Origin of the sequence: Acinetobacter terrae, from assembly GCF_013004375.1 — a bacterium.
Taxonomy (GTDB): domain Bacteria; phylum Pseudomonadota; class Gammaproteobacteria; order Pseudomonadales; family Moraxellaceae; genus Acinetobacter; species Acinetobacter terrae.
The window spans coordinates 1-57,671 of record NZ_JABERI010000004.1 but is presented as its reverse complement, the minus strand read 5'-3'; the positions used below and the strand labels follow the sequence as shown (position 1 = coordinate 57,671).

The following is a 57,671-nucleotide window of genomic DNA, read 5'->3' as shown; positions in this document are numbered from 1 at the left end:
ACTCATTTGAATGCTTAAGCGGGATCTATGACTTTTCAAAGAGAGATAAATCGCGTCATTTCAATCGGCTTCGGATGGGTTTCTGGATAGGTTACTCGTCATTGATTTTGTATACAGATAAATGAGCAAAATGAGCAGCTCAATGCAGCAAGATTTTGAGGTATTTGGTTGGGTAAATTTGAATTAAAGCCAGTGAAAAAATGAACTAATTCACATAAAATGCCGACAATTAAAACAGATTAAAAAATAAACGATAAATTGTAGAAAATTAACAAGATTAAGATGGCTTATAAGAGACAAAAACAACAGAATTTATGCTATAATTTACGGCTGTATTTAGACTTTAACTCAGCCTATTTTGGGTTAATTTTTTGCTAGATTGATTATATAAAACGAGCAGTTCCAAATACTGTTAGTAATAAGGAGTATGCATGAGCCTATCGGAAATCCGACCGATTGCCATTGAGGATGAACTCAAAAGCTCATATCTCGACTATGCCATGAGTGTTATTGTTTCTCGTGCATTACCAGACGTGAGAGATGGCTTGAAACCCGTTCATCGTCGTGTGCTTTTCGCTATGCACGAGTTAGGCAATGACTACAACAAAGCGTATAAAAAGTCTGCCCGTGTGGTGGGTGACGTAATCGGTAAATATCACCCGCATGGTGACTCAGCTGTTTACGAAACCATTGTACGTATGGCACAAGAATTCAGCTTGCGTTATCAATTGGTCGATGGTCAGGGTAACTTTGGTTCTGTAGATGGCGATAGTGCTGCGGCAATGCGTTATACCGAAGTTCGTATGCGTAAGCTCACGCATGAACTTTTGGCTGACTTGGAAAAAGATACAGTCGAATGGGAAGACAATTACGATGGCTCTGAGCGTATTCCTCAGGTCATGCCAACCCGTGTACCAAACTTACTGATTAACGGTGTAACCGGTATTGCAGTGGGTATGGCGACCAATATGGCGCCGCACAACATGACTGAAGTTGTGAATGCCTGCCTTGCCTATGCCAATGATCCAAATATCAGCATCGAAGGTTTGATGCAGCATATTTCTGGTCCAGATTTCCCTACAGGCGGTATTATTTATGGCAAATCGGGGATTGTGGATGCGTATCGTACCGGTAAAGGCCGTTTGCATATTCGTGGTAAATATCACTTCGAAGAAGATCCGAAAAACGGTCGTATCACCATTGTATTTACTGAAATTCCATATCAAGTCAATAAAGCAAAAACGATTGAACGTATTGCTGAACTCGTAAAAGAGAAAAAACTTGAAGGGATCTCAGAACTTCGTGACGAGTCTGATAAAGACGGGATGCGTATTGCAATTGACTTGAAGCGTGGCGAAAACGCTGAAGTGATTGTGAATAACCTGTTCCAGAATACCCAGCTTGAAAACTCTTTCAGCATCAACATGGTCTGTCTGGACAACGGTCAGCCGAAGTTGATGAACCTGAAAGACATCATTGCGGCGTTTATCCGTCACCGTCAAGAAGTGGTTACACGTCGTACCATGTACGAGTTACGCAAAGCGCGTGAACGTGGTCATATCTTGGAAGGTTTGACGGTTGCTCTGGCAAATATTGATCGCATCATTGAAACCATTAAGACTTCTGCAAATCCTGCTGAAGCGCGTGAGCGTTTACAAGTGGGTGAGTGGTCTGCAGGTGGTGTGGTTGCATTGCTTGAAAAAGCAGGTTCAGTTTCTGTACGTCCTGAAATTATTGAAGGCGAAGATCTGTCTAAACCGTATGGTTTTGATGGTGGCATTTACCGCCTTTCACCTACGCAAGTCGGTGCAATTCTAGAATTACGTTTACACCGCTTAACCGGTCTTGAACAAGACAAGTTACATGCTGAATATTCTGACATTTTAGCTCAAATTGCAGAATATACTGCAATTTTGAATGACTTTAACTTGTTGATGAATGTGATTCGTGAAGAATTAGCGCTTATTATTCAACAATATGGTGATGCGCGTAAAACTGCCATTATTGAATCACGTATCGATTTCTCTCGTGAAGATTTAATTCCTGAAGAGCAAATGGTACTGACTGTTTCTAAAACAGGTTATGCGAAAACTCAACCATTGTCTGACTATGCCGCTCAGCGTCGTGGCGGTCGTGGTAAGTCTGCAACATCAATGAAAACTGATGATTACATTCAGCATCTGATTGTGACATCGAACCATGCGACAGTTCTATGCTTTACCAATGTCGGTAAAGTCTATCGCCTGAAAGTATACGAAGTGCCACAAGCATCTCGTGGTGCAAAAGGTCGCCCAATGGTGAACTTGTTACCGCTTGATGCCAATGAAACGATTACAGCGATTCTTCCTGTGATTGATGCACCGAAGAAATTTAAAGATCGTCTGGCCGATTTCCAGGCATTTGTGAAAGCCAATGCTGCGAAACTGCAAGAAAATGAAATCATTAATTCGCATTTTGCTGAACTTGAAGCGGCTTTAGCCGAGCTTGAAGATGGTGCAGATGACTTGTCTGATGCATTGCGTACTCAATTAAAACAATTGGGTCTTGAGCTTTCTACGACAGATTTGGACGATGAAATCATTGCTGACTTTGCGCAGCAAGCTGAAGCAGTTCGTAAAAACTTCTATGTGTTTATGGCGACCGAGTACGGTACGATTAAACGTGTAGAACTTGAACAGTTCAGTAATGTTCGTTCAAATGGTTTACGTGCAATTGAGCTGAATGGCGATGACACCTTGATTGGTGTTGCGATTACCGATGGCGAACAGCAAATCATGTTGTTCTCGAATGAAGGTAAGGCAATTCGCTTCGCGGAAACTGATGTTCGTTCAATGGGTCGTTCTGCCAAAGGTGTTCGCGGTATGCGCGTGACCATCGGTGCAGCAGCGCAGCTTGAAGATGCGGAAACTGATGTAGATTCAGATGATGAAGATACTTCAGATTCGGCATTAATCAGCCGTATCGTTTCGTTGGTGGTTGTACCAGAAACTGGCGAAGTGCTTTGTGCATGTGCCAACGGTTATGGTAAACGTACTCCAGTGGGGGACTTCCCAACCAAAAAACGTGGCGGTAAAGGTGTGATTGCAATTAAAACATCTGAACGTAACGGTGAATTGGTCGGTGCGGTATCTATTGATGAAAGCAAAGAACTGATGTTGATTTCTGATGGCGGTACGCTGGTTCGTACACGTGCTTCAGAAGTTGCAACGACAGGTCGTAATGCGCAAGGTGTTCGTCTAATCCGTTTGGGTAATGAAGAAATTTTGGTTGGTGTTGTTTCTGTAGAAGCCGTTGAAGAAGAAGAGTTTATTGAAGCAGTCGAAGGCGAAGAAGTCATTGCCTCTGAAGCTTTGATTGATTCTGAAATTTTGGTTGATGATGAAACGATTGCTGATGAAGCTGAAAGTGAATCGGATTTAAGAGATTCTGAAGATTAAGTTTTGTAGTAATAAAAAAGGACGCGTAAGCGTCCTTTTTTATGCTTATTGTTCAATCCTAAAAAAGATGAGTTATAGATACGAATTTAAAAATATAGTGAATTTAATTTCTATTATAGGCAAAGATTAATTATGGAAAATAATAAATTATCATCAAAATTTCAAACTTTAACTGTTGTTTCAGGAACTTATTTAGTTTTCATAATTATACTTTTTATTGGTGATGTAGCGGAAATTAAAGAAATGAAACCTAATGAGTGGGGGGATTTTTTGGCTGGTACATTTGCACCGTTGGCATTCTTATGGCTAGTTTTTGGTTATCGCCAACAAGGTGAAGAGTTAAAGCAAAATACTAAGGCCATTAAATTACAAGCAGATGAATTAAAAAATAGTGTAGAACAACAAAAAGCACTAGTTGACGCTACAAAAGTAGAGTTAGATCTTATTCAATTAAGGGATAAACGTATTGAAGAGTTGGAAAAAATAAGAGCTCAACCATTTTTTCACTTTTTTAACGTAAGTATGTCACCTTTAAATAATTTAGATAATAAAGCAATGAGTCTTCTAAAATGTGAAATAAAAAATAGTCGTTCAACATGCAGGGAAATAAATATTAGTGTAAAAAGTAGATATAGTTCCTTGATTTCAATTCATAGTATGGACCTGTTAGAACAAGCTAGTCACAATAATCAAGATATTGAATTTATAGTTATTAATGGATTCGAATTTGAAGATGAAGATAAATTTGATCTAGATTTTGAAATAAAATATTGTGATGAAAATGATAAGTATCAATTTCAAAATATTCAACTTATTGTATCTAAGAAGTATAGTGAAACTGGAGAGGAAATTCATTTTGAATTCTTTAGAAAAGAGAGTTCATTTATTTCCAAGCTAAAAAACGATTAGGATATTATATTTATTTATAAAGAAGGAAGCCGAAGCTTCCTTTTTCAATCTTATGAATTATGCAGCTTCTTTCATTTCAACTTGATAATCTTTTTGCTTTTCAGTATCGAATTGACCTTCCCATTTACTGATCACAAGAACAGCCAACGAGTTACCAATTACATTTAATACTGTACGCGCCATATCTAGAATACGGTCAATCCCGGCAATAAATGCCAAACCTTCAAGTGGAATGCCCACACTGCCCAATGTCGCCAACAGCACCACGAAAGACACGCCTGGAACACCAGCAATCCCTTTAGAGGTAATCATTAAGGTAAGAACCAAAATCACTTGCTGTGTCACACTTAAATCAATACCGTAAAGTTGCGCAATAAAGATAGCCGCAATACTTTGATATAAGGTCGAACCATCCAGGTTAAACGAATAACCGATTGGAATGACGAAACTGGTAATCGACTTAGGTGCACCATACGCTTCCATTTTTTCCATGATACGCGGTAAGACGGTTTCAGAACTTGCAGTTGAATAGGAAAGAATCAGTTCATCTTTTAGAATTTTAATAATTTCCCAAATGCTGAAACCACAGAATTTAGCAACTAAACCTAAAATGACAAAGATGAAGAAGAAAATAGCGCCATACACCAGAAGAGCCAACTTCAATAATGGAAGCAGAGAACTAAATCCAAAGTTCGCAACGGTTGCCGCAATCAGGCCAAATACACCGAAAGGTGCGAATAGCATGATCATGTGCGTCACTTTGAACATGGTTTCAGAAATTGCATGCAACACATCAATTAATGGTTTCTTGGTTTCTTTCGCTAAAGATCCTAAACCAATACCGAAAATCACTGAGAAGAAGATAATTGGCAACATATGCCCATCAGTCAGTGAACCGAAAATATTGGAAGGAATTAAAGATAGAACAGTATTCACCAGACCATGTGACTGGTTACTCACTTCATTTGTGGTTTGCTGATATTGAGAGATATCGGTTTGCGTTAAACTCGACATATCAATACCGGCACCCGGCTGAAATACATTTGCCGCAACTAAACCAATAATAATGGCAACTGTGGTAATAATTTCAAAATAGACAATGGTTTTAAAACCGAGCTTACCTACATTTTGACCATGACTTGCATTTGCAATACCTAAAATCAGCATTGAAACCACAAGTGGAATGACGATCATCTTAATTAAATTAATAAAGATTGAACCCAAAGGGCTAAGTAAATTATTAATCAGAGTTTCACGATATTCGGGAGAATAATGTAGAAAAGAGCCTACAAGCACACCTAAAATGAGCGCAATTACGATTTGCCACGCAAGGCTAATCTTAATCTTCTTCATGCTAAGCCCTTAAAATCAGATATTTAGTGAAAAAAATGCTGTAATAACGCTGTCGACATCATAAAGACATGTTAATGGGAGCATGGGAATGAATAATATAAAAAATATTCATGAAATATGAACAAAGGGCTATTTTGCATCGATTAGTATATTCAATCTAACTTTTTTCTTCACAATTGATGCGATGGGTTAAAAAAAATTCAGTTTTAGTTGTAAATTTAATCAAATTGTAAAGTTTTATTTAATAATCTTATAAGAAAGACGATCAAACTCTTATTTTTGATCCGGTTGGCTTAGTCGGAAATATCCCCAAACCAATAACACCGCTCCCAGAGTTGCCAAATAAATCATTTTCGGAATCACGATATTTAAAGGCACACCCATTTGATTCAGCTGAATAAACATTTGAATGCCTTGAGTCGAAGGCAGGATATTTCCCAGCCATTGCATCCACTCAGGCATTGCAGCATGTGGCCATGCTGTCCCTGACAGTAAAAATAGTGGAATGGAAGTAAAGACAATCACATGGCCTGCACGTTCAGGCATATCTAAAAATGAGGCAATCACCATGGTTAGACCAATCACGCAACTGATAAAAATCGGTACGCCAATCAGCATGCCGAAGAAATTTCCACCATGCGGATAATCATAGAACCAGAAAGTAAAGCCAAATAAATAGAAACAGCCCAAACAGCCAATGGTTAAAATGGCACTAAAGATGGCAAAAAATTCAGTTTTGCTGGGTCGCCAGTTTTGCAATCGATAACCTGCAATCAGCATACTTAAACCCAAAAAAATCGTCTGATAAATAATTAAAGGGGCAATGGCTGGAAAAATATAACTGCCATAACCAGACATGGTATTGAATAATGGAACTTGATGAATGGAAAGTGCAGGGGAGAAATGCGAAATATTACCAAATTTCTGCGCCCGTTCAGCAATGGCATATTCAATTGAAGTCGCCAAACCCAAACCAATCTGTTTGGTCCTTAAAAAATAGGCCGCACTTAAATATAAGCCAACGCCACCGACTTCGCCACGATGAATGCTGTTGGATAAATTTTCAGGCAATAGCAAAATACCATCCGCTTGCTGGGTTTTGACCATCATTTCCGCCTCAGCAAAATTGCCTGTGACTGCCTTTATTTTCACGTTTGGGCTTTTCGAAACTTCATCAATAATAGTGGAGGTGATCATGCTTTGTTCTTCATCCACAATCACAATCGGTAAAGACTCGGCATGTTCGGCTTTATAGGCGGTGGGGTAAAAGAAGCTATAAAAAAATACCGAAAGTACCAAAGTGGTAAAGATTGAAGCATTACGTGCAATATCTTTAAAGCTTTTGAAATAAAAGTGTAGAAAGTCTTTGATGCTATTTTTCATGACTTAACTTCCTTTAAATATTTACTCAGGAAGAAATACGCAGTAGCAAAATAGAGCAGACAATAAATAGCCAACACCGCAAGTGGTAATAGGGAAATAGATACAGGACTGCCAATTACCCATTGTTCAGTTTGCAATTTTGCATAGGGCGTATAAGGAATAATATTGGCCCAAAATTGGGTAAATAGTGGAGCATTATTAAGCGGTAAAGTTACCCCCGCAAAACTTAAAGACGACCCCCCATACACCGCAATAAGACCGAAAGACTTGGCTAAGTCACGGGTGGCTAAAACCACAGTACTACTCATAAAAGCATAAGCGCTATAAAAGAAAAACTGACCAAGTAGAATGATCCATAAATGACCTGCGACGAACCAGCCACGAATTTCAATCAGCCAGAACATCCACACCCACGTCCATGCAGTAAAAATTAGTACATAGGTTAAGTTCTTGGCAAATAAGGCACTGAAAATAGTACGTTGATTGAGCCATTTTCCTGTGCTGTTAAATTTAAGCTCTTGCCCAACCGCAAAAGCCACACAACAACACAGCAGTAAATGCAAGATTGCAGGAACCACAAACGGTTCCAGGTAGAACTCGTAATTTAAACCAGGATTATATAAAGGCGATATTTTGACATTTGGCGTAGGAATATCTACATAAGGAATTATATTTTCCAGATAATTGTGTCCTGTAAAATCCGCGATTGCCTCGACAGTACTGACCAGCATTGCAGAGGAAATGCTATTTCCGACACTAAAATAGCTTTGATTGAATACAATACTGATTTCAGCATCTTCGGCTTGAACCAGTCGTTGTTCCGCACCTGCTGGAATAGAAATATAACCCCAGATTTTAGTTTGATTGAGCAGACGTTCAACTTCATCCGGGCTCTGTGAAACAACTACGATGTCTAGAGTGGAATTATGGCTGACATATTTTTCAATATTTCGGCTCAGTTCACTTTGGTCTTGGTCAATGATTGCAATGGGTAAATGCTCAGGCTTGCCCTGATAAAACATGCTGCTAAATAATACAATAATAAATAAAGGCGCAAGTGTGACTAAACACAAGTCCCATTTATGTGTCAATAAATAGCGTAATTCACGCAGTATGCCAGACCACATTATTTAGGCTCTGCAATTTTAAATAGCACGCTCATGCCCACTTTTAAATCTGCAATCGGTTGTACAGGCGCTAAATGAACTTTAAAACTACGAATGTCATAACCACCGGTTTGGCGTGTGGTTTTAATGGTGGCAAATTCACCTTCAGCATCTATATTTTTAATTTTAAAAGTCGCAGTTTGATTTAAGGCTGGAATGAAACCTTCAATGGTTTTGCTTTTATAAACTTGCGCATAGATGTCTTCACGGACATCCACACTCACCCATAAATCATCATCCTCAATAAGGCTGACTATAGGTACAGCGATTGCCACCAGTTCAGAGGCTTTACCATAGGTTTTAGACACGGTGCCATTAATCGGGGACAGCAATTTGGTTTCTGCTTCTAATGCATTGGCTTCCGCAACCGCCGCTTTGGTAATTTCCACCTGTGCATTGGCTAAAGATTTTTGTTCTGGTGTGCTGCCACGCTTGGCACGTTTATATTGTTGATAAGCCGCTTCGGTAATTTGAGTGGCTGACGCTGCTGCAGCTTGCATTTCATCCCGACGTTGGCGAGAAATAACCCCTTCTTTAAACAGGTTGGCACCACGTTGATAAGTGGTTTGCGCTAAAGTCTGCTGCGCTTTTAGGCTTTGCCAGTTGGCATACAGAGTTTCGATATTTTCTTGCTGCGAACCACGATCGGCAGTGGATTGCAGTGCTAAAGCAGATTGCAGGGAAGCTAGAGCCTGCTGTTTTTTTGCATCGACTTCAGGGCTGAATAATCGTACTAACTCCTGACCTTTTTTAACTTTATCCCCCTCATGCACATAGACTTCTTCAATGCGACTCGGCACTTTGGTACTGACATGAATGGTTTCCGCTTCAACCCGACCTTGCAGTTCAACTTGTTTGGGTTGATAGCTTTTCCATAAGCCGAAAGCAATTAAGCCTAACAATAGAATCAGCACGATGATACCGACAACTTTAATGACAGCTGACTTTTTGGGATTTGGCTCGGTATTTTCAGTGGTTTGAGCTTGTTCTGAATAACTGAAAAATGCGTCATCTGCATGGGTCTGCTGTTCAGATGTCGCTTGAGTATCCACGTTACTGCTTTGAGCTGATGTATCTGTAGAGCTTCCTTCTGATGAGGCGTTTTCTACATCTTGATCAGGCTTGTTTTGATCTTGATTCATGTTTTTCCCCATCAAAAATTAACGGATATAGTTGGTTTGAGCTTGATTAACATAGCTTTGAAATTGATTGATCGAGCCGTGGCTTTGCAATAAAGCCGCCAGAGACATCACATATTTATAAGCATTCAGCGCCATTTCACTTTTTAAACCGGTTAGGGCATTTTGCGCATCAACGACTTGGGTAGCGGTACCCATATCTTCTTTAAAGGACAGAGTTTGAATACGCAAGTTTTCCTGAGCAGCTTTCATATTTTGCTGTAGTAACTGGTGACTTTGCTGGGCTGTGGTCACTTCGCTATACGATTTATAAATAATATTTTCAATTTCCTGCTTGCTGCGTTCAGTCATCAGTTCCGAAGCATAGCGTTGTAATTCTGCCGCTTGAATATTTTTGTTTTTGTCGACCCCTGAAAACAGGTTATAGCGTGCCACTACACCGACAATCCAGTTTTGCTTTTCATCCAGACTGTATTCCCCAAAGGCAAAAAGATTGGGCTTTTTCGCTGCACTTTGCGCTTTGACATTGGCATTGGCCAGTTGAGTATCCATTTTCATTTTACGAATCAGAGAAGATTGATCCTGATAGGTTTTTAGCAAGCTATTTAAAGATTGGCTTTGCGTAGAATTCACAAAAAGCGGGGTGCTAAGCTCCGTAATCTGGCTGCTTTGCAAAAGATTATTCAGTTGAAAAAGACTCGATCTGAGATTGGCTTCAGCATTTTGATAAATCCGCTGCGCATTGTTTTTTGCCACTTCAAACTGCATGCGCTGACCTTTGCTAATAAAACCCTGCTTTTCCAGTTTGAGTGCGTTGTTATAGTGGGTTTGCATAGCATTAAAATTGGAACGGCTTGAATCGAGTAATTGTTTTTGTAGTTGTGCATTAAAATAAGCCTGAATCAGTTCAAAACGTTGTAGATCTTGCTGTTGCTGGGTATTGAGCTGACTACGCTGCGCTTTAATACTGGCGACTTCTTTGGCACTGGAAGTCAGCCCACCGGTATAAAGCGGCATCAATACTGAAACTGTGGGACGAATCACCTGATCTTCCAAAATCACATTCGCAGAATCAGGAAATAAGCCTATACCGCTGTGAATGGTTTGATTGAGACCTTCTTTTAAAGGATCAGCTATTATTGAAGGCAAGTTTTGCTGATTCACACGATCGTTGATGCCTTGAGAAAGCGTTTGTTCCAAATTGTTTTTAAAAGAATCGAGCGGAATATCCACTTCATTATGAAAAGCATAAGCCCGTACATTTAAGTCCACACGGGGCAGACCTAAACCTTTTACTGCTTCAGCTTCAAGTTGGGAAGCCTGCTGCAAGGCCTGATTGGCTTGGGTGCTATATGAATCCTTTAAAATTGATTGTTCAGCTTGTGCATAACTGATGCTTTGAGCCAATGTTGTCGTTGCATAAATAGTGGCGCTAGACAATAGAGCAATCTTGATTATCGTTCTGATGGTCTGGTCTATATTTTCTTGTGCCCATGTCAAATTCAGTAACATAAATTCGGCTCTCAACATCATTGTTATAAATTATACATCGCTTGAAAATAAGATGTCTTTATTGTTGTTCGCATTCGTGTTTAATATGCAATTGTATATTAAGAACTATTTAAGATTAAAGCTACAACGTCCTTACTCGATAATGTGACAAAAATACTGTGAGTGAATACGAATAAAGTCTGGCATAGCAACCTGGGTAAGCCATTTTAATTTATAGGAAGTAACCACACGAAACTGACGTGATGGGCAGGTGATGTTCCAATAACCGATTTAAAACAACAAAAAAACTGGATATAAATCCTCAATTAATCTGTCTTGGTTTACGCTGGGTCGAGTTTGCTATTCAGGTTTTTTTGGCGGTTCTTATTTATGCTGTTATTGTGATTTTTAGTTTAATTGTTCGTACAGTCAGTTATTTAATCACGGATGGAACCGTTTAATGAAATTATTAAACCGAAAACAACAATAGTCCTTTATTGAACTTTTGACTTTAAATGTCCGACAGCATTGAAATATTTTCAGGATAATTTACTGCAAGCACAAGCTATCTGTGGTTAAATGCCGTTATTTTATTGTGTTTCACTTTGAAAGGAAAAATCATGCGCGCGTACAATTTCTGTGCTGGCCCTGCTGCATTACCGACTGCCGTTTTAGAAAAAGCCCAAGCTGAAATGCTCGATTGGCATGGCAAAGGTCTTTCGATCATGGAAATGAGTCACCGTAGTAGTGACTATGTTGCTGTGGCAGAAAAAGCAGAAGCAGATTTACGCAAATTGATGAACATCCCAGAGAACTATAAAGTATTGTTCTTGCAGGGTGGTGCTTCACTTCAATTCTCTGCAATTCCTTTAAACCTTTTAGGCAAAAATAATAAAGCTGACTATATCCATACCGGAATCTGGTCTGAAAAAGCGCTAAAAGAAGCACAACGCTATGGCGATATCAATGTCGTGGAAGCAGGCACAAGCATTAACGGTAAGTTAGCGATTACGGATCAAAGCCAGTGGAACTTATCTGACGATGCGGCTTATGTGCATTATGCAGATAACGAAACCATTGGTGGTCTTCAATTTGCGGGCATTCCTGAAGTGAATGCACCATTGGTATCGGATTTATCTTCAAGCATTCTTTCCGCACCGATTGATGTGTCCAAATTTGGTTTAATCTATGCAGGCGCGCAAAAGAATATTGGTCCTGCTGGCTTAACTTTAGTGATTATTCGTGATGATTTGCTTGATCAAGCGAAACCTGAAATTCCAAGCATTTTAAAATATTCTGCACAAGCGAAAAATGATTCAATGGTGAATACGCCATCAACTTATGCATGGTATTTGTCTGGCTTGGTATTTGAATGGTTACTTGAAAATGGCGGTGTTGAAGCCATTCATAAAGTAAACCTTGAAAAAGCCAAATTGCTTTATGGCTATATCGACGCGAGTGATTTCTACGCGAATCCGATTGCAGAACAAAACCGTTCAATCATGAATGTTCCATTTACTTTGGCAAATGCGGATCTAGATAAATTGTTCTTGAAAGAAGCTGAACAAAATCATCTTCTTAATTTGGCAGGGCACCGTTCAGTTGGTGGTATGCGTGCAAGTATTTATAACGCTGTACCATTAGAAGGTGTACAGGCTCTTGTTAACTTTATGGATGACTTTGCGAAACGCAATGCTTAAGCCTTAAAGTGAAAAAGCCCATCACATGATGGGCTTTTTATTATGTGTTGAAACAAGTCTGTTGAAAATCACGCGTTAAAATAAGCTTAAAGAATAAAGAGATGTAAAAGATAGGCAGACATAAACATGCCTAATACAAAAAATAAGCATGAGATGGTGTCTAACTGGAAGCGTTTTCCAAGTTGATGTTCAACTTGCTGTATATTTTCTTCTTGCACGATTTTCATGGAAAGCTCTATTCCGATTTATTTATCGTTAATTCCTATTTCTAATTTGCATTTTTATCATAAAAAATTGATTAAATAAAGTACTAAATAAAAATATGTAATTAAAATATTTATTTTATCGAAATAAATATCGCACTTATTCTCAGCTTCTTATCAATCAAGGGTTGGACTGTATAAAAAGCTTAAAAATTAACCATAAAATATAATCAGCAGCGTATTTTAAAAGATAAAATTTTGAATTTAAAATTGGGGATAAGTGTATTTTATTTTGAATTTAAAAACGTTCAATATAATGTTTAGCTGTGGATAAATATGCAGCATCATTCGAAACGAGATAATAAAAAACGGGCATAAAAAAGCAGCTAAATTGTGATATTAAGCATCACAATATTCAGCTGCTGTTTGTAGCTTACTGTTTTTTAGAATGAATATTGACTTGAATCCACAGGTTGCCTCGAATAAATTGACCAATCTGAAAGTCTTTATAGTCTGCATTTTGGGTCGCAATACGGATCAGGGTTGCTTCCTGATTTTCATCATGAATTAAGGCTACATCATAAAGCGTGTAGTCTTGCTCCATAAAAGACATTGAAGTTTTACCGACAATATTACCCTGAAACCAGGCTTCATCTTCTTGACCCATATTTTCGCCATAAAGATAGGCCACCATTTTTGAGAAATCGACGGTGACGGGCTCTTTATCATCTTCCGATTTAGGCTCCCAGGCATCAATTTGTTCTTGCAAATTGGCGGGGGCAACGCCTTCATTGGCAGCCAGAATATCATTTAAAGCACGGTGATGTTTAATGGATGCAGGATCATCGACCACCAAGTGTTCATGGTCTGAAACAGCTTCAAGTTCATAAGCCCAAGCATTCAATTGAGCCAGATAGGTTTGACCTTTTTCATAGTGCTCATGATTAACGCTATAGAGGGTATCAAAGGCATAAACAATGGTATTTGCACCTAAGTTTAAGCGTAAAACAGCCTGCGTATTTGATTTACAACTAATAATTCGTTCAATTTTAGCATCGACTTTATAGGGGCCTTCGAAACTTGGAAATGCAGTTTTCACAGCTTGAGGCTTGTTATTTTCAACCGCAATCACTTGATTTATTTGCACCGCTGCTTTCATGGGTCCTTGAATCAGCCATGTGGTTTCATCCATGTCACATTCTTGAGGACACAAACCCATGGGCATAACCGGTGCATTCAGCGCTAAACCAAGCCACTTTGGCACATCTGTCGTTGGGTTGTCTGTGAGTAAATTCCAGTGTTCAACATGGCTGCCAAAGTTTTGATCTTCAATGGTGATAATTTCTGGTCTATTTTGGTTTTTCATATTCACAATTGATGTTCGGTTGTATTTATCTATTAAATCGAGGGTTATTTTAAAATTTCAAGTCATCCGACTAAATTTAACCATCAAAGTATGAGAAATGGGCTAAATAACCTATGCAAAGAAACGGGTAATAGAGATTATGCTTAAAAATTTGCGTATAAAAAATCAAGGTCATCTCATTCAAATTTAAAGGAGGGAATTGACTCAATGGATTTATCCATCCTCTTGTCATACGAATTTGTTAAACTAGTATTTAATATTTTCTTGCTATGGATGCTTTGTGCTGCCATTTAAACTTTGGGTCGATGCCGATGCATTACCTAAAATTCTACGTGAAGTCATTATTCGCGCTTCAGATCGTTATCAATTAGAAGTCACCTTTGTCGCCAATCAAAATGTAGGCATTACCCCTTCAATTCGAATCAATTCCATTCAGGTGATGAGTGGGGCAGATGCGGCCGATAAAGAAATCATAGATCGCATGAAAGAGCATGATATCGTGATGACACAAGATATTCCGCTTGCGGCTCTGGTGATTGAAAAGGGTGGAATTGCGATTCATCCGCGCGGTGAGGTTTATACCACGGCGAATGTAAAAGCCCGTCTGCATTTACGTGATTTTATGGATTCATTACGCGGCGCAGGTGTCAACACTGGTGGGCCACCGCCGATTTCTGAACGTGATAAACGTGAATTTTCCAGTTCACTCGATCAAACCATCCAGAAACAGAAACGTAAAACTGCACTCTAAGCCGAGCTCCATATGCCTTCCAAAGCCAATATTGTTTCAACCTATGCCTTATTGGTGTTTATTTGGGCCACGACGCCACTGGCAATTGTTTGGAGTGTCTCTGACCTGCATTTAATGTGGGCATTGGTGCTGCGGTTTTTTATTGCCTTACCCCTCGCAGTCGTGTTATTGGTGATTTTAAAGGTTAAATTTCCCATCGACCAAACCTCTTGGCATAGCTATTTGGCTGGGTCATTTAGTTTAATGGGATCGCAGTTTTTCACTTATATTGCAACCAGCTATCTAAGCTCAGGCATTATTGCCCTGATGTTTGGGTTGGCGCCCATTATGGCAGGTCTGATTGGACGCTTTGGCTTTAAACAGCGTTTAAGTCGCTTGCAGTGGCTGGGCATGTTGATTGCAGTTGCAGGCTTAGCCATTATTTGTTTTGGCGGTGAAAATCAGCATGTCAACCCAATCGGTATTGGCCTCATGTTGCTGAGCGTATTTACCTATGCCTTATCAATTTTTTGGGTTAAGAAAGTCAATGCGAATATTGATCCTGTGGCGCAGGCAACCGGTTCTATTCTGGTTTCAACGGTAGCTGCAATCTGTATTGTGCCTTTTATCTGGCAATATGCACCAACGCATATTCCAAATGCCAAGTCGTTATTGGCACTGCTTTATGCTGTGGTAATGGCATCATTGATTGCAATGTTCTGCTATTTCAAGTTGGTGCAAAATATTCAAGCCACAACATTATCATTAACCACGGTGATGACCCCAATGATTGCTTTATTTATTGGTGCAGTACTGAATAACGAGTCATTGTCGGCAATGGTTTTTGTCGGTGCATTTATTTTGTTGTTTGGTTTATTTGTCTATTTTTATCGTGACCTTAAGGCGAGTCGTAAGCTCGCCCACAAGATTAAATCGGGCAGTTAAATTTTTAATCTTTAGTCTTGCTCACCGTAATACATTCACTCAGTTTCACCCGATCTTGTGGATGTAAGGTAATGAAATAGGCACCAGTACGGAATTTACCATTGTCTTCTGCTCGGCTATAAACCACTTGTGCAGTTGCTGCAATATGAAAGAAATTTTCAGGGTGGCTTAAGGTCACGTGAATATAGGTTCCTTCCTGAATTGGATGCTCATTAAAGAAACTAAACCCGGTTTCTGAAAAATTGACATTTTCCGGGATAGGTAACATGGATTGTACAATTGCATCATACAAAGAACCGGTAATAAGGTTTAATTTTTGATTGAATAAGGATAAGATTCGAGCAATTTGTTGATCTCTTTCAGATAATTGTTCTAATTCGTAGTTTATTGCATGATCAAATTGATCTAATTCTGCGAGTAGTAGAAAATAGCGTGGCAGTACAAAGTTAGGATCGTAAGGGTCATTAAATGCGACATCATCAGAAATAATCTGATAATTAACTCGCAAGGCAGCATCTATACGCGACATAACGCGACGTTCCATGTTGCCGCTTTGATGCTGTAAATTTTCCATAATTATTCCTCGGACTAAATGGTATGTTTAAACCAATCTCGCTGTATATAGGGTTGAGATATACTCGCGCACGGCGTAGTAACCACTTTATTTCTTTTATTGCTCTGGTTTCTATGATCGGCCTCACATTAGGTGTAGCCGTCCTCATTACAGTCTTATCTGTGATGAATGGCTTTGACCGAGAACTGAAAAACCGCGTCTTAGGAATGATACCTCAAGCTACTGTTTCTTCAACACAAATTTTAACAAATTGGCCTGAACTTGCAAAAAAAGTTGAACAACATGAGCATGTCAAAGGCGTAGCACCATTTACCCAGTTACAAGGGATGCTGACAGCACAAGGACAAGTGGCCGGAATCATGGTTACGGGAATCGAACCTTCATATGAAAAGAAAGTTTCGATCATCCAGGATCACATGATTGAAGGCAGTATTGATAGCCTGAAAAAAGGTGAATTTGGCATTGTTTTAGGTAAACAAATGACTGATTCACTGGGTCTCGGCTTAAATGACAATATTACTTTAGTACTTCCTGAAGCAACACCATCACCGGCCGGTGTGGTACCACGTTTCAAGCGTTTTAAAATTGTCGGGATTTTCAGTATTGGTGCAGAAGTGGATTCAATGATGGGTTATATCGCCTTGAATGATGCTTCGACCTTATTACGCTTGCCCGATGGTGCTCAAGGTGTCCGTTTAAAACTGGATGATATTTTCCTTGCGCCTGAAGTCGCGGATGATATTGTCAAAGACTTGCCAAGCAATTTCTATGCATCGAACTGGACCTTTACCCATGGTAATTTGTTCAGTGCGATTCAGATGGAAAAAGCCATGGTCAGCTTGCTGCTGTTCCTGATTGTTTTGGTGGCCGCATTTAATATTGTGTCATCGCTGGTGATGGTGGTAACGGATAAAAAATCCGATATTGCGATCCTACGTACTCTGGGTGCATCACCTGCGACCATCACTCGAATTTTTATGGTGCAGGGAACCATTATTGGGGTGATTGGTACAGTGTCTGGTGCCATTCTGGGGATTATTTTCGCGTCAAGCATTAGTAGTGTGATTGGCTGGCTCAATACCACATTTGGTTTGAACCTGTTTGATGCTTATTTCATTAATTATTTGCCGTCTTATTTGCGCTGGCAAGATGTAGTCGTCATTGTGTGCTTATCATTACTTTTAAGCTTCCTTGCGACGATTTATCCAGCTTTGCGTGCTGCGAAAACTCAACCTGCAGAGGCCTTACGTTATGAGTAATATTGTCCTCGAAGCGAAGAATATTTCGAAAAGTTTTACTGATGGAAAAACCACAGTAGAAGTGATTAAGGACTTGTCTTTACAAGTCAAAGCAGGTGAGTTTGTTTCGATTGTGGGTTCAAGTGGTTCGGGTAAAAGTACTTTGTTGCATGTGTTGGGCGGTCTGGATTGCCCTACAGCAGGACAAGTCTTTTTAAACGGCAAGCGCTTTGATAATTTGGGTGAAGCTGAACGTGGTTATTTACGTAATCAGCATTTGGGTTTTGTGTATCAATTCCATCATTTATTGCCTGAATTTACCGCCTTGGAAAATGTTGCAATGCCGCTAATGCTGCGCGCAGGTACCAATTATAAGCAGTCGAAAGAGCAAGCAGAATACTTGCTGAATCGTGTCGGATTGTCGCACCGTATGACTCATAAACCGGGCGAGTTGTCGGGTGGTGAACGTCAGCGTGTGGCTTTGGCACGTGCTTTGGTGGCGAAGCCTGAACTAATGCTGGCCGATGAACCGACGGGGAACCTGGATCGTAAAAATGCAGTGAAAATTTTTGAACTGCTCAGTGAATTACGCAGCGAATTCAATATGGCGATGCTGATCGTGACCCATGATGAACAATTGGCCCAAGCAGGAGATTCGATTTTGCATATGCAAGATGGTGTCTGGATTGATGCTTAGACGCTGATCGATAAGTTTAAAAATTGATTGAAGCTCACTCCGGTGGGCTTTAATATTGCGCAAAATAAAAAATATTATAAAAATAATGACTCAATTAATTTGCGTAGGATGGGTAATCGGTATTGCGAGCATGGGAAAGGTTTTCCCGTTCTTGCAGTCCTTGCTGATCCCTTGTATTGCTCTTTTCATTCTCTCCTTGCTTTTAAAGCTCACTGTTTTAAAACAGGCTCACTCTTTGTGGTTCACATTTTTACAGCTCTGTATTGGCTTTAGTCTGGGCATTACGCTTGGCTATAACTATGCCGATCATCAACTGAATGACCGTTTACAGTTTCGAGAAAAGCAGGCTGAACAAGTTGAAGTGGTTGTTCATGTTAAAAACCTCAATGAATTGGGTGATCAAACAATCCAACAAAAAATACAGGTGCTGAATCGGCATGCCGAAGTTGTGCAATGGCAGGCATTTTTAAAAAATGAAATAGATGCTCATTATCAGCCTGTATTTGAACTGGGTCAATATTATCGCTTGCAGGGGAAACTTCTGCCGGCTCATAGCTATGCAACTCAAGGTGTTTTTGATCAAGAGCAATGGTATCTCCAGCAAAATATCATGTCGGGATTTAAAGTGACCTCAGTACAAAAGCTGTCTCAGCAAGACATTTCTGCTTTGGGTTATGGTCGATATGTCAGGCAACAACATTCTTTTTCGAATCAAATCCAACTCTGGATGGAACAGCAACGCTTGGCGTTACGAAATTTTATTGATCAGCAGCCTGTAAAGCATAAAGGGCTACTTTTGGCTTTATTGACGGGGGATAAAAGTTTACTCAAACCCGAAACTGAACAGTTATTTCAGCGCTTTGGCATGAGCCATTTGTTGGCAATTTCTGGACCGCATGTGCTGATTTTTGCATTATTGCTATGTTGGAGCTTGCATCAACTGATTTGCCGCTATTGTCCGCAAGCGTATTTAACTTGGCCAAAACAATATTTGCTGATTCTGCCTTTTTGTATTTGCGTACTGTTGTATTGTGCTTTTGTGGGGTTTGAAATTCCAGCCCTCAGAACTTTGCTCACGTGCTTGTTGATCAGTGGATTTGTACTGTTAAAACAAAAAATTCAACCCTTAAGTGTTTTGCTGTTTAGTGCTTCAATTTTATTAATATTTGACCCGTTTAGTATTTTATCGGCTGCATTCTGGCTGTCCTATGGCGCATGCTTTGTGCTGTTACGTATTTATCAAACTGTGCAACAGCAAAGTCATGCTGAAGAAATTAAGACCAAGACTCAAGCAATCAAAATCCAAGTTAAAATTTTAATCGAATCGCAATGGAAAATCTTTCTAGCTTTATTTCCATTGATGCTGGTTTTCTTTAAACAGGTGGCCTGGATTACGCCATTGAGCAATTTATTTGCCATTCCATGGATTGGTATCGTGATTGTTCCCTTAGATGTGATCGCGGCGTTGTGCTATTTCATATTTGAGCCTTTGGGAAGTCTGATTTTCCAAATCAATGATTTGTGTCTTTCAGCTTTGCTCATCTTCATGCAGGGTTTAGATCATCTTTTTTTACCTGCACTCCAACCGATGGCGATGAACATTTGGGTGCTGCTGAGTTTGTGTTTAGGGCTGATGATTCTATTTTTACCGCGTGGTGTGGTACCGAAAACTTGGTCGGTATTATGCTTTGTGCCTTTAATAACGCTAGATTCAAGTCAAAATAATTTTGAACTCACGGTGTTAGATGTCGGGCAGGGACAAGCGATTTTTATCCGTGATCAAGAACAAACATTGATGATTGATACGGGTGGAAATTATGATGAAAGTAAATTTAGCGTAGGCAAGCAAATCATTTTGCCATTTTTATCTGTGAATGGTGTGGGCGAGTTGAATCAACTGATTTTGACCCATTTGGATCAGGATCATAAAGGAGGTTATGAATCGATCAAAGATGATTTACCCATTAAAAATATATATTCAAATGAACAGGTTGAGGTCGCTGATTCCAGCCAGTTTGATTATTGTCGTCAAGGTCAAAAGTGGCACTGGAGTGATCAAGTTGCTCTTACCGTTTTGTCACCCAAAGCAGAGCAGTTGGGAAATGCTAAAGATGAAAAAAATGAAATGTCCTGTGTGGTTTATTTACAGGTGAAAAATGCTCAACCTTATCAAAATTTCTTGCTGATGGGAGATGCCGGTTGGCCAACTGAATATCAGATTCTACAGGATTATCCAGACTTGAAAGTCGATGTTTTGGTTTTGGGACATCATGGCAGTCGACATAGTTCTGCTTATCACTTTTTAAAGCAATTGAATCCAAAATTGGCAGTGGCGTCAGCAGGTTTTAATAACCGCTATCGACACCCAAGTGTAGTAGTTGAATCCCGCTTGAAAGAATTAAAAATCCCGCTACTTACGACAATTGAACAGGGCAGTATTCGTTTTTCCAAACACAAAAGTATCATGGCTATTGAGTTTGAACGTGATTCACAGCAATGGTTAAAGCCCTAAGCTATTTCAGCCTGATTGGCTTTCGCTCGAACTTCTGCAATCAATTTGAGTGCTTCATCTGTATTTAAATGATAAATATTTTCTAGCTCTGGATTAGCTTTAAAGCGCTTATAACTCCAGTGATAATGTTCTGGATAACGACGAATTAAATTTTCGATGGCTTCTAAAATGACACCGGTACCCTGATTGGCATTGCCTTGGTAAATATGCTCATCAATAGGCTCAATGTGCATATCAAAACCATGATTATCATTACGCAGCGCATATAAAAATAAAGTTTTGGCTTTGGTTTTTTGAATCAGTTTGGCACTTAAATTACTGGTCGCCAGAGGAACCCCAAAATAAGGAATCATTTCTCCACCCACATTCGGGGTATGGTCTGGCAGAATCACCGTAGTACCGCCTTGTTTTAGCGCTTTAAAAATTTGTCTTACCCCGGATTCATCGGTAGGAACCAAGTTGGCTTGTTCACGGCTACGCGCTGCACGTACAAATTGATTGGCTGCTTCATTTTTGACAGGTTTATACAGAATGGTCATTTGGGTGAATTGAGCCAGGTAGGCATTCATGATTTCCCATGTGCCAAAATGCGGGACAATCAGTACCAAGCCTTCAGGTGCTTTGAGCGCATCTTGAAGCAGTTTTTCACCGGTAATGGAATCAATACGTGAAATATTTTTCTTGTTACTTGCACCCCAGATGCTGAAAAATTCAAAATATGAGGTCAATTCATTACGAATGGCGTGTTGAATAATCTGCTCATGTTGTTCGGAAGTTAATTCTGGCAGTGCAATTTGAAGATTAAGGCGGATTGTGTCTGACGTTTTTGATAGTTGGAGTAAATTCACTAGACCTGCCAAAGCTCGGGCAATAAATCTCGAAATTTGAATAGGTTGTCGACTTACAAATTTGAGTAAGCGATACGTCGCATTAGGTGGGGTAGTGTCAGTCATTGCCTATCGTCAATGTATGTAAAGAGTCAAAAAGTGCAAATATTATAGGCGAAAATAGATTGTTTAGGCAGATTTCTATAATTCAGTGTATATAATGAGTTCAATTTAACTCATCCTTGGATTATTTTGTATGTCCGATTGGCCACCAAAACCAGAAAATGAAGTTCAGAATACACAACATAACTCGCAAAACATCACTGGCAAAGAATGGCATATTTTAGAAAAAGCCGTTTTAGCTTCGGTAGAAGAGCAGCGCCGTGCACGTCGTTGGAGCATCTTTTTTAAATTTCTAACTTTTGCTTATATCCTGTTTATTTTAGTGCTATTGGGGAAAAGTTGCAGTACCTCATCTACAGATCCAACGGCAACGACCAGTTCGCATATTGCTGTAGTTGATATTATTGGCACCATTGCCGCAGATAAGCAAAGTGTCAATAGTGCGGATACAGTCAAAGCATTAAAGAAAGCCTTTGAAAGCAAACAAAGTAAAGCTGTGGTTTTAAATATTAACTCACCAGGTGGTTCACCGGTTCAGTCGGATGAAATCTGGCAAGAAATTCAGTATTTGAAAAAAGCACATGCGGATAAAAAACTGTATGCAGTGATTGGTGATACGGGTGCTTCAGGTGCGTATTACATCGCTTCTGCTGCGGATGAGATCATTGTTAATCCATCTAGCCTTGTTGGTTCGATTGGAGTGATTATGCCGAACTACGGTGTGAATGGTTTGATGAAAAAGTTGGGTGTAGAAGACCGCACCATGACTTCAGGCGAAAACAAAGCATTGCTTTCCATGACTCAACCGGTTGATGCCGCACAAAAAGCACATGTGCAAGGTGTACTTGATAATGTGCATGACCATTTTATCAATGCAGTAAAACAAGGTCGTGGTAAAAAGCTGAAATCTCAAGATCCAGCAATATTCTCTGGTTTATTCTGGACGGGCGATCAGGCAGTGAAATTGGGTATTGCAGATCGTACAGGTAGCTTAAATACGCTGAAGCGCGAATTAAAAGTTGAAAAAGCAGTGAATTACACCATTGAATATAATCCTTTCGATTCTGTACTTGGACGTATCGGAAGTTCGATTGGTCAAGGTTTCGCGACTTCACTTTCACAACAAGTGCAATCTGAACAAACGACCAAATTACAATGAAGCCACTGATCCATTTTGCGCACGCCAATGGCGTGCCATCAAAAGTTTATCAAAAGCTGTTTGATTTACTGAAAGATGAATACGATATTATTTATGTACCATTGTTGGGGCCAGATAAACGCTACCCCATTGATAATCATTGGGAGAGTCTGACCAATCAAGTCATTGACAGTATTGTACGTCAAGCCAAAGGTCGTCCAGTGATTGGACTCGGGCATTCATTGGGTTCTGTACTGACCTTTCAGGCGGCATTAAAGCGGCCTGAGCTGTTTAGTCAGGTGATTATGCTTGATCCGCCACTGATCATGGGTAAAGAATCTTTTGCCTTACATGTGGCGAAGCTGCTTAAGCTCAAAGCATTGGATAAAATGTCTCCGGCAGGTTTATCCAAGCGTCGTCGTGATCATTGGGAATCTAGGGAACAGGCCGCAGAATTATTAAGACCAAAAAGTTTTTATCAGCATTTCGAAGCAGACTGTTTTCAGGCATATATTGATCATGCCTTGATGGATGATCCATTGCGTGGTGGGGTAGAACTGACCATTCCGAAAATGGATGAGGTGGAAATTTTTAGAACCAATCCATCTCGTTGGTGGTTGCCACAAACCAAACCTAAAATGCCAATACATTTAGTGGTTGCTGAGCAGAGTCCATTTTTGCCGCGCAAATTTCCACAGCAGGTAAAGAAGAAGTTTGGTATTCCTTTTACTGTGACACCCGGTGGTCATATGTTCCCATTGGAGCATCCAGTTGAAGTGGTTAAATTAGTGAAAGAGCTGATTCAATCTCAAGCTTAATCACAATATTTTTCACAAATAAAAAACGCATCCCAGGATGCGTTTTTTATTGCAAAAAAATTGGTTTAAAGCTTACAAAATTGAACCGGTTTCTGCATCGCTTGACCACGGTACAATACACCTTGTTTAGTATATTGAACTGTTCCTGTACAAATCCATTCCACCACTTGCGGGTAAATGACATGTTCAAGTACATGGACGCGACTCGCTAAAGAATTTACATCATCATGCAAATTTACTTTTAGTACACCTTGAGCTAAAGCCTGACCGGCATCCAGCTCAGCAGTCACATAGTGAACTGTACAACCATGCAAAACATCACCTGTGTTAAGTACACGTTGATGAGTATGCATGCCTTTGTAGTTTGGCAAAAGAGAAGGGTGTATGTTGAGCATTTTCCCTTCCCATGCTTTGACAAACTTGGCACTTAAGATGCGCATAAAGCCTGCAAGAACCACCAAATCAACATCCCAATCCAGTAGTTGCTGATGCATGACATCATCAAAGGCTTCACGATTCGGATATTGTTTATGTTCAATAACGGCAGTTTGAATACCTGCTTTTTTAGCACGTTCTAAAGCATAAGCTTCAGGCTTATTGGAAATCACCCCAACAATTTGACCTGACAGATTGGCATCGATCAGGGCTTGCAAGTTACTTCCACTGCCTGAAACGAGGACAGCAATTTTGATCATGTGCGTTTCTTTATGCAAAAATTACGCGAATCTTTTCATCAGCACCGGCAACAGATTCAGCATTGTCTTGGATATGACCCATTGTCCATGCTTTTTCGCCAAGGCTTGTTAATAATTCAACAGTTTTGTCAGCTTCAGTCGCATCAACAACAATCACCATGCCTACGCCACAGTTAAATGTACGGTACATTTCATGTTGTTCAACACCGCCTTCACGTTGAAGAAGTTTGAACAATTCTGGCCATTCCCAAGACGCTTCATTCACGACAGCTTGAGCACCGTTTGGAAGTACGCGAGGTAAGTTGCCCGGTAAACCACCACCTGTGATGTGCGCCATAGCGTGAACATCAACTTGTTTGCAAAGTTCAAGCAATGGTTTTACGTAAATGCGTGTAGGTTCCATTGCCACATCGGCAAGTGGGCGACCATCCACGATTTGTGTTAAATCAACGTTTTTCACGTCTAAAATTTTACGGAGTAAAGAGTAACCGTTTGAATGTGCACCTGAAGATGCAACACCAATTAATACGTCACCAGCTTTAACTTTGGTACCATCAATAATTTTGCTTTGCTCAACTACACCCACGCAGAAACCTGCAAGGTCGTAATCTTCACCTTCATACATGCCCGGCATTTCGGCAGTTTCACCGCCAACCAATGCACAGCCTGCAAGCTCACAACCTGCACCAATACCTGTCACGACATTTGCAGCGACATCCACATTTAAGTGACCAGTTGCATAGTAGTCGAGAAAGAATAATGGTTCAGCACCACATACAAGAAGATCGTTTACACACATTGCAACCAAGTCTTGACCAATTGTGTCATGACGGTTCAAATTGAGTGCTAAACGTAATTTTGTACCAACACCATCTGTGCCAGATACGAGAACAGGTTCTTCATAACCTTTAGGGATTTTACAAAGAGCGCCGAAGCCGCCTAATCCGCCCATAACTTCAGGACGTGAGGTACGCTTAGCGACAGATTTGATTCGATCGACAAGTGCGTCGCCCGCTTCAATGTCGACACCCGCATCTTTATAGCTTAAACCAGTGTTTGGGGAAGTTGAGTTGCTCATAATGAAGTCTCCGCATTCGCGCGGCGATTATACCCGAATATACGAAACTCTTATGTTATTTATGCGCTAAAATGCTATCTTTATTCAAATATTTTACTTTCTATAACGAATAAACCGAAAAAAGGCGAATTTGCATGGTGGATCGTACCTTACGTCGCATTTTTATACTCTCAGGAATTGCATTAATCCTTTGGGTCTTGTATCTGCTTAAACCAGTAGTATTACCTTTTATAGCTGCATTTTTGGTAGCTTATTTATTTAGCCCGTTGGTGGATAAACTGCATAAGATCGGTTTGCCACGTTGGTTGTCCATTAGTATTGTCTTTGTTGGCATTGGCGTGGTTCTTACCTTGGCAATGTGGTATCTGGTACCACTCGTTTGGCAACAGCTGATGTATGCGCGTGACAGTATTCCAGCAGGAATCCATTGGTTAAATTACACTTTTTTACCTTGGGTTTCGCAAACTTTTAGTGTCGATCCGATGGAAATCGATACGCAGCAAATGTCGACTGTGGTCATGGAATATATTCAGACCAATTATAGTGCTGACAGTATTCAGGCAATGTTGTTAAAAGTCGCTCAATCAGGTCTGAATTTCATCCAGATTGGCGGGACGGTTGTTCTGATCCCCATTATTGCATTCTATTTCCTGTTAGATTGGGATCGTATGCTCGACAGTTTCCGTCGTTTAATCCCTCGTCCTTATGAGAAAAGTACTTTACATATTGTAAATGAATGTCACAGCGTATTAGGTGCCTTTGTTAAAGGTCAGTTTTTGGTGATGTTTCTACTTGGTACGGTGTACGCAGTCGGCTTACAAGTGATTGGTCTTGAAGTAGGACTGATTATTGGAATGGTTGCGGGACTGGCCAGTATTATTCCTTATTTAGGATTTGCTGTTGGGATTATAGCTGCTGTAATTGCAACACTATTCCAGTTTGGTATTGATTGGATGCAACTGGTCTTGGTGGGTGTTGTCTTCATGATTGGCCAGGCAATTGAAGGTTATGTTCTGCAACCTTTCTTACTCGGTGATAAAATTGGTTTATCTCCTGTGGCAGTGGTCTTTGCGGTATTGGCAGGTGCGCAACTTGCTGGTTTCTTGGGAATGTTGATTGCTTTACCGGTTGCAGCCATTATTGTCGTACTGTTACGCCATGCGCGCGACTGCTATGAGAAGAGCCGTATATATGGGCAATCTGGTGTAATCATACAAGAGACTGGAGCAGGATCAATTTCGATTGAAACGGATCAGGTAGATGTCGATATTGAATTGAAAAATCAAGAATCAAAATGTCTGCAAGATGCTGAAAAATCGAGTAAGATTGAATTGATAGACAATAAAGAACCTTAAGGTCAAAACACATATATGCGTCAACTGCAATTAGATATAGAACCTCAACTGGATGCCCGAATTAGTGATTTTTCGGGTCCGAGTTGGGGGCATGTTATTGATGCAGTTCGACAGCTTCATGCCGGTTTAATAAACCGTTTTTATGTGTATGGTGGTGCGGGTTCAGGTAAGAGCCACTTGCTTTCTGCCATTTGTGATTCTTATTTAGAGGTAGGCAAGTCTGCAATTCAAGTCTCATTACTGGAATTGCTTGATGCGCCAACTGAAGCAATTACTTCATTAGATCAATATGACCTTGTGGCCTTGGATGATATCGAAGCCATTAGTGGTGTTCCACATTGGCAAAAAGCAGTATTCCATTTAATTAATTATAATAATGAAGGTGGAGGGCAGTTGGTTTTCTCTTCTCGTGTAGCACCCATTGAATTAAAACTTGAACTTCCGGATTTACAGTCACGTTTGACTCAAGCGGTGAGCGTTAAAGTACCGACAGGGAGTTTATATGCAGATCGCTATGCGCTAGTAACATCAGTCTTAACACGTCGTGGAATTCACATTGATCAACAAATTATCGATTATTTGTTGCTGCATGGGCCTCATCAAACCTCTGTTTTATTACAAACTTTAGAACAATTAATTCAGCTGTTAAAAGGTGAAAAAACAAAAATCAGTCATGCCAATTTAAGACAAATTTATGCATTAATTGATGAATATCGGTAAACAATAAAAAATCTTGAGTAATTACTCTAGCTGTGACAAAGTACAGCAAAATAATTCGCAATTGCAGGGAATATGCAATTTCAGAATAAAAAGATAAAAGAATATAAGGAGAAAGATATGCTCAAACGGAGCATAGGCATAGGGATGCTGTGTCTAGCAGGACATGCTTATAGTGCAGAAATCACCGTCACCATTACAGATGATATCACCAAAGATGATAGTGAATGTTCATTGCGTGAAGCCATTGAATATGTCAATAAAGGCATGCCTGAAGCAGGTTACATGGGCTGTGGCGGTAAAGATGCTTTGTCGACGATTCTATTAGACAAACAAAAAACTTATACCCTAAACGCTAAAGTTGATGTGAAAGCAAGTCTGGCCTTAAAAACTTATTATGACACCACAGTGACTGAAGAAGCGATTGCGGGCTTAAATAATGCTGTCATTAAAATGGCAGGCAAAGATCAAATTTTTAATATTGACCATGATCCGAAAGATTTAGCTTTGATCACTATCAAAGAAGTGAGCTTTGAAGGTTGTAACAAAAGTATTTGTGCCGACAAAGGCGGGATTTTCTATAACAATGAACGTTTGGTCTTGCAATATGTCAAACTCTCTGGCGGTAACGCACGTTTAGGGGGAGCAATTTATAATGTCGGAGAGAAGAGTAGTACAACACAAAATTACATTAGCCAAGTCGCGATTAGCGACAGTATTTTGGAAAATAATACAGCTGTCACTGGTGCTGCTTTGTATGGTCAACGACCGGCATTTACACTGAGCAGTGCTGTCTTTAAAAATAACAATACGACTTCAGGTGCTGCTAATATTTTTAGTGAGAAACCCATTGCTGACGTTACTCTGCTAAACGATAAAAATATAAATAAACTCAGCAATAGTACATTTTTAAATAACAGTGGTTATATCATTAATATTCGTGACGGTATTGCTGTAAATAATGTGACGATTGTAGGCAATAAGGCAGGTGTACAATTCAATTCGGAAAAAGGCTACGGTTATCTTGCCAACAGTATTGTAATAGGCAATGGTAGCGGCACGAATTGCCAATTTAACGCAGATGATAAAACATTAATACAAAACAATTTAGTGGGTACTGAGTGTAAGAATGGCGATGCCAAATATCCAAATGAGTTTTGGACAGGTAGTAAACTTTTTGCCGGTAACAGTAGTGAAGGCAGTTGTAAATCGTTGATGGAAGATCCAGACGCTTTACTGTGTCCATACAGTACGCCGAAAAATACGTTCTTGGGTTATATTCGCCCACGTATTTTACTCAGTGCTAAAAATATGTTTGATACCTTGATTTTGAATAAAGGTCGTCTGGATTTGTCAGTAGGCAGCACACAGTTGATGTGTGAAACCATGGATCAACGCAATAAGAATCGAACAACGGATAATAGCTGGTGTGACCGCGGCGCGATTGAGATTATTGTACCGAGCTCTAAATCGCGTATTGGACAAGATTTAAAAGTGGGTGAAGTTGCTAAGTTAAACATTCTAGAATACTTGGGTGACAGTGACTTATATCCAAAAGAAAAATGCGAAAGCTTGCTAAAAATGAAAAATCCAGCAGGCGGCGAATGGCAAGATGGTTGTGCCTACATTGATCAAACTTTAACAAAGTCAAAAGGAACATTGACTTTAGATATCGATGGTAATTTGGTTTATACCCCAAATGGCAATTGGCATGGTGCAGATATTTTTAACCTTCAAATTGTCACGTCATCGACACATTTCAATGAAAACAAAAAATATATGGTACTTGAAGCCTATATGGTACAAGAACCGAACAATGAATTTGAAGATAAGTCTGTAAAAACCTCAGGTGGGGCGTTCGGATTCTTCGGCTTATTTGCTGTATTGGGACTGGTGGGTATACGCCGCTTTAAAAAATAAGAAAAAGGGAAAAGTGATGCACACTTATAAAAAAGGATTGCTCTGTGTCATGGTTTTATCTGCAATGTCATTGATGGCAGCTGATGATCGAACCATTTATGTCACAACATTTGCAGATGAAAATGGTGAAAATGCGAATGCCTGTTCATTGCGTGAAGCGATTATCACGGCAAAGAAAAATGCAGCTTATGGCGGGTGTACACCAGGAAATACGGTGTTTGGTCAAACTGACTATATTCAACTTGAAGCCGGTAAATATAAATTGGATTCAGAATTAGCGCCTGAATCGGTGATAATTATTAACGGCGCATCGCGTGAGAATTTTAAAGAAAAGAATAAATTGACCCAGACCTATCCAGCGCTGGAAGGTATTAAAACTATAATTAGTGGTGAAGGTCGTACACGGATTTTTAACACCAGCAAAACTGAAATTAGTTTCACCTTAAACGATATTCAGCTTGAAAATGGCTATGCCGGTGTTCAAGCTGGGCAAAATGGTCGTGGTGGGGCAGTACTTATTGGGGGAGATTTAATCTTCAAGAATGGGGCGATTGTCAATTCTAAAGCAGAGGTTGCAGGGGGTGCAATTTATAATGTTGCACTGAATAGCGAGAAAAAAATATCCATTAATGGCAGTTTAATTCAAGGTAACACTGCAGCGAAAGGTAGTGTGATCGCGATGGATTGCTATGGTAATTTGGACGATACTAAACCAGTCGTTTATTTTGAACGTAACAGTATTATCAACAATGGTTCAAGCAGTAGTTTAAGTGCTTTTGATTTCTGTGGTTTAGCAAAAGTTGATTTAATTACCAATACCATTGCGCAAAATAAAGCCAGTACCAGTAATGGTAGTATTCTACGTATGGTAACAGAGGGGTTAAATCGCTTAAGTCCTTTTTCAATGTTTAAAATCAAAAGTAATACTATTGTTGAAAATGAAGCGAACAGTACTTTGCTCTATGATGAGAATGGCAGCAAATATGTCGATTTTAACGTTTTGGCTTTTAATCTAGGTGGTAAATCGTGCCGCTACTATTCTAATACAGGCGTGCCAAAAGAAAATATCGTATTTATTTTGGCAAAAAATGCTTTAAATTTAGGCACGGGTACAGATCAGTGTATGTTGCCTAAAAGTAGTTTAGATGCCACAGCGGAAAACTCAAAAAATATTGATGTATCAACCGCAAGTTTCTCGACTCTACTTTCTAAGCTGATCCCTGCATCTCCATATAACACGTTCTTGCCGCTGTATTATCCACGCAATAATCAAACAGCGACGGATTTAGTCGATGTGAACAGCAGTGGTTGTAGTGATTATGATCAACGACTTCTAGAACGTGCTGATGATACAGTTTTACAATTAAATCCCGATCTACAAAGTAGTTGTGATATTGGTTCTGTTGAGCAAATGAACCTAGCGGCGGTGGATGTTTCTGATCTTAAAAATTCATCTTTAGTCACGCTGTTAGACTACTACCAGAAAAATATTGATGAGCTGAAAGAGATCATTGCTGATAGTAATACCAATAAAGAAGATGTTGATGATTTTAAGGAAGAGTTAGCTGACTATGAAAATCTTTATAAATACACCAAACAGTACCAAAAATATCGCACGATTTATTTTAATCCGATTGAGCTTGCGATTGCAGGCGAAGAGCGTGTTCTAGACAGTAAAAATGAAGAATATCGAATTAAAGTATTAGATACCAAGCATTACGATATTATCGCAGAGCCTTTGGGGATTGGCGTACTGACCTTTAAAGATGGTCAGCCGATACTGAATGGTTCAATGGATGACTTAAAGTGTGAGTGGAAAGCTGATCTGAAACGTATAATGATCTATCGTAGCAGCGGTGCACTTTTAGAAAATGGTGATAATGCATATTGTAAATATACGATTAAAGAAAAAGCTGGCAAAGCACAACAGTCATCAGGCATTTTAAAAGTCAGTTTCACCAATATCGAACCTATTGCTACAAATGATAATTATGTTTTGGACGCAAGTCAGTATCTAACCATGAGTGTAAACCCACTCGAAAATGACAGTGATGATGGAGATGGCCCGATTTCGACTGTGACGAAACCGAAAGCTATTTATCATCAAAATGATGCAGGACAAGATATTCCAATCCGTTTTCCTGAATTACCTGCGGGTTTAATTATGAAAGCAGAGCATGAAGGCCCTTGTCCTGAAGCATATATCCGTGACACCTGTTATGGCGGAAAAATTCAATTTACCGTAAAAAATGCTTATAGCCAGTTTGATTACTCAATTCGATATGCAATTTTTGATGCAGATGGTGGAATGTCTAAGGAAGCAACATTGTTATTGAAAAATACTGCAAAAGACACCAACTCAAGTAGTAGCGGTGGTGGATCATTCGGTATTTATGGTCTATTGGCACTTATTGGATTGGGGCTGTACCGACGTAAAATGAAATAAAACTAAAAAAGCCTCGAAAGAGGCTTTTTTATTAGTATTGCTGAGTATTTTGAGCATTAATGATTAGTAATATTGGGCTGCTGCAAATATTTAGTGATGTATTCATCACGAATAGCAGGTCTTTCTTCAGCTGTCGCTTTTTGCATACGGTTGCCTAAATCTTTACGCTCTTGGCTACTCATTTTTTGCCAGGTTTCTCGCATTTTTTGCTTTTCTTGCTCGGGTAATTGGGTAAACCAATCCATACGCTGATGCAAAGCTGTACTTTGCGCTTCAGGTAATTCCTTTAGCGATTGATAACGCTGAATAAGTGCACGTTGTTCAGCATCTGACAGAGTTTCCCATGTTTCTGCCACTTGAGTGTCTGCATCTTTAGAAAAAATCCAAAAACGTTCAAAACCAGCGAAACTGGTTTGTAGAAATCCGAGTGCACAAAAAGCAAATGCTAATCTTTTAGCTGCCATGTGGAACTTTGTCCTCGCCTAAAACCATTAACATCTCCAAATCTTCAACCATTTGTGGTGATAATTTTGGAGTAACCACAACTTGATTCTGAGGCTTTGCAGCCATTTCAATAGAATTTGGGAAGACCACGAAACCCGCAATTGCAGCTGCAAGTGCAAATCCTGACATTTTCCAAAGTCCGTAACGAGAAGTTTCCCGGTCTTGAATTTCTTCAATGACGTGATTCATCACAACAGGCTTGTCTTTATGATGTTGTGCGAGTCCATCGAGTTTGGAAGTAACTTGTTTTAAGAAATCATCTTGTTTCATTCGGATGACCCTCCAGAATATGGATTCAAATGTGCCAACGAGTTCCGAAGACCTTGAATAGCACGGTGATAATGCGTTTTTACACTACCTTCACTGCATTCCATGATTTGTGCAGTAGTGTGTGTATCAAACCCTTCCCAAGCACGTAGCATAAAAGCTTGTTGCTGCCGAACGGGAAGCTTAGAAATGGCTTCCTGTATTTCTTCGGCAGTCACGGCTTGATCAAGAAAATCGAATGGACTAGGGGTGCTTTCATCGACAATATCATTCAGTTCAATATCATCGTCATCTAGGCTGACCTTTTTAAAAAATGAAAAAGGTTGCGCTCGACGGACTTCTTTTCTACGCCAGTCTTGTAATTTATGGTTCAAAATGGTGTAAAACAGCGGATACCATTCATCAGTCGGCTTTTCAGCATATGTTTTATGCAGGGAAATAAATGCTTCCTGCACTAAATCCATCGCAATGCCTTGTTGACCTTGAGTAGCACTCTCCATCATGACTAAGGCACGTCCAGTCACATCCTGCATGAAAATTTTCAGGCGTTGTTCAGCCGTACTCTTCAGAGTACTCAAATTTTCCGAGTGAGACTGTTTCGGTGCTGAATCCATAGAGATGGAAAATCCTGTCATTGGATACCCACCATTATTTCCATTTTCATATACATATAACGTTGGAAATAATGGTTTGGTTGACAAATAAAACTTATTATTTTTCTAGTGTAATCTATTTTTAAACATCAACGAGTGATGTTTAAAATAAAGTAACGAAAGAGAAAGGATTATAAACGCTGACGAACCATCTCAAAGAAACAAATCGAGCCTGCGACGGCAACATTCAATGATTCTTGTCCACCAGGCTGCGGAATAGAAACAGCTTCAGCATGCTTAAGTGCATAATCAGATACACCTTGACCTTCATTACCCAGAATCCAAACACACTGTTTTCTTAAGTTCTTTGAGTAAAGGCTTTCAGATTGGTGTGAGCTGGTAACATAGACCGGTATTGTGAATTTTTCTAAAAGGTCTTCTAGGGCAATATTTTCATAGGTTTGTAGAGAAAAATGTGCACCCATACCTGCACGTAAAACGCGCGGTGACCAGATCGAGGCTGAACCTTTGGTACATACAACTTGCTCAATGCCGGCAGCGGCAGCTGAGCGTAGCAAAGTTCCCACATTACCCGGATCCTGGATATTATCTAGGATTAGGGTGTCTTCTTTAAAATTTAAGGCTTGATTTGAACTAGGTAAATCAACAATTGCCAAACATGCCAAAGAAGTGCCTAAGGTACTTAGGTCGTTGTATAAAGCTTCACTGAGTATAAAAACATTACCGTCGTACAAGGAAACGATTTTTTCTAAATCAGGATGACTATAGGCAGCTTCGGTAGTGAATATAGAATTAATGCTTCGATTCTGTTCTAACCAGGCAAGGCTTAAATGGGTACCTTCGAGTACCGTTTGACGATTCTTTTTACGGAATGAACTTTGTTCAATCAATCCACGTAGGTGTTTGATTTTTGGATTGTCTTTTGATTCAAGAAAAAAAGCTGGCATGGGAGAGTTATCCGTGGAAGTAAGCGATAAATACACTTACTTCCATTTTTAAAATTAATTGTGGTAGTGAGTAACTAAGTCAACTTCATTTTTAGAGCCAATCACAACAGGAACACGCTGATGCAATTCAGTCGGTTGAATTTCTAAAATACGAACACGGCCAGTAGTAGATGCACCACCCGCTTGTTCCATCAACATACTCATTGGATTTGCTTCATACATTAAACGAAGACGACCGGCTTTTTGAGGATCTTTGGTGTCGTATGGATATAAGAAAATACCGCTACGGCACAGGATACGGTGAATATCACCCACCATACACGCTACCCAGCGCATGTTGAAGTCTTTGCCACGAACAGAAGTTTTACCGTCCTGAAGTTCAGCAATATAGCGTTTTACTGGTTCTTCCCAGTGACGTTGATTTGATGCGTTGATTGCATATTCTTTGGTATCAGCAGCAACCTGAATATTTTCAGAAGTTAAAAGGAACTCTTGAGTTTCTGGGTCGAAAGTGAAGAATACAACACCCGCACCAACGGTAAGCGCCATCATGGTCGATGGGCCATATAATACATAACCCGCAGCTACCTGGTTTGTACCTGCCTGCATGAAGTCCTCAGCTTTGGTCACTGCATTTTTAGCAGGCAAAATAGAGAAAATTGTGCCGACACACATATTGATGTCGATGTTGCTTGAACCATCAAGTGGGTCGAACAATACCAGGAATTCACCATTTTCTTGTGCAGGGGTAAATTCATCGAGTTCTTCTGAAGCCAAACCACCCACATGTGGATGAACTTTTAAAGCATCGATCAAGTAGTCATTCGAAATAACGTCAAGTTTCTTTTGTTCTTCGCCTTGTACGTTTTCGTGTTGCGCACTACCCAATACGCCCGCCAAAGCTCCTTTTTGTAATAATTGATCAATGTCTTTGCATGTATTACCAATTGTTTCAATAACTTGAGCAAGTTCAGGTGTTAAATTCCCTGCTTTTTGTTCTAGAAATTGGGAAAGGGTGAGGTATGACATGACAGGAAAACTCCAATTAGAAAATGATAAAAAATTATCAAAAGAATATGGGGACTCATTTTAGATGAGAACGCAGCAAAAGGACAATTAAACTCGACTATTTGTCGTGATTTTACTCTTGTAAGTTTTGTGGAAAATGCTATGTTGAGGATTAGAGGGTATTAAAATCGTGATAGGAGCACAGTTATGACAACGCAAAAGTTTGATGCGACTCCAACGCCAAATGAAGCTATGAATTTAGATGATATTTCTGACGAGAAAGTGAAAGAAGCCTGGAAAGCTTATGAAGCAAAACCAGAATATAAAAAATTCAATAAGCATGATCTCATAGAATCCATGCAAAGCTCGAATGATGAAACTAAAGAATCTGAAAAAGTTTAAAACATAAAAAAGCGCTCAATCAATAAGTTGAGCGCTTTTTTATTCAAGCCATTATTTTAACAATGGTGGAACAGCTTCGTAGTTAAGTTCTACACGGCGGTTTTCTTTCCATGCATTTTCATCATGACCTGCATTAATCGGCATTTCTTTACCATAACTCACGGCTTCTAATTGTGTTGCAGCAACGCCATTGGTAATCAGGAAGCTTTCTACCGCTTTAGCACGACGTTCACCCAAAGCCATGTTGTATTCACGTGTGCCACGTTCATCGGTATGACCGGTTAAAGCCACTTTCGAATTTGCATTGGCAACAAGGAATTGTGCATGCGCTTGAAGCGTTTGATAATCTTCGTTAGAAAGATCGCTGCTGTCGTAGTCAAAGTGAACAACGCGTTTTGCCAAGAATGCTTTATTAGCAGCAGTCACACCTCTTGAAGAAGCACCTGCTAGGTTTTGCGCATTTAGAGCAGCATCTTCACTTAAGCCCTCAGTACTTACTGTACCTGCTTCAGATGGATTTTGACCCGCTTGAATTTCAGCTGCAGGTTTACGGCTTGCACAACCAGTCATCACTAACGCTGTTGCAAGAACAGGAAGGACCAATAATTTAACTGCTTTCATCTTTATCTCCATGATCATCATTGCTTTAAATTAAATTGTTATTTTGGCGCCCAAGCGGGTTCGCGAACCTCGCCTTGTTCACTCGGTAAATTCATGCGGAAACGACCATCCAGTGACATGATGGACAATAAACCACGATTCCCTTCACGAGTTGCATAGACCACCATTTGCCCATTTGGCGAGAAACTTGGTGATTCATCCAGACTGGTTGGGGTCAGAATATTGGTAATGCCGGTATTGATGTCCTGAATAGCCACTTTGTAATTACTGCCACTTGGACGATGGACTAAAGCGACTTTTTTACCATCTGCACTTAATGTGCCACGTGCATTAAATGCACCACGGAACGTCAGGCGCTTACTTGAAGCGTTGGCAAAGTTATAGGTATAAATTTGTGGTGAACCGCCTCGGTCAGAGGTGAAAATAAATGATTTACCGTCTGGGGCATAACGCGCTTCGGTATCAATTGCACTGTCATTGGTCATACGTTGCAACTGACGTGTTTCCAGATTCATTTGATAGATTTCAGGGTTGCCATGCAAAGATGCAGTAAACAACATGCTTTTACCATCGGGTGAGAAGCTTGGCGCACCGTTTAAACCACGGAAGCTCGCCAGTTTTTCACGTTGACCTGTAGCCAAGTTTTGTACATAAATTGCAGGGCGTTTGGTTTCAAATGAAACATAGGCAATTTTTTTCGCATCCGGTGTCCAGGCAGGTGACAAGATTGGATCACGAGAGGTGAGAATGGTTTTTGGCTGTTCGCCATCCGTATCTGCAATTTGCAGGGTATAACGCTGTTCAGGAGTAGCTGGATTGCGCAGTACATAAGCAATACGTCCGCTAAAGTCACCTGCAATACCGGTCAATGCCTGATAAATTGCATCACTAATCATGTGTCCGGCTTGACGAATACGTGAAGCAGGAACAGTCAGTAATTCATTTAATAAATACTGCTGTTTTTCTACATCATAGAGTTGATAGTGAACTTCAAAACTGCCATTTTCTGTTGTTTTTACTGTACCTGTGACCACATACGGAACACCTGCAGATTTCCATGCCGCTGCATTGGGTGTATTCATACTTGCTGTTGCAGGCAGGTTTTTTGAAGCACTTGAAAATTTGCCTGAACGGTTTAAGTCATTTTCTACAATAGGATAAATGCTTTGATCATTATTAAACGGAATAATGGCAATCTTCGGTGCTTCTTCTGGTGCTTTAGCAATTTCTAAATGCAGTTGTGCATAAGACTGGGTCGCTAAAACGGGACTTAAAGCTGTCAAAATGGTTAGGCAAAGTAGATGTTTACGCGTCATTTCCATCATCCGCTACGTACTCTAAAAAATGTAAATTATTGTGAATTCGGTTGTGTCACATAATGGCATGATTTTGCTTTATTGGAAGTACATCATGATGACTAAACTGTTATAAGACTGTGAAAAGTGAATAAAATATTATCTGTTTTTAGCGAAATTTGAGTTTAAAGGTCAAAAAAGCCACATCAATTAAATTTGATGTGGCTTTTTATTTTATTTCGCAGTAAAGCTTGAAGTAAAGGTTCTTGCTTCACGTCGTGCATCTGGATCGGAAGGCATAGGGTAAGGCGCTGCTGCACGTACAGCGGCTTCCACACTTGCTTTCATATCTAGATCACTTGAACTGACGATAACCGATTGAACTGAACCACTGTCACTTAAAGTTACACGGGCAGTGGCTTTTTGACCGGATGAACCGCTCGGAATATCCCACGCACGTCTAACTTTATTTTCAAAGTCACGTTTTGCAGTTGAGGCAATTTTCTTTGCTTCCGCTTTTTTCGTCGCGGCTTCTTCAGCGGCTTGTTTAGCAGATGATGCTTTGGCTTCTTCAGCTGCACGTTCACGGGCTTCTGCATCGGCTTTTGCTTTATTAGCTGCATCGGCTTTGGCTTTATTAGCCGCATCTGCCTTAGCTTTATTCGCAGCATCCGCTTTAGCTTTATTCACTTCATCGGCTTTTGCTTTGTTGGCAGCATCGGCTTTTGCTTTATTAATAGCATTAGCTTTGGCTTTCTCAGCGGCGTCAGCTTTGGCTTTATTAATGGCATCAGCCTTAGCTTTATTTGCTGCATCGGCTTTGGCTTTATTCACTGCATCGGATTTTGCTTTATTAGCTGCATCGGCTTTGGCTTTATTAGCCGCATCTGCCTTAGCTTTATTCACAGCATCCGCTTTAGCTTTATTCACTTCATCGGCTTTTGCTTTGTTGGCAGCATCGGCTTTGGCTTGATTTACAGCGTCGGCTTTGGCTTGATTTACAGCGTCGGCTTTAGCTTTATTAATGGCATCAGCCTTAGCTTTATTCACTGCATCAGCTTTGGCCTTCGCAGTAGCGTCTGCTTTCGCTTTTTCAGCCGCGTCAGATTTAGCTTTCGCAGCGGTATCAGCTCGGGCTTTTTCAGTAGCCTCTGCTTTTGCCTTGGCTTGAGCATCTGCTTGGGCTTTTAACTTATTTGCTTCAGCCGCTTTTGCCTTTTCTGCAGCTTGCTGTTGCGCTTTTTGCACTGCTTCAGCCGCAGCTTTGGCTTCCTGAGCGGCTTTGTTTGCATCAGGCTTTGCTGGTGCTGGTGCTGGAGTAGGAGGGGTAGGCAGTGCAACTGGAATAACAGGTGCAGGTTCAACACTCGGTTTTGCCGTTTGTTGAACTTGTTCTGCAACCTTTTTATGTGCTGTTTCAGTCGAGTCTGTCTGTTCTAAAGGCACAGGATCGGGAGGGAGCAAGTCCTCAGGCGTGACCAAAACCATTTTAATTTGTTTAGGCGGCTCGACAGGTTTGCTCATGCCCAAAAAAAGTAAGCCAGTCATTGCCACAGCATGGATCCCGAGGGTAAATCCAAGCGCAATTGTTTTTTCTTTGGATTGTGGCTTTTTCAAATCTTTCATACTTTATTCTAGAGGCTTAGTGAGCAGACTAACTTGTGTTAAACCAGCATCTTGAAGACCCGACATTAAAGCCATGACATCTCCATAGGGACGTGTGGTATGACCATTAATGACAACATTCAGTTCCTTATTGTCATCCTTGGCTTTTGTTTGTGCCTCCACTAAAAGACTCGTCAACTGAGCTAGATCAACAGGACCCGTTTTTTGGTTTTTGTATTCCAAATAATAAAGACCATCTTGATCCAGCGTCACGATTGTGGGCGCATCTTTAGATTCGATGGGATTGCCATTGGCTTGAGGTAAATCGACTTTAATCCCACTAGTAATCATGGGTGCTGTGACCATGAAAATCACCAAAAGTACCAGCATGACGTCAATATAAGGAACGACATTCATCTCACTTTTTAGTGGTTTTTTGACCCGCTCAAAGCGTCCAGAGCGCTGAATTGCCATTAGTCATTTTCCTGTGCAGAACTCACAGTTTGACGTTGTAATAGCGCCACCATTTCTTCAGCAAATAATGCACGGTCTGAATAGACTGTTTCACCTTTCGCCGTGTAATGGTTAAATGCCAATACAGCAGGAATTGCAGCAAAAAGACCAATCGCTGTTGCAATGAGGGCTTCGGCAATACCGGGAGCTACCGTTGCCAAAGTGACTTGATCAACATCAGCCAGACCAATGAAGGCATTCATAATGCCCCAAACGGTACCGAACAGACCGACATAAGGTGCAACAGAACCAATGCTGGCAAGTGCGCCTAAGCCTTGTTCAAGCAGACCTTGGTCACGGCTTAAACCGACACGTAAAATACGTTCTGTACCTTCAATCGTTTGCGTATTCGGGGCTTGGAATTTTTTGAGTTTAAAAAACTCGCCTATACCTTGATAGAAGATATCTTCCAAACCGGTACGTTTAGAATTGAGTTGTGCGTTGTTGTATAGCGTATTGAGTTCGGCCCCAGACCAGAAGATTTTTTGAAAATGTTCATCTTCAGCCTGGGCTTTTTTATAACTCATATGTAACTTGGCAATCAGATACCAACTGTATAAAGATGCTAGCAGGAGCACGAGCATTACCAGTTGAACGATGGGACTTGCTTGTAAAATAAGATCTGATATGTGTAAAGATGATTCTAGTTGTGTTGCCATAGTTACAATGTGCCAATGAATTTTTTAGTCTTGTCCTAACTCTTTTAGAATTAGATTACGGATTTCTTCAGGAAGCCGTGTTGGACGCATGCCGTCTACACTAATACATGCCAATTCGACTTCGCCAGATGCAAGCATGATTTCACCACGATAAATATTTTGTTGCAATACAAAAGATGTTGCTTTGCATGAAACAACGCTTGCAGTAACGGTAATGAGATCATCCATCAGGATTGGACGTGAATATTTCACATTTATTTTATGTACTACAAAGTGATAATCTTTTTGGTGCCAGTAGTGGTCAACACCTGCCGCACGTAACCATTCGGTACGGGTACGTTCCATAAAACGAATATGGTTTGCATGATAGACAATGCCACCTGCGTCAGTGTCTTCAATATATACACGAATGTTGAATTCGAATTTATTCGCCATGATTGTGTCCCATCTTTCAATTCAGTTTTATGGTTTTAGCTATACTTTTAGCGGGTTAAAAAATCTGTAAAAATGACGTTTTTTTCGCTAAGAGTCAAGCTGTGTAACGCATTGCAGTTTAGCAGTTTGAGTTTTTAGTCCAATGGCACAAGGTTTCAAATGAGACCTATTCTGTATTCAATCCACAAAACCTTTAGATATAAAAAAAGTGAGCAAAGGATGCTCACTTTTTTTAAAAAATGTACTTTATTTTTTTGCAGCTTGCATCTTTTTCCAGTCTGTCTGTACCTGTTCGGCAACTTTTGGATAATCCAGGATGAAGCGCACATGGCTTTCTACCCCGGTTTTTAAAGTTGCATTATCGACGATAAATAACGGATTATGGTTAGGTGCAGCTTTCGCCATGTCCTGATCGGCAGGCGTTGCGCCCACAAAGACAAATAAAGACGGCATTAACTTACCATAATAGGCAAAATCTTCACTGGCACTGGCATTGTTGTCCAGCACATGCAGTTTATCTTCGCCATTCACTTGGGCAAGCGTGGGTTGCATCAGCTTGGTTAAGGTTTTGTCATTGGTGGTCACCGGCGCATATGGCGCAATTTCCACTTTTGCAGTGACATCATTGGCTGCGGCATTATGTTCGACCATTTTCGGTAAAGTTTTTAAAATGCCTTGGCGGAGATCTTCACTGTTAGAGCGAATGGTGCCAACCATATTCACCTGATCGGGAATGACATTACCTGTTGTTCCGCCGTGGATACTGCCAATACTGACTACGCCCATGCCTTTGGTTAAATCTGCAGTACGACTGACTAAACTTTGCATGTTGTTAATCATTTGCGCAGAAGCATAGATTGGGTCACGACCAAGCCAAGGCATAGAACCATGTACCTGTTTACCATTGACCTGAATGCGTAAGTGATCGGCACTATTCAGAATTGCACCATCTTTATACAGGATATTGCCGCTTGGCATGCCTGCCATCACGTGCATTCCAAAAATCACTTCCGGTTTAGGATTATTCAACGCACCATCGGCAATCATTTTACGTGAACCGATTAAATGACCTTGGGTGAAGTTATCAATATCGGCACCGCCTTCTTCAGCCGGTTGGAATACAAATACCACAGTACCTGCAATTTTATCTTTATTGGCTGCTAAAGCTTTGGCGGCACCCAGTAACATTGCGGTATGGGCATCATGACCACAGCCGTGCATGACGTGAGTTTCTGCACCTTGATAAATGGCTTTGGCTTTACTGGCATAAGGAAGTCCCGTTTTTTCTTCAATGGGCAGGGCATCCATATCTGCACGTAGCGCCATAACCGGTCCGGGTTTGGCACCTTTAAGTACGCCAATCACACCCGTTTTGGCATAGCCTTTACGCACCTCAATTCCATAAGATTTCAACTCTTTTTGTACCAGCTCAGAAGTTTTGAATTCCATATTTCCAAGTTCAGGGTGTTGATGAATATGTTGTCGAAGCTTAATGGTATGGGCTTCTACGTTTTTAACGGAATCATCAATCCAGTCTGCAAAGCTCAGTTGGCTGCAAAGGACAAGGGGAAGACAAAGCGAGATCTGCTTGTACATGTTCATATCTTGGGAGAACCTTAAGAGTTTGAAATAGTTAAAGTGATTCTCTAGCATTGCATACTGATCTAAATTCGACCAAAACCCTCTAAGTATGTGTTGATACTTCAAAGGTATATTAAGTGTTAATGTTTGTTCTACAAGGGCTTTATTCACTTTTTTACATTGTAAAATTATGTATTTCATGTGAAAGTGAGTTTATAAAATTTGTATATAACACTTACTTTTTGAATCTATGCTTAGCGATTTCATTTGATTCAATCTATGGATGGCGCATTGCATTACGGTTAAATATTCGAGTTTAAAATGAACCGTTTTTTGAAATATCTCATCATTTTCGCCATTGGCTTTGCACTGTGGAATTATTGGCTGAAACCGGATAAAGGTATTTCAGATGCAGCTGATTATCAAACCACAGCGGGGATTCATCAGTTTAATGGCTATAGCATGACAAATTTGCAGCCTTATACGGGAGAGTTTCGGGTTTTATCTAAAGAAAATTATAACTTTGGGCGTGAATCTGAGATTAGCCCTGTCGATTTTGCTTTGGGATGGGACAAAATGGCTGATCCGCAGGTCTATCAGCAGTTATCTATCCGACAAAGCAATCGTTGGTATCATTGGCGTTATGAAAATTCTCCACCCATTCCAGTACGTGAAATTGAAATGCAAAGTGCCAATACTCATTTGATTCCTGCGTCAAAACAGATTGCAAAGCAGCTTAAAGCTATTGATCAAGATGATTTGATTTATTTAAAAGGACAGTTGGTGGAAGTGAAGTCTTCAGATGGATGGACGTGGCGTAGTTCTTTAAGCCGTGAAGATACAGGTGGTGGTGCGTGTGAGTTGATGCTGGTGGAAGAGGTACGTGTAATCTCTAATTTATAAGTATCTAATTGATTAAAATGAAAAGAAAAAACCTTTAAGATGTGCCCAACGTATATTTAAAAAATAAGTTGGGGAAAAATGGCAGAAAAAGAAAATACTCAGGCAGTAGTTTTACAGCAGCCAAGTGATCAACAATTAGTGATTAAAATTGAACAAGATACGGATTGGATTTCGATAGGCACAATTGTTCTGTCATTGCTTGCTTTTGTAGTGACTATTTATATAGTGAAAAAATCAACAGAAAGTCAAATTCAATCCAATAAAGATTTAATTAAATCACAAAATGAAATAAAAAAACATGAATTAGAATTTATCTATAAAAGTCAGGAAATTGATAAATTTAGAAACGTTATTGCTGAATATTTTGCTTTGTTGATGAAGTTTAACAGTGTTGTATCTTTAGAAATTGGACGAATGGAAAGAGGTGATTTAATTGAAAGTTTAATCAATTATTTATCACAAGTCGCATATTATCATATGCAAATTGAATTGTTTTTAGACTGTGAATCTAATTCAAATCATCAAACGGTCAAAATACAGCTGAAGGAGCTAATGGATTCACTATTGAAAATTAGAATACAGCTTGATGATAATAAAGATCAGTTAAATGATCGAATAGCTGCTTTTTCTAATGAGTTAGATATTGTGAAAGCTAGCTTAATCAAGCTACTCAATCAAAATGTGAAATTACAAAAGGGAGAATAAATCTCCCTTTTCTCATTTATCCTTCGGCTCAGGTGGCGTCATCCCAAACTGTAAATACGCCATATTTGTGGCAATACGTCCTCGAGCAGTACGCATCGCATAACCTTGCTGTATCAAGTACGGTTCAATCACATCTTCCAAAGTACCTGAATCTTCGGCCATTGCGGCAGCCAAAGCTTCCACACCGGCAGGCCCACCATCAAAACGTTCTAACAGCATGCTTAAATAACGACGGTCTAAAGTGTCCAAACCATCTTTATCGACTTTCAACATATCCAGTGCACGTTGAGCCATATCCTGATTGACTTCACCGTTGCCTTTGACTTGAGCATAGTCACGCACACGACGCAGTAAACGGTTGGCAATACGTGGCGTACCACGGGCACGACGGGCAATTTCTTTTGCACCATCACCAGTCATGGGAACATCCATTAACGATGCTGAACGTGTCACAATATGAGTTAAATCTTCAACCGAATAAAACTCTAAACGCTGCACAATACCGAAACGGTCACGTAGCGGAGAGGTGAGCAAGCCAGCACGTGTCGTTGCTGCAACTAATGTGAATGGTGGCAAATCGAGTTTAATCGAACGTGCACCTGGCCCTTCACCAATCATGATATCGAGTTGGTAATCTTCCATGGCAGGATAAAGAATTTCTTCAATCACTGGCGAAAGACGATGAATTTCATCAATAAATAAAACGTCACCTTCTTCCAGATTGGTTAGCATGGCTGCCAAATCGCCGGCACGTTCCAGTACCGGTCCAGAAGTTGATTTTAAATTACCGCCCATTTCCCGCGCGATAATATTGGCAAGCGTGGTTTTACCCAAACCCGGTGGGCCAAAAATTAAGGTATGGTCAAGTGCTTCACCACGACCACGTGCTGCGCCAATAAAGATTTCCATTTGCTCACGTACCACAGGCTGACCAACATAGTCATCCAGTGAAGTGGGGCGAATGGCACGATCAAAATGATCTTCAGGTTTTTCAGAACCACTGATTAAACGGTCTTGCATAATGAATTAGATTTACCTTTAGGGGCATCAATTGAGTTTGTAATGATTCATACAGCCTCAAATATTTATCTGAGTTTAGATGCCATTGTGTAGGCATAACTTTACTTTTGATAGGGCAAAAGTAACAAAACCCTTTGCAGAAATAATGGCATGTCCGTATGCCATATTTCTGCGGCAGCATCCATGCTGCCTTTCATTGCATCTATTTACATCTATAATTTTAAATAATGACGTTATTTATTCATCGACTTTAATGCTGCACGGATAATATCACCGGCTTCGGTGTAATCACCTTTCACGGCATTAATCAGTTTTTGAGCTTCAGCAGGTTTATAACCCAGTGATTGCAACGCTGCTTCTGCTTCAGCAACAGCCGAATTACCCATAAACTGAATTTGTGGCGCTGTTGAATTGGTTGGAACATTGCCTGAAGACATGGCTTTAAAACGATCACGAAGTTCAATCATCAAACGTTCAGCGGTTTTTCTACCCACACCCGGAACTTTAATGAGTGTATTGATATCTTCATTTTCAACGGTATGAATCAGTAAATCGATACTTAAAGTCGATAAAATACCCAGCGCCATTTTAGGACCAACGCCGTTTACTTTAAGGAGTGTGCGGAAAATGGTTTTTTCTTGTGCATCTAAAAAACCGTAAAGTAATTGTGCATCTTCACGAACGGTTAAATGCGTCCATAGCGTTACCTTTTGCCCCTTTTGTAATTGGCAAAATGTAGAAAGCGGTGTATCCACTTCATAGCCCACGCCATTTACATTTAATAGTACTGTCGGTGCTTCTAAAGCAAACACTTCACCAATGAGACATCCAATCATTTTGATTTTTTCACTTATCTATCGTTCGTTGCATAGTAGTGAGCATTTGCACGAAAGGCAAAATGCGCATGCATATTTATTTAAATTTTGCAGAGAGTTTTGCCTAAATATCTGCAAAATCTTTACATCCAGCCCGCTTTATTGCCTTGTAACTCTTGCGACAGGTTATAGGCCTGATGGTCTGAAAACTTCGAAATAATGTCCAAAACCTGCATAATATTTTCATAGTGATTACTTTCAAAATTCACACCTGCACGTTGCAGCATGGACATTAAGCGTTGTTCCTTGAAACTTAAAGTTTTATGCGGCGTGGTCAAAGGAATAAAGGCATCCAAAATATTTTGCAGACTTTGATGCGCAATAATTTCCAAACCGGCTTTTTGCGGATGTTCAAAAATTTTGTCACGCGCCAAGTTCTTCGCCCGGTCAATGCCACGTTCAATATCTTCAGAACAATATTGCAATAAACTGCCTTTGAGTTGCCCAGACAAAATTTCATAGTGATGTCTGGCAAATGCCGTGGTCACTTCATCCACCAGACGTTTCATCACACGACCGCGTAAAGCGGCAATTTTTTGCTGCCAAGTGGTGGTTGGCATAGACAGTTCTTGAGGTGTTCCATAATCTGCAATCAGGTCGAGGAAAATGGGTTCCACTTCTTCATAAGAGAGCATGTTTAAAATAATGCCATCTTCCAGATCAATCAGGGCATAGCAAATATCATCTGCTGCTTCTAATAAGTAGGTCAGTGGGTGACGGCAATAGTGATATTCACCCAGTTGAATTAAACCAAGCTGTTCTGCAATCTGCTTCAAAATCTCTTTTTCGGATTGATAACAACCAAACTTGGCGCGTTGACTGGCAGGGCGATCACCTTGTGATGCAATGGTTTTAGACAACCATGGGTACTTTAAGTAAGCCCCTAAGGTTGCGTAAGTTAAGCGCATACCGCCATCATTGGGATGATAGTCAATTTTGGTCAATAAGCGTAAACCTTGGGCATTGCCTTCAAACTGGCGCACATCGGCTTGTTCTTCAGGCGACAGCTTTGCTAAAAAGTTGCCATGTGAAGCATCATCAAACCATTCGCGAATGGCATATTCACCGGCATGTCCAAAAGGTGGATTACCAATATCATGCGCAAGGCAAGCTGCCTGAATAATCGCACCGACATCGGCAGGGGAAATCCATACCGGAAGTTGATCTTTAATTTTTTCCGCCGCAAGCATGCCGAGTGAACGACCAATACAGGATACTTCCAGCGAGTGGGTTAAACGGGTATGAATACCATCGTGCTGTGTCAACGGATGAACCTGGGTTTTACGGTTTAGTTGACGAAAACTTTGCGAGAAAATAATGCGGTCATAATCTTTATGAAAGGGGCTACGTGCCTGTTCTGTACTTTGTTTTTTGCTACCAATACGAACTGTCGAAAGAAGTTCTAACCAACGCATTTGTTCCATTTATCATTATTCAGTGATGACCTGAAATCATCATGCCAAAAAAAAGTCCAACAGACTAGAGTCGTGCGACATGATTTGTCTTGTGAATAGAGCATATAAACAGATAGGGGATGCTTCGTGTTTCCTGAATGCTTTTAATCACATTGATCATGCGGGTTCAAACATCTGAAATGTTGCGGTCTTGGACCTCGATTATTCTATTTAATGAACAAATGAAAGGTGATGTGCTTGAGTTTTTAACGTGTTATCTCAGTGCTGGTGACAGCATTGATCAGCTTGATCCACAATCACTTAAAATTGTAGCAGAGGCGGTGGTTGATCTGCTGAAAACCCTTGATAGGCAATAACTCTACCAATTATAAATCACATTTAGAAACAAGATGCTAAAGAATCCGATAGAGATGAAATTCAAAATTTTTAACTGAAAATTAAAGTATTCTTCATTATTCTTGCATGAATTGATGGCACATTCGTGAATTTCTATCTAGCTGATTTGGTCAATACGCAGTAGAATATGCGCTCTCTCTAAGTCACATTGGCGGTATGGTCCAAAAGACCTGCCCGTGGAGCCAAAATCAGCATGTTTATCGTGGCCGGTGCACCAGCACACTCTTCTTTTAAGAAAACTCAACTCTTAAACCGTTTAGCGTCAATGAGTTCTGTTCAATCAATTGAAAGTCAATGGATTTATCTGTTTGATCAAGCGCTCAACGAGCAGCAGCATCAATCTGCATTACAACTATTAAATGACGGTGCGTCTTTTGAAGTTCGCCAAGCGGCAAGTGATGAAATTCAAGTTCTAGTCACACCGCGTTTGGGGACAATCTCTCCGTGGTCTTCTAAAGCGACTGATATTTTTGCCAATTGTAATACTCCAATACACCGCCTTGAACGCGGTGTTTTGTTTACTTTAAAGGGTATTTCTGAAATATCGAATGAAGTGAAACTGGCATTGCATGACCGCATGACTGAAAGCGTTTTCAATCAAATTGACGATGCCGTTGCTTTATTTAACGAGACTGAACCAAAACCTTTAAATAGCATTGATATTTTAGGTCAAGGTAAAGAAGCACTGGTTAAAGCCAACTCTGAATTTGGTTTTGCATTGTCCGATGAAGAAATCGACTACTTAACTGCAGCATTTACCAAGATGGGTCGTAACCCACACGACATCGAGCTGATGATGTTTGCTCAAGCAAACTCTGAGCATTGCCGTCATAAAATCTTCGGTTCAGAATGGACAATTGATGGTGAAAAACAACCATTGTCATTGTTCCAAATGATTAAAAATACCTATAAAGAATCTCCTGCAGATGTATTGTCAGCATATAAAGACAACGCCTCTGTAATCGTGGGTTATGACACGCAACGTTTCTATCCAAAACCAGATGAAAACGGTCACCACGTTTATAAATACAAGAGCCAAGCTGCTCACATCCTCATGAAAGTGGAAACCCACAACCATCCAACAGCGATTGCACCATTTGCCGGTGCTGCGACGGGTTCAGGTGGTGAAATTCGTGACGAAGGTGCAACAGGTCGTGGTGGTAAACCAAAAGCGGGTTTAACCGGCTTCACGGTATCTAACTTGAATATTCCTGGGTTTGAACAACCTTGGGAAGACAACTACGGCAAACCATCGCGTATGGCGTCTCCACTTCAGATCATGATTGATGGTCCTTTGGGTGGTGCTGCGTTTAATAACGAATTTGGTCGTCCTGCGTTAAATGGTTACTTCCGTACTTTCGAACAAAATGTAAATGGCGATGTAAAAGGTTTCCACAAACCAATTATGATTGCCGGTGGTTACGGTAACATCCGTCCTGACCATGTTGAAAAAGATCCAATCCAACCGGGCGACTTATTGATCGTGCTGGGTGGTCCGGCAATGCTGATCGGCTTAGGCGGTGGTGCAGCATCTTCTGTAGATAGCGGTAAATTGGGTGAAAACCTGGATTTCGCTTCTGTACAACGTGAAAATCCAGAAATGGAACGCCGTTGCCAAGAAGTGATTGATACTTGCTGGCGCATGGAAGACCACAACCCAATCGTGTCTGTACATGACGTCGGTGCGGGCGGTGTATCCAATGCAATGCCAGAACTTGTGAATGATCACGAACTCGGTGCAGTCTTGAATCTTCGTAAGATTCCTTCATTAGAGCCAGGCATGTCTCCAATGGAAATCTGGTCGAACGAAGCGCAAGAACGTTATGTATTGGCGATTCGTCCATCTTCATTAGAATTATTTGAATCAATCTGTGCACGTGAACGCTGTCCGTTTGCCGTATTAGGTGAAGCGACTGAAGCACGTCACTTGACGGTTGAAGATCCATTGTTTGGTAACAAAGCTGTGGATATGCCAATGCAAGTGATGCTGGGTGGTACACCTCGCATGAGCCGTTCATATGAAACCATTGAACGTAAAGGCGATGACTTCACTGCTGCAAATATTGATTTAAAAGATGCAATCTACCGCGTTCTTAAGAATCCAACAGTTGCATCTAAATCATTCCTGATCACCATTGGTGACCGTTCGATTACCGGTATGGTTGCACGTGACCAGATGGTCGGTCGCTGGCAAGTTCCTGTAGCGGATGCTGCAGTGACCACCACAAGCCTTATAGGTTACACAGGTGAAGCAATGGCGATGGGTGAACGTCCTCCTGTTGCATTGTTAAACCCTGCTGCATCTGCACGTTTGGCTGTGGCTGAATCGATTTCAAACATCATGTGTGCCAACATCGAACAGATCAGCGACATTAAATTGTCTGCGAACTGGATGGCAGCTGCCGGTCAAAAAGGCGAAGACCAGGCGCTATTCGAAGGTGTTAAAGCCATTGGTATGGAAATGTGTCCAGCCTTGGGCATCGCGATTCCAGTGGGTAAAGACTCATTGTCTATGCGTACCACCTGGAATGACGAAGGGATTGATAAATCTGTAACTTCACCAATGACAGGTGTGATTACAGCATTTGCACCCGTTGGTGATGTGCGTAAAACATTAACACCTGAATTGAAAAATGAAGATTCAGTATTGGTACGCATTGACTTGTCTAAAGGTCAGTTCCGTTTAGGCGGTTCAATCCTTGCTCAGGTTTACAAAGCCATTGGTTCTGTAACGCCTGACGTAGACAGCTTCGATGACTTCAAAGCATTTTTCGCTTTAGTTCAAGACTGGAACAACCGCGGCTTAGTGAAGGCTTACCATGACATCGGTGATGGTGGTTTACTCGCGACTGTTGCAGAAATGATGTTCGCTTCACGTTTGGGTGTAGCGCTTGAAGATCAATCAACTGAAGCTTTATTTGCTGAAGAAATTGGTGCGGTACTTCAAATCGCAGCAAGTGATTGGGAAGCACTTCAAGCTGAAGTTGCTGAATCAGTATTGAAAGATGCGATTAGCGTCGTTGGTCGTGTAAACAATACGGATCAATTGTCTATCAATGGTCTTGTACTTGAACGTAGCGACTTGCAAGTGGCTTGGACTGAAGTGTCTCACCAAATCCAACGTCTACGTGACAACGTAGAAACTGCAGATTCTGAGTTTGCTTTAATCACAGACAAGAATCACAAAGGCATCATTGCACAGCCGACATTCGACTTGAATGAACCAGTTGAGGCGCCGTTTATTAATTCACGTCGTCCAAACATGGTGATTTTGCGTGAACAAGGTGTAAATGGTCAGGTGGAAATGGCGGCGGCATTCGACAAAGTTGGCTTCAACACTGTCGACGTTCACATGAGTGATTTGATTGCAGGTCGTATTAGCTTAGATGACTTTGAGGGTCTGGTGACTTGTGGTGGTTTCTCTTACGGTGACGTCATGGGCGCAGGTGGTGGTTGGGCTAAATCGGTTCTATTCAATCCTAAACTTCGTGACCAGTTCGAGAAATTCTTTAATCGTCAAGAAACCTTCTCTTTAGGGATCTGTAACGGTTGTCAAATGTTGTCTCAATTGGCTCCATTGATTCCGGGTGCTGATGCTTGGCCACGTTTCCACCGCAATACTTCTGAGATGTTTGAAGCGCGTGCTGTTAACGTCCGTGTTGAAAAATCTAATTCGATTTTGTTAGACGGTATGGAAGGTTCGATTTTACCAATCGCGGTTGCGCATGGTGAAGGTCGTGTGGTTGCAAGTGAAGACAAGATTGCCGCGTTAAATGCAGGCAACCAAGTCAGCCTACGTTATGTAGATAGCTTCGGTAACCCTACACAGCAATATCCATTGAACCCGAACGGTTCACCAGAAGCGATTACGGGTGTGACGTCTCTTGATGGTCGTGCAACGATTATGATGCCGCATCCTGAACGTAACTTCCGTGCAGTTCAGCATTCTTGGAAACCTGAAGAATGGACTGAAGATGGTGCATGGTTACGCATGTTCCGCAATGCACGTAAGTTCATTGGTTAATTCTGAAGTGTTTTGAAAAAAGCCACCTTCGGGTGGCTTTTTTATTTTGTACATATTTTTATTTAATTTAATTTTTTTCTCCCGCTGGACTTGGTTTGGATTTTGCTTTTATATTGAAGTGAACGAGTATTTGTGTATTTTGTGCACAATGACGATGCAATATAGAAGAAAGATGGTTCACTAAATATAAGTTCAGGATTGAATCTCTAAGTGAGGTGACACAATGCTAAAAACTGTGACATATACAAATGTTGATAAAGTGACTTTACGTAAGAAAGGCTGGATGTTTTTTATGGCAGTAGTTGGGCTGCAAATATTGTTTTTAGCTACAAGTTATTTTCTTAATAGTTGATAGATAAAAAGCCACCGAGAGGTGGTTTTTTTATGTTTTATATTTTGATTCTTTTACTTTTGAAGCATCAAAAGTAACAAAAATGCTTTGTCTTCCTGATATGCCATCCTTGGCATACAGGAAAACACTGCGACATCCATGTCGCGGGTCATGTGATTTGATTTAGTCTTTGAAAATTTTTTGGTAAAATTCTAAAAACTCATTTTGAACTTCATATTTAGATTGTTTATATAATTCATACTCATCCCCAAAAAGTGGGGCTTCTCGAAAAATAATAAATCCGAAACTCAGTAATTCCATATTGGGGTGCTGTAAATTAACGGTATTTTCAGGATATTTACTTTCATTATGATTATTTTTTCTACTGATATACAAAGAGTAGAGTTCTTCTATAAGTCTTATTAAGTGATTGTTTAATCGAGTAATAATATAAGTATATTTATCAAAATCTTGCTTTGAAATTTTTAGGCTTTTAAACAATACCGCGGTTCGACCTATCATTCGCGCCTGTTTTCCTAAATATGTTTGGTCAAGTATTCCTAAGATTTCATAACCTAATTCTGTATTATCTTTGTCTTTAAAAAAATTTTCGATAAATCCATTATTTATATTTTCTGCTTCTTGAACAAAGGCTAATAATTGGTGTTGATCTTTTGCAGTCTTATAGTTTGATATCGCTTTTGTTAATCCTAGCGCTAATGAAGCAACCGGAACTGATTTAGCTAACTCTTCAACAAATGTTGTTGCTGATTTAAATATTAACTCATCAGCAATATTTTCTGCAGTTGATAAGGCGATTTCATTGATATTTTGTTTATTAGACACAGGTCATCTTTCTTATAGGTAATTATGGCTAAAAAGATCATAACTAAACTTTTAAGAAGTTAAAATGATCAGATTTAGCAATTCACTGGAATAGGAATTATAAAAAACGGCTTCAATGAGCCGTTTTTATTTCTGAAATTTTTATGGTGCTAAGGGTTCTTGCTGTTTTGGATCAGGCATAGGTGCCGATTCTTCCTCTTGATTATAAGGATTTTCCAGTTCCAGAGTTTGATCAAGTTCAGAATCAAAAACATCGGTCAGCATACTGTCATAGCGCTTTGCATTGTAGGTGAGAAGACTTGATGCTTCCTCTTGAGTCACAAAACCTATCTTTACCGCATCCATAATGCGTTCATCAAAGGTTAAGCCTTTAAATTGTCCTTTAGATTCAGCTTTTTTGAACTTATCCCAAAGCGGTTCTAATTCCAGCAACATATTGAAAGTCGATTCCATACGACCGGTCACATCATCCGCTTTCATGTTATAGAACACGTGTTTTTTCAATTCATCACGGAAGGCATTGTCTTGCATAATGATCTCGCCAGCTTGTCGTTTTAAGGCATCACTTGGTTTGTGAATAGGGCGACCAAGCGGGAAGCAAATGAATTTCACTAAGCCTGCCACAATACCGACAGGGAAGTTAGCAAACAAACCATAAAAGGCTTCTTGAGCATTAAACAGTGATTTTTCTAGGGCCAGTTTTGCATGAACCTGTTCAACTTCAGTTTTTTTGCCATGTTCATAATATTTAAGAATAGCCGTGCTTATAAACAGATAGGCATGTATGTCTGCCAAGCGCCCCGAAAGCATTTCTTTGCGTTTAATATCACCCGCAAGTAAGCCTAAACACATATCGGCAGTCAGGGCAAAGTCAGCACTTAAACGGTTGATGATTTTGTAATAGGGACGAGTAAATTCATCTGCACTTTTGGGTGCATCAGATGAGCCGCCAATATATCCATAAGCAAACGCATGTGCTGTACGGTTAAAGGTATAGCCTAAGTGTTTAAACAGCATCTCGTTAAAGGTGGTGAGGGCAGTATCTTTGTCTTTGGCTTGAAGCAATTGTAATTCCTCAAACAGATAAGGATGGCAACGCATAGAACCCTGACCAAAAATCATTAACGAACGACTTAAGATATTGGCTCCTTCAACGGTAATAGAAACTGGAATAGTTTGATAGTAAAGGGCTAAGAAGTTACGTGGCCCCATTTGCACAGCACGACCACCGACCACATCCATACCATGATTGACCACGCGGCGCATGGTTTCAGTGGCATAATATTTGGCCATTGCCGTCATCACAGCAGGTTTACCGCCTTGATTCAGACCACAGGTGACCAGATAGCGGAAGGCTTCCAGCATGTAAGTATCACTGGCAATATCACTGGTTGCTTCCTGCACACCTTCAAATTTCCCGACTGAAATCTTAAATTGCTGACGGATTTTGGCAAAAGCACCCACGGTTAAATACGTCATTTCACTTGCCGCAGTCGATAGGGCAGGTAGGGAAATGCCGCGACCAACTGCCAAGCATTCCATCAACATCCGCCAGCCTTTACCAATATTTTTCGAACCGCCAATAATCCAGTCCAATGGAATAAAGACATCTTTACCATCCACCGTTCCGTTCATAAAAGGCGAGCCTGGATTATGTCGTGCACCGACTTTGATGCCGTCATGGCTGGCAGGAATCAGAGCGCAGGTAATACCGTATTCGACTTTATTTTTATCACCCAATAACCCATCAGGGTCATACAGTTTAAAAGCTAAACCAATCACGGTTGCAATCGGGGCAAGGGTGATCCAGCGCTTGGAGAAATTCATGCGTAGGCCGAGTACTTGCTGACCTTCAAACTCGTCATAACACACCACGCCAGTATCAGGGATTGCACCGGCATCTGAACCAGCTTCTGGACTGGTTAAGCCAAAGCAGGGGATTTCTTCACCTGTGGCCAAGCCCGGTAAATAGCGATTCTTTTGTTCTTCAGTTCCATAATGTAGTAATAGCTCACCGGGACCTAAAGAATTGGGCACCATACAACTCACCGCAGCCGTTAAGGAGCGCGAAGCAATTTTGCTCATAATCCGGCTTTGGGCAAATGAACTAAATGCACGTCCGCCATATTCTTTAGGAATAATCAGGCCTAAAAAACCATTTTCCCGAATATAGGTCCAAGCCTCAGGTGGCAAGTCTTTAAAGTGATGATGAATATCCCAGTCATTCAGCACTGAGCATAAATGTTCTACTTCGTTATCTAAAAAAGATTGTTCTTCTGCCGAAAGAGTAGGATAGGGATAACTTTCAAACTTAGACCAATCCGGTGCTCCCATAAACAGGTCTTTTTCCCACCAACTGGTGCCTGCATCTAAGGCTTCTCTTTCTGTAGGGCTCATTGTCGGCATGGCATTTGCCAGAGCCTTATAGGCAGGTTTGGTAATCAATGCCATCCTTAAAGGTTCAATCATCACAACTAAACTGATGAGAATGAGTGGAATACCAAAAATCAGCGACCAAGGACTCATAAATGCGGTAACGATTGCCACAATAATGGTCGTGATTGCACCTGCATTACGGCTGAGTCCAAAAAAGAAAATCGCCCAGATTGTAAAAAATTGAATAAGCACACTGATGATGAATAACATTGATTTTCTCCAGTTGCTTACACCAGATGAAAGTCAGAGAAACAGTAAACGGTATATGGAATACCTGAACATCATGTTGGACTGTTTAGTTGGAAAGACTATTGGTGTAATGAAAAATATTGTTGTAATGAGCGAGATAGAAATAAAAAATTTCAAACTCGAAGAAATTATAAAATTGAGTATTATTTTTAAGGTAGTTTGTTTTTTGATCAATGTAAAAGCTTGAACTGTCAGAGAAATGTCACGAAAAGTAATAGGCGCTTGTATTTAAAATGATTTGGTTTGTTCTGATTTTATAATCAAGTAATGAAATGTCAGAGAGATTAATCTGGGTTTAAGGATTAAGATAAACCTATCTTTATTCTGTTTGTGTAGAGCATGCTTAAACTGATCTATTACGTTCCTGAATCACATCTTGAATCCACTAAACTTGCAGTGTTTGAAGCTGGGGCAGGTGGTATTGGTAACTATGAGCACTGTGCATGGCAAGTGTTAGGAACAGGGCAATTTAAGCCAGTGAAAGGGGCGAATCCTTTTATTGGCGGAGTCGGAGAACTTGAACAGCTTGAGGAATGGCGGGTAGAAACCATTGTGCCTGAAGATCAAGCCTCAAAAGTGGCAAGAGCATTAAAGGCCAGCCATCCTTATGAAGAGCCTGCCTTTGAGTTTATTCAGATGGTGGATGTTAAGTAATGATGCTTAATTCAATGAGCTTGACCATTATGAACTACTGCCTTAGGTGTAAAGGTTAATGCTGTCCCATAATGAGTTTTAATCCAGTCTAGGTATTTTTGTGTCTGGATTGCTCAATGTTGTTATTTGGGATCATAAACAATAGTTGCAGTACCTGTTTTATCATTGGATTTTAATTCTTGATATTCCATTAATGGCTTACAAGACATCTTTAACCTTATAGCTAGGGTCTGTTATAAGTTGTTGTTCTAGCTTAAAATAAAAATGGCAATATTACCTATTGCCATTGTAAATAAAATATCAATTCCATTTTAATTGATATTTTTGCACCCAGTACAATTTGGTTTCTATATCGTAGCTACCATCGGGGTGAAGGGAAATGATGTAATGGATATTTTTACCTCGGCTTCGGTTGCCTTTACCTTCAGGAACTTGGTACTTATATTTTTCTACATCTTTAAGGGGAGTGAGTACAATTCGTTTCCAAGCAGTAGCTGGGATTTTTGCTATACCCTCCTGTTGTGCTGCCATTATAGCTAGCCTTTTTTTTGCTGCCTCTTCTCCGCCACCATAACGTAGTTCTTCAGGAACTCCATATCCTTTTTTTATCTGTTCTTCATAAGTTAACCAGGGTGCATACTCAATAATAATTTGTTGAGGGACATAACCTTCGGGGGATATCTTACAGCTATCTGATAAGTCATTGTATTTTAAAGATGAATTTATCTTAAAATTAGCACATTCAGGCCATGTATTTTTATAAATATAACTTTTGTTTTGCCCTTTTATTGCAAAACTAATACTATTTTGCATCATAGATGAGCATCCTGTAGCTAACATTATTATATTTATAAGTATGGTCGTTTTATGAGTTTGACCATTATAAACTCCTGTCTTAGGTGTAAAGGTTAGTACTGTCCCATAATTGGTTTTAATCCAGTCTAGATATTTTTGTGTTTGTATTGCTTCACGTTGTTGTGTGGGATCATAAACAATCGTTGCATTACCCTTCACATCATTGGATTTTAATTAATGATCATTTATTTATAAGAGAGAATGAATGATACATGGATTTAAATCTGAGGTGAGACAGTTTTAAAAGCCTAATGATAATGGGTGAGTCTATTAAATTATTCTAAACGTCTCATAGAATTAATCATCTTTTATTAGATAGATAAGACATCCCAATTTGACTTAAATAAAATTGATCTAACTGAATCTAATCAATCTCTTAGTAAGAGAATTTTTTTTATTCGACTGATGGCTTGTCCATATACTACAGCCTATCAGGCGACATCTGTAAGTATCCGGCAAAGCACCTCCTTACCAATCTCTCTAATTAGCCTTATGTTAGTCCCCACTTAAAAATAAGTGGGGACTTAATTTATGACCACAAATATCCATGC

Annotated in this window: 50 protein-coding genes; 21 read left to right on the top strand and 29 right to left on the bottom strand. The window is 40.2% G+C overall.

Annotated elements, in window-relative coordinates:
- The first annotated feature begins 431 nt into the window (after window positions 1–431).
- Together gyrA and HLH14_RS02730 are read left to right on the top strand one after the other, a co-directional pair.
- Window positions 432–3,437, top strand: coding sequence for a DNA gyrase subunit A (gyrA, locus tag HLH14_RS02735; RefSeq protein ID WP_067724859.1), 3,006 nt, complete (start codon window positions 432–434; stop codon window positions 3,435–3,437).
- A 132-nt stretch (window positions 3,438–3,569) separates the two neighbouring features.
- A complete protein-coding gene (locus tag HLH14_RS02730; RefSeq protein ID WP_067724862.1) occupies window positions 3,570–4,346 on the top strand; it encodes a hypothetical protein in 777 nt (258 codons plus the stop codon).
- Between the two features lie 57 nt (window positions 4,347–4,403).
- On the opposite strand, the gene gltP is transcribed toward HLH14_RS02730, so the two are convergent.
- The 5 genes from gltP to HLH14_RS02705 form a co-directional block, all read right to left on the bottom strand.
- Window positions 4,404–5,699, bottom strand: coding sequence for a glutamate/aspartate:proton symporter GltP (gltP, locus tag HLH14_RS02725; protein ID WP_067724864.1), 1,296 nt, complete (start codon window positions 5,697–5,699; stop codon window positions 4,404–4,406).
- 273 nt (window positions 5,700–5,972) lie between these two features.
- Entirely contained in the window at window positions 5,973–7,070 is a 1,098-nt protein-coding gene (locus HLH14_RS02720) for an ABC transporter permease (RefSeq protein ID WP_067725249.1), read from the bottom strand.
- Window positions 7,071–7,078: 8 nt separating this feature from the next.
- Window positions 7,079–8,209, bottom strand: coding sequence for an ABC transporter permease (locus HLH14_RS02715; RefSeq protein ID WP_067724865.1), 1,131 nt, complete (start codon window positions 8,207–8,209; stop codon window positions 7,079–7,081).
- The gene (locus tag HLH14_RS02710) at window positions 8,209–9,390 is read right to left on the bottom strand and encodes an HlyD family secretion protein (protein ID WP_067724867.1); all 1,182 of its coding nucleotides are present in this window, start codon (window positions 9,388–9,390) and stop codon (window positions 8,209–8,211) included. Before HLH14_RS02710 ends, HLH14_RS02715 begins: the two co-directional genes overlap by 1 nt.
- 18 nt (window positions 9,391–9,408) lie before the next feature.
- On the bottom strand, window positions 9,409–10,899 hold the full coding sequence (locus HLH14_RS02705; protein WP_067724869.1) for a TolC family protein: 1,491 nt from the start codon (window positions 10,897–10,899) through the stop codon (window positions 9,409–9,411).
- 599 nt (window positions 10,900–11,498) lie between these two features.
- Between HLH14_RS02705 and serC the strand changes: the two genes are divergently transcribed.
- Complete coding sequence (serC, locus tag HLH14_RS02700; protein ID WP_067724871.1) at window positions 11,499–12,578, top strand: 3-phosphoserine/phosphohydroxythreonine transaminase; 1,080 nt, start codon at window positions 11,499–11,501, stop codon at window positions 12,576–12,578.
- Between the two features lie 86 nt (window positions 12,579–12,664).
- Here the strand turns inward: serC and HLH14_RS02695 are convergent, their stop codons facing one another.
- Together HLH14_RS02695 and HLH14_RS02690 are read right to left on the bottom strand one after the other, a co-directional pair.
- Window positions 12,665–12,805 carry a hypothetical protein gene (locus HLH14_RS02695; protein ID WP_165493727.1) on the bottom strand — a complete coding sequence of 47 codons (141 nt, stop codon included), beginning with the start codon at window positions 12,803–12,805 and terminating at the stop codon, window positions 12,665–12,667.
- 409 nt (window positions 12,806–13,214) lie between these two features.
- Window positions 13,215–14,147 carry a hypothetical protein gene (locus tag HLH14_RS02690; RefSeq protein ID WP_067724872.1) on the bottom strand — a complete coding sequence of 311 codons (933 nt, stop codon included), beginning with the start codon at window positions 14,145–14,147 and terminating at the stop codon, window positions 13,215–13,217.
- A gap of 280 nt (window positions 14,148–14,427) precedes the next feature.
- On the opposite strand from HLH14_RS02690, the gene HLH14_RS02685 reads away from it, so the two are divergent.
- Window positions 14,428–14,898 carry a YaiI/YqxD family protein gene (locus HLH14_RS02685; protein WP_067724874.1) on the top strand — a complete coding sequence of 157 codons (471 nt, stop codon included), beginning with the start codon at window positions 14,428–14,430 and terminating at the stop codon, window positions 14,896–14,898.
- A gap of 12 nt (window positions 14,899–14,910) precedes the next feature.
- Entirely contained in the window at window positions 14,911–15,822 is a 912-nt protein-coding gene (locus tag HLH14_RS02680; protein ID WP_067724877.1) for a DMT family transporter, read from the top strand.
- Window positions 15,823–15,826: 4 nt separating this feature from the next.
- Here HLH14_RS02680 and HLH14_RS02675 read toward each other — a convergent pair whose 3' ends face one another.
- Complete coding sequence (locus tag HLH14_RS02675; RefSeq protein WP_067724879.1) at window positions 15,827–16,396, bottom strand: PilZ domain-containing protein; 570 nt, start codon at window positions 16,394–16,396, stop codon at window positions 15,827–15,829.
- A gap of 23 nt (window positions 16,397–16,419) precedes the next feature.
- On the opposite strand from HLH14_RS02675, the gene HLH14_RS02670 reads away from it, so the two are divergent.
- The 3 genes from HLH14_RS02670 (at window position 16,420) to HLH14_RS02660 (ending at window position 20,843) form a co-directional block, all read left to right on the top strand.
- On the top strand, window positions 16,420–17,655 hold the full coding sequence (locus tag HLH14_RS02670; RefSeq protein ID WP_067724881.1) for a lipoprotein-releasing ABC transporter permease subunit: 1,236 nt from the start codon (window positions 16,420–16,422) through the stop codon (window positions 17,653–17,655).
- A complete protein-coding gene (gene lolD / locus HLH14_RS02665; RefSeq protein WP_067724883.1) occupies window positions 17,648–18,331 on the top strand; it encodes a lipoprotein-releasing ABC transporter ATP-binding protein LolD in 684 nt (227 codons plus the stop codon). The genes HLH14_RS02670 and lolD overlap by 8 nt, the downstream gene beginning before the upstream one ends.
- 85 nt (window positions 18,332–18,416) lie before the next feature.
- Complete coding sequence (locus HLH14_RS02660) at window positions 18,417–20,843, top strand: DNA internalization-related competence protein ComEC/Rec2 (RefSeq protein ID WP_171532606.1); 2,427 nt, start codon at window positions 18,417–18,419, stop codon at window positions 20,841–20,843.
- On the opposite strand, the gene HLH14_RS02655 is transcribed toward HLH14_RS02660, so the two are convergent.
- Window positions 20,840–21,796: a lysophospholipid acyltransferase family protein gene (locus HLH14_RS02655; RefSeq protein ID WP_067724887.1), complete on the bottom strand. Its 957-nt coding sequence runs from the start codon at window positions 21,794–21,796 to the stop codon at window positions 20,840–20,842. The genes HLH14_RS02660 and HLH14_RS02655 overlap by 4 nt on opposite strands.
- 130 nt (window positions 21,797–21,926) lie before the next feature.
- Between HLH14_RS02655 and sppA the strand changes: the two genes are divergently transcribed.
- Window positions 21,927–22,952: a signal peptide peptidase SppA gene (gene sppA / locus HLH14_RS02650; protein WP_067724889.1), complete on the top strand. Its 1,026-nt coding sequence runs from the start codon at window positions 21,927–21,929 to the stop codon at window positions 22,950–22,952.
- Window positions 22,949–23,749, top strand: coding sequence for an alpha/beta fold hydrolase (locus HLH14_RS02645; RefSeq protein WP_067724891.1), 801 nt, complete (start codon window positions 22,949–22,951; stop codon window positions 23,747–23,749). Before sppA ends, HLH14_RS02645 begins: the two co-directional genes overlap by 4 nt.
- A gap of 65 nt (window positions 23,750–23,814) precedes the next feature.
- Here the strand turns inward: HLH14_RS02645 and purN are convergent, their stop codons facing one another.
- Complete coding sequence (purN, locus tag HLH14_RS02640; RefSeq protein WP_067724893.1) at window positions 23,815–24,444, bottom strand: phosphoribosylglycinamide formyltransferase; 630 nt, start codon at window positions 24,442–24,444, stop codon at window positions 23,815–23,817.
- A 10-nt stretch (window positions 24,445–24,454) separates the two neighbouring features.
- Window positions 24,455–25,522 carry a phosphoribosylformylglycinamidine cyclo-ligase gene (gene purM / locus HLH14_RS02635; protein WP_067724895.1) on the bottom strand — a complete coding sequence of 356 codons (1,068 nt, stop codon included), beginning with the start codon at window positions 25,520–25,522 and terminating at the stop codon, window positions 24,455–24,457.
- 134 nt (window positions 25,523–25,656) lie between these two features.
- Between purM and cxpE the strand changes: the two genes are divergently transcribed.
- From cxpE to HLH14_RS02615, 4 genes are all read left to right on the top strand, one after another.
- Window positions 25,657–26,877, top strand: coding sequence for a chloramphenicol efflux transporter CxpE (gene cxpE / locus HLH14_RS02630; protein WP_067724897.1), 1,221 nt, complete (start codon window positions 25,657–25,659; stop codon window positions 26,875–26,877).
- A gap of 15 nt (window positions 26,878–26,892) precedes the next feature.
- Complete coding sequence (gene hda, locus HLH14_RS02625; RefSeq protein WP_067724899.1) at window positions 26,893–27,597, top strand: DnaA regulatory inactivator Hda; 705 nt, start codon at window positions 26,893–26,895, stop codon at window positions 27,595–27,597.
- A gap of 117 nt (window positions 27,598–27,714) precedes the next feature.
- Window positions 27,715–29,514: a rhombotarget A gene (gene rbtA / locus HLH14_RS02620; RefSeq protein ID WP_067724901.1), complete on the top strand. Its 1,800-nt coding sequence runs from the start codon at window positions 27,715–27,717 to the stop codon at window positions 29,512–29,514.
- 16 nt (window positions 29,515–29,530) lie between these two features.
- Window positions 29,531–31,960 carry a CSLREA domain-containing protein gene (locus HLH14_RS02615; RefSeq protein WP_067724903.1) on the top strand — a complete coding sequence of 810 codons (2,430 nt, stop codon included), beginning with the start codon at window positions 29,531–29,533 and terminating at the stop codon, window positions 31,958–31,960.
- A gap of 56 nt (window positions 31,961–32,016) precedes the next feature.
- Here the strand turns inward: HLH14_RS02615 and HLH14_RS02610 are convergent, their stop codons facing one another.
- The 5 genes from HLH14_RS02610 to HLH14_RS02590 all read right to left on the bottom strand — a co-directional run bounded on the left by HLH14_RS02610 (window position 32,017) and on the right by HLH14_RS02590 (window position 35,321).
- Window positions 32,017–32,424 (bottom strand): DUF3106 domain-containing protein, encoded by a 408-nt coding sequence (locus HLH14_RS02610; RefSeq protein ID WP_067724905.1) that lies wholly within the window; start codon window positions 32,422–32,424, stop codon window positions 32,017–32,019.
- Window positions 32,414–32,734: a hypothetical protein gene (locus HLH14_RS02605; protein ID WP_067724907.1), complete on the bottom strand. Its 321-nt coding sequence runs from the start codon at window positions 32,732–32,734 to the stop codon at window positions 32,414–32,416. The genes HLH14_RS02610 and HLH14_RS02605 overlap by 11 nt, the downstream gene beginning before the upstream one ends.
- On the bottom strand, window positions 32,731–33,345 hold the full coding sequence (locus HLH14_RS02600) for an RNA polymerase sigma factor (RefSeq protein ID WP_067724908.1): 615 nt from the start codon (window positions 33,343–33,345) through the stop codon (window positions 32,731–32,733). The genes HLH14_RS02605 and HLH14_RS02600 overlap by 4 nt, the downstream gene beginning before the upstream one ends.
- 170 nt (window positions 33,346–33,515) lie before the next feature.
- Window positions 33,516–34,292: a TrmH family RNA methyltransferase gene (locus HLH14_RS02595; RefSeq protein ID WP_067724910.1), complete on the bottom strand. Its 777-nt coding sequence runs from the start codon at window positions 34,290–34,292 to the stop codon at window positions 33,516–33,518.
- A gap of 54 nt (window positions 34,293–34,346) precedes the next feature.
- Window positions 34,347–35,321: a class 1 fructose-bisphosphatase gene (locus tag HLH14_RS02590; protein WP_067724912.1), complete on the bottom strand. Its 975-nt coding sequence runs from the start codon at window positions 35,319–35,321 to the stop codon at window positions 34,347–34,349.
- A gap of 186 nt (window positions 35,322–35,507) precedes the next feature.
- Between HLH14_RS02590 and HLH14_RS02585 the strand changes: the two genes are divergently transcribed.
- Window positions 35,508–35,702, top strand: coding sequence for an NF038105 family protein (locus HLH14_RS02585; RefSeq protein ID WP_067724914.1), 195 nt, complete (start codon window positions 35,508–35,510; stop codon window positions 35,700–35,702).
- 51 nt (window positions 35,703–35,753) lie between these two features.
- Here HLH14_RS02585 and pal read toward each other — a convergent pair whose 3' ends face one another.
- The 7 genes from pal to HLH14_RS02550 form a co-directional block, all read right to left on the bottom strand.
- Window positions 35,754–36,323 (bottom strand): peptidoglycan-associated lipoprotein Pal, encoded by a 570-nt coding sequence (pal, locus tag HLH14_RS02580; protein ID WP_067724916.1) that lies wholly within the window; start codon window positions 36,321–36,323, stop codon window positions 35,754–35,756.
- Between the two features lie 38 nt (window positions 36,324–36,361).
- On the bottom strand, window positions 36,362–37,645 hold the full coding sequence (gene tolB, locus HLH14_RS02575) for a Tol-Pal system beta propeller repeat protein TolB (protein ID WP_171255210.1): 1,284 nt from the start codon (window positions 37,643–37,645) through the stop codon (window positions 36,362–36,364).
- Window positions 37,646–37,852: 207 nt separating this feature from the next.
- Window positions 37,853–39,244 (bottom strand): cell envelope integrity protein TolA, encoded by a 1,392-nt coding sequence (tolA, locus tag HLH14_RS02570; protein WP_171532605.1) that lies wholly within the window; start codon window positions 39,242–39,244, stop codon window positions 37,853–37,855.
- 3 nt (window positions 39,245–39,247) lie between these two features.
- A complete protein-coding gene (tolR, locus tag HLH14_RS02565) occupies window positions 39,248–39,697 on the bottom strand; it encodes a protein TolR (RefSeq protein ID WP_067724922.1) in 450 nt (149 codons plus the stop codon).
- On the bottom strand, window positions 39,697–40,395 hold the full coding sequence (gene tolQ, locus HLH14_RS02560; RefSeq protein WP_067724924.1) for a protein TolQ: 699 nt from the start codon (window positions 40,393–40,395) through the stop codon (window positions 39,697–39,699). Before tolQ ends, tolR begins: the two co-directional genes overlap by 1 nt.
- Window positions 40,396–40,419: 24 nt before the next feature.
- Window positions 40,420–40,830, bottom strand: coding sequence for a tol-pal system-associated acyl-CoA thioesterase (ybgC, locus tag HLH14_RS02555; protein ID WP_067724926.1), 411 nt, complete (start codon window positions 40,828–40,830; stop codon window positions 40,420–40,422).
- A 246-nt stretch (window positions 40,831–41,076) separates the two neighbouring features.
- Window positions 41,077–42,426: an amidohydrolase gene (locus tag HLH14_RS02550; RefSeq protein ID WP_165493726.1), complete on the bottom strand. Its 1,350-nt coding sequence runs from the start codon at window positions 42,424–42,426 to the stop codon at window positions 41,077–41,079.
- 306 nt (window positions 42,427–42,732) lie between these two features.
- On the opposite strand from HLH14_RS02550, the gene HLH14_RS02545 reads away from it, so the two are divergent.
- Window positions 42,733–43,314, top strand: coding sequence for a hypothetical protein (locus HLH14_RS02545; protein ID WP_067724933.1), 582 nt, complete (start codon window positions 42,733–42,735; stop codon window positions 43,312–43,314).
- Window positions 43,315–43,392: 78 nt separating this feature from the next.
- A complete protein-coding gene (locus tag HLH14_RS02540) occupies window positions 43,393–44,019 on the top strand; it encodes a hypothetical protein (RefSeq protein WP_067724935.1) in 627 nt (208 codons plus the stop codon).
- Window positions 44,020–44,031: 12 nt separating this feature from the next.
- On the opposite strand, the gene ruvB is transcribed toward HLH14_RS02540, so the two are convergent.
- From ruvB to HLH14_RS02525, 3 genes are all read right to left on the bottom strand, one after another.
- Window positions 44,032–45,039 (bottom strand): Holliday junction branch migration DNA helicase RuvB, encoded by a 1,008-nt coding sequence (ruvB, locus tag HLH14_RS02535; protein WP_067724937.1) that lies wholly within the window; start codon window positions 45,037–45,039, stop codon window positions 44,032–44,034.
- Between the two features lie 233 nt (window positions 45,040–45,272).
- Window positions 45,273–45,875, bottom strand: a complete 603-nt coding sequence (gene ruvA / locus HLH14_RS02530) for a Holliday junction branch migration protein RuvA (protein ID WP_067724938.1) — start codon at window positions 45,873–45,875, stop codon at window positions 45,273–45,275.
- Between the two features lie 122 nt (window positions 45,876–45,997).
- Complete coding sequence (locus HLH14_RS02525; RefSeq protein ID WP_067724944.1) at window positions 45,998–47,338, bottom strand: deoxyguanosinetriphosphate triphosphohydrolase; 1,341 nt, start codon at window positions 47,336–47,338, stop codon at window positions 45,998–46,000.
- 170 nt (window positions 47,339–47,508) lie between these two features.
- Between HLH14_RS02525 and HLH14_RS02520 the strand changes: the two genes are divergently transcribed.
- The 3 genes from HLH14_RS02520 (at window position 47,509) to HLH14_RS16130 (ending at window position 52,101) form a co-directional block, all read left to right on the top strand.
- A complete protein-coding gene (locus HLH14_RS02520; RefSeq protein ID WP_155859840.1) occupies window positions 47,509–47,685 on the top strand; it encodes a hypothetical protein in 177 nt (58 codons plus the stop codon).
- A 233-nt stretch (window positions 47,686–47,918) separates the two neighbouring features.
- A complete protein-coding gene (gene purL / locus HLH14_RS02515; protein WP_067724948.1) occupies window positions 47,919–51,749 on the top strand; it encodes a phosphoribosylformylglycinamidine synthase in 3,831 nt (1,276 codons plus the stop codon).
- A 223-nt stretch (window positions 51,750–51,972) separates the two neighbouring features.
- On the top strand, window positions 51,973–52,101 hold the full coding sequence (locus tag HLH14_RS16130; protein ID WP_268916039.1) for a KGW motif small protein: 129 nt from the start codon (window positions 51,973–51,975) through the stop codon (window positions 52,099–52,101).
- A 162-nt stretch (window positions 52,102–52,263) separates the two neighbouring features.
- On the opposite strand, the gene HLH14_RS02510 is transcribed toward HLH14_RS16130, so the two are convergent.
- Window positions 52,264–52,926: a hypothetical protein gene (locus HLH14_RS02510; protein ID WP_067724950.1), complete on the bottom strand. Its 663-nt coding sequence runs from the start codon at window positions 52,924–52,926 to the stop codon at window positions 52,264–52,266.
- 141 nt (window positions 52,927–53,067) lie between these two features.
- Window positions 53,068–55,572, bottom strand: coding sequence for an acyl-CoA dehydrogenase (locus tag HLH14_RS02505; RefSeq protein ID WP_067724952.1), 2,505 nt, complete (start codon window positions 55,570–55,572; stop codon window positions 53,068–53,070).
- A 378-nt stretch (window positions 55,573–55,950) separates the two neighbouring features.
- Between HLH14_RS02505 and HLH14_RS02500 the strand changes: the two genes are divergently transcribed.
- Window positions 55,951–56,265, top strand: a complete 315-nt coding sequence (locus tag HLH14_RS02500) for a YqfO family protein (protein ID WP_067724956.1) — start codon at window positions 55,951–55,953, stop codon at window positions 56,263–56,265.
- Window positions 56,266–56,565: 300 nt separating this feature from the next.
- Here the strand turns inward: HLH14_RS02500 and HLH14_RS02495 are convergent, their stop codons facing one another.
- Window positions 56,566–57,279 (bottom strand): hypothetical protein, encoded by a 714-nt coding sequence (locus tag HLH14_RS02495; protein WP_328703808.1) that lies wholly within the window; start codon window positions 57,277–57,279, stop codon window positions 56,566–56,568.
- Between the last annotated feature and the right edge of the window lie 392 nt (window positions 57,280–57,671).

What these genes read in the sequence shown, in the direction of transcription:
- gyrA (WP_067724859.1), top strand. Translation starts at nt 432, where the DNA reads ATGAGCCTATCGGAAATCCGACCGATTGCCATTGAGGATGAACTCAAA.
- HLH14_RS02730 (WP_067724862.1), top strand. Translation starts at nt 3,570, where the DNA reads ATGGAAAATAATAAATTATCATCAAAATTTCAAACTTTAACTGTTGTT.
- gltP (WP_067724864.1), bottom strand. Translation starts at nt 5,699, where the DNA reads ATGAAGAAGATTAAGATTAGCCTTGCGTGGCAAATCGTAATTGCGCTC.
- HLH14_RS02715 (WP_067724865.1), bottom strand. Translation starts at nt 8,209, where the DNA reads ATGTGGTCTGGCATACTGCGTGAATTACGCTATTTATTGACACATAAA.
- HLH14_RS02710 (WP_067724867.1), bottom strand. Translation starts at nt 9,390, where the DNA reads ATGAATCAAGATCAAAACAAGCCTGATCAAGATGTAGAAAACGCCTCA.
- HLH14_RS02705 (WP_067724869.1), bottom strand. Translation starts at nt 10,899, where the DNA reads ATGTTACTGAATTTGACATGGGCACAAGAAAATATAGACCAGACCATC.
- serC (WP_067724871.1), top strand. Translation starts at nt 11,499, where the DNA reads ATGCGCGCGTACAATTTCTGTGCTGGCCCTGCTGCATTACCGACTGCC.
- HLH14_RS02695 (WP_165493727.1), bottom strand. Translation starts at nt 12,805, where the DNA reads ATGAAAATCGTGCAAGAAGAAAATATACAGCAAGTTGAACATCAACTT.
- HLH14_RS02690 (WP_067724872.1), bottom strand. Translation starts at nt 14,147, where the DNA reads ATGAAAAACCAAAATAGACCAGAAATTATCACCATTGAAGATCAAAAC.
- HLH14_RS02680 (WP_067724877.1), top strand. Translation starts at nt 14,911, where the DNA reads ATGCCTTCCAAAGCCAATATTGTTTCAACCTATGCCTTATTGGTGTTT.
- HLH14_RS02675 (WP_067724879.1), bottom strand. Translation starts at nt 16,396, where the DNA reads ATGGAAAATTTACAGCATCAAAGCGGCAACATGGAACGTCGCGTTATG.
- HLH14_RS02670 (WP_067724881.1), top strand. Translation starts at nt 16,420, where the DNA reads ATGTTTAAACCAATCTCGCTGTATATAGGGTTGAGATATACTCGCGCA.
- lolD (WP_067724883.1), top strand. Translation starts at nt 17,648, where the DNA reads ATGAGTAATATTGTCCTCGAAGCGAAGAATATTTCGAAAAGTTTTACT.
- HLH14_RS02660 (WP_171532606.1), top strand. Translation starts at nt 18,417, where the DNA reads ATGACTCAATTAATTTGCGTAGGATGGGTAATCGGTATTGCGAGCATG.
- HLH14_RS02655 (WP_067724887.1), bottom strand. Translation starts at nt 21,796, where the DNA reads ATGACTGACACTACCCCACCTAATGCGACGTATCGCTTACTCAAATTT.
- sppA (WP_067724889.1), top strand. Translation starts at nt 21,927, where the DNA reads ATGTCCGATTGGCCACCAAAACCAGAAAATGAAGTTCAGAATACACAA.
- HLH14_RS02645 (WP_067724891.1), top strand. Translation starts at nt 22,949, where the DNA reads ATGAAGCCACTGATCCATTTTGCGCACGCCAATGGCGTGCCATCAAAA.
- purN (WP_067724893.1), bottom strand. Translation starts at nt 24,444, where the DNA reads ATGATCAAAATTGCTGTCCTCGTTTCAGGCAGTGGAAGTAACTTGCAA.
- purM (WP_067724895.1), bottom strand. Translation starts at nt 25,522, where the DNA reads ATGAGCAACTCAACTTCCCCAAACACTGGTTTAAGCTATAAAGATGCG.
- cxpE (WP_067724897.1), top strand. Translation starts at nt 25,657, where the DNA reads ATGGTGGATCGTACCTTACGTCGCATTTTTATACTCTCAGGAATTGCA.
- hda (WP_067724899.1), top strand. Translation starts at nt 26,893, where the DNA reads ATGCGTCAACTGCAATTAGATATAGAACCTCAACTGGATGCCCGAATT.
- rbtA (WP_067724901.1), top strand. Translation starts at nt 27,715, where the DNA reads ATGCTCAAACGGAGCATAGGCATAGGGATGCTGTGTCTAGCAGGACAT.
- HLH14_RS02615 (WP_067724903.1), top strand. Translation starts at nt 29,531, where the DNA reads ATGCACACTTATAAAAAAGGATTGCTCTGTGTCATGGTTTTATCTGCA.
- HLH14_RS02610 (WP_067724905.1), bottom strand. Translation starts at nt 32,424, where the DNA reads ATGGCAGCTAAAAGATTAGCATTTGCTTTTTGTGCACTCGGATTTCTA.
- HLH14_RS02605 (WP_067724907.1), bottom strand. Translation starts at nt 32,734, where the DNA reads ATGAAACAAGATGATTTCTTAAAACAAGTTACTTCCAAACTCGATGGA.
- HLH14_RS02600 (WP_067724908.1), bottom strand. Translation starts at nt 33,345, where the DNA reads ATGGATTCAGCACCGAAACAGTCTCACTCGGAAAATTTGAGTACTCTG.
- HLH14_RS02595 (WP_067724910.1), bottom strand. Translation starts at nt 34,292, where the DNA reads ATGCCAGCTTTTTTTCTTGAATCAAAAGACAATCCAAAAATCAAACAC.
- HLH14_RS02590 (WP_067724912.1), bottom strand. Translation starts at nt 35,321, where the DNA reads ATGTCATACCTCACCCTTTCCCAATTTCTAGAACAAAAAGCAGGGAAT.
- HLH14_RS02585 (WP_067724914.1), top strand. Translation starts at nt 35,508, where the DNA reads ATGACAACGCAAAAGTTTGATGCGACTCCAACGCCAAATGAAGCTATG.
- pal (WP_067724916.1), bottom strand. Translation starts at nt 36,323, where the DNA reads ATGAAAGCAGTTAAATTATTGGTCCTTCCTGTTCTTGCAACAGCGTTA.
- tolB (WP_171255210.1), bottom strand. Translation starts at nt 37,645, where the DNA reads ATGGAAATGACGCGTAAACATCTACTTTGCCTAACCATTTTGACAGCT.
- tolA (WP_171532605.1), bottom strand. Translation starts at nt 39,244, where the DNA reads ATGAAAGATTTGAAAAAGCCACAATCCAAAGAAAAAACAATTGCGCTT.
- tolR (WP_067724922.1), bottom strand. Translation starts at nt 39,697, where the DNA reads ATGGCAATTCAGCGCTCTGGACGCTTTGAGCGGGTCAAAAAACCACTA.
- tolQ (WP_067724924.1), bottom strand. Translation starts at nt 40,395, where the DNA reads ATGGCAACACAACTAGAATCATCTTTACACATATCAGATCTTATTTTA.
- ybgC (WP_067724926.1), bottom strand. Translation starts at nt 40,830, where the DNA reads ATGGCGAATAAATTCGAATTCAACATTCGTGTATATATTGAAGACACT.
- HLH14_RS02550 (WP_165493726.1), bottom strand. Translation starts at nt 42,426, where the DNA reads ATGTACAAGCAGATCTCGCTTTGTCTTCCCCTTGTCCTTTGCAGCCAA.
- HLH14_RS02545 (WP_067724933.1), top strand. Translation starts at nt 42,733, where the DNA reads ATGAACCGTTTTTTGAAATATCTCATCATTTTCGCCATTGGCTTTGCA.
- HLH14_RS02540 (WP_067724935.1), top strand. Translation starts at nt 43,393, where the DNA reads ATGGCAGAAAAAGAAAATACTCAGGCAGTAGTTTTACAGCAGCCAAGT.
- ruvB (WP_067724937.1), bottom strand. Translation starts at nt 45,039, where the DNA reads ATGCAAGACCGTTTAATCAGTGGTTCTGAAAAACCTGAAGATCATTTT.
- ruvA (WP_067724938.1), bottom strand. Translation starts at nt 45,875, where the DNA reads ATGATTGGATGTCTCATTGGTGAAGTGTTTGCTTTAGAAGCACCGACA.
- HLH14_RS02525 (WP_067724944.1), bottom strand. Translation starts at nt 47,338, where the DNA reads ATGGAACAAATGCGTTGGTTAGAACTTCTTTCGACAGTTCGTATTGGT.
- HLH14_RS02520 (WP_155859840.1), top strand. Translation starts at nt 47,509, where the DNA reads ATGTTGCGGTCTTGGACCTCGATTATTCTATTTAATGAACAAATGAAA.
- purL (WP_067724948.1), top strand. Translation starts at nt 47,919, where the DNA reads ATGTTTATCGTGGCCGGTGCACCAGCACACTCTTCTTTTAAGAAAACT.
- HLH14_RS16130 (WP_268916039.1), top strand. Translation starts at nt 51,973, where the DNA reads ATGCTAAAAACTGTGACATATACAAATGTTGATAAAGTGACTTTACGT.
- HLH14_RS02505 (WP_067724952.1), bottom strand. Translation starts at nt 55,572, where the DNA reads ATGTTATTCATCATCAGTGTGCTTATTCAATTTTTTACAATCTGGGCG.
- HLH14_RS02500 (WP_067724956.1), top strand. Translation starts at nt 55,951, where the DNA reads ATGCTTAAACTGATCTATTACGTTCCTGAATCACATCTTGAATCCACT.